Source organism: Actinoplanes rectilineatus (assembly GCF_000962825.1).
GTDB classification, from domain to species: domain Bacteria; phylum Actinomycetota; class Actinomycetes; order Mycobacteriales; family Micromonosporaceae; genus Actinoplanes; species Actinoplanes rectilineatus.
The window spans coordinates 1-57,671 of sequence record NZ_JZKF01000019.1 but is presented as its reverse complement, the minus strand read 5'-3'; the positions used below and the strand labels follow the sequence as shown (position 1 = coordinate 57,671).

The following is a 57,671-nucleotide window of genomic DNA, read 5'->3' as shown; positions in this document are numbered from 1 at the left end:
GGTACTGGTGTCGCACTTCTTGAACACCACGACCACACCGTTGGAGTGGGAGGAACCGGACGTCAGGCACATGCCGTTCGTCGCCGTCGACGACTCCGAGTTGACCAACTTCAGGTACAGGTCGCTGGAGTAACCGAACTGCTGGGTGCTACTGCCGTTGCAGACCTGCAGGGTGACCCCGGCGCCGACGGCGGGCTTGCTCGTCCCGGCGTCCAGGCAGGCGTTGCCGAGGCTGGAGGCGGCGATCCGCATCGCGCCGCCCGGGATGTTGGAGTTGCTGGTGGAGAAGACATAGGTGGCGATCATCACCCGGCTGACCGTGCCCGCGGTGCCGACCGAGGTCACCGTCGCGGTGGTGGGCACGTCGTTCGTCGGGCAGCTCAGGGCCTTGCCGTCCTGGTCGAGGTACCCGACCGAGACGTCGTAGCGCAGGGTGTCGCCGGCGCTGGTGACACCCGCGTCGCCGGTCATCCGGCACGCCGGCAGGTTCTCCAGCAGCCCGTACTGCTCGGAGTCCGACGCCGCCCGGACCCGCGCCATCATCATGTCCATGCCGACCTGCGCGGCGCTGATGGCGACGCTGCGGTTCAACAGGAGCCGGGTCGAGGTGATCTGCCGCAGCACCACCGGCACCAGCGCCGCCGACAGCGACATCCCGATGGTGATCACCAGCATGACCATCGGCAGCGAGCCCCGGTCGTCGTCCGGCACGTGGAACGTCCTCATACCGTCGGCCGTCCTTTGCTGCAGTCGTTGATCGAGGAGGTGTTCCGGGTGTTGTTGAGCGCCGAGAACACCACGTCGAGCGGCACGGTGACGGTCCCGACCTTCGCGCTGAAACGGAACCGCACCTGCTGACGTTCCGGGGAGAAGTTGCGTCCCACCCCGGCGGTGTTGGGGCTGGCCGACGCGTACGGGAAACTGCCGGTCGCGTAGAGGGTGAACGGGGCCACCCCGGCCGTCACGGTGATCTCGCTCGCGATCGTCGACGGCGTGCCCGGGGTGGTGGACGGCAGGCTCCACGTCGCCAGGCTCAGCACCCCGTTCTCCAGCTTGAGCTGACGGCAGATCAGGACCAGGGCGCCGGTCGCGTCCCGGGTGGGCCGCTGGTACTCCATGTACCAGCGGGTGCCGACCTGCGCCGGAGTGTTGATCCAGATGGCGTACCGCAGATCGCTGTCGAGCCGGCGGAAGCTGGTGTCGATCTGCTCACGGGCGTACGACTGCTGTTCGGTCTTGTTCGACATCGAGTACATCTCGGTGGTCGCACTGACGATCATGAGCGTCACGAACGTCATGATCGTGGTGGTGACGACCATCTCGATCAGGGTGAAGCCCTCGTCGTCGCCGCGGTGCCGGATCCTCATGTCACCGTCCAGATGAAGGTGTACGTCGACTGCTGGGTGAGGTTCTTGGCGACGATGGTGACCGGGTAGGTACCGGGTGTGGTCGGCTTGCCGGTGAGGATGCCCTGGCCGCTGTTGTACTTCACGCCCGGCGGCAGACCGGTCACCGTGTACGTGGGACCGACCAGCCCGAGCAGGTCGGCGTTGCTCTGGATCGGCACGGACACCGACTGCCCGGACGGGGTGGAGAGGTCACCGGTCGGCGAGGTGATGTTCAGCTGGGTGCTGGTCGCCACGGTCAGGGCGAAACTGGTGCTCGCCGTGCCCCCGGTGCCACCGGTGGCGTCCGTCGCGGTCACCGTGATGATGTACCGGCCGGGCACCACCGGCGTACCGGAGATCGTCCCCGTGCTCGCGGCCATGGAGGTGCCGGTCGGGACTCCGGTAGCGCTCCAGGTGTAGGTGCCGTCACCACCGGACGCGCTGTTGGTGACGGTGATCGACGAGGTCAGGTTGATGCTGCGGTCGGCGACCGCCGCCACGCTCACCACCGGATAGACGATGTGGGTGTACCGCACGGTGGCGCTCGCCATCGCGTTGGTGTCGGTGGCCGTGATGCCGGGGGTCCAGGTTCCGAGCGTGGTGGCGGTGCCGGTGATCTCCCCGGTGTCCGTGTTGAACGTCCAGTTGGCGGGCAGATCGGTGACCGCCCACGCATAGGGGCTCGCCCCGCCCGACACCGTCGGTTTGACGCTGACCGTCTCGCCGATGTGGTTCTTCACCGTGGCCGCGACCGTGACCGTGGGGGGCAGGATGACGATCCAGGTGAACGACGCCGTGTCGGTACGCCCCAGTTTGTCGGTCACCGTCACCGTGCCGGTCGTGGTCCCCACCGTCGTCGGGGTGCCGCTGACCACCCCGGCCGTGGTCATGCTCAGCCCGGCCGGCAGGGTGCTCGCGGTCCACGTGTTCGGCAGCTGACCACCGGTGGCGGTGAGCTGGAAGGACTGCCCGGCCACCCCCTTGTAGAAGGTGGCGCTGGTGGCTTTGACCACCGGTGACGGGCGTTTGATGTCGAAGATCGGTTCCGGCGCCCGGGACACCAGCGTGCTGGCGATGTGCGTGCAGAGGTTGTCGGCGCAGTTCGTGCCCTTCCAGGTGACCAGGACGACCACCCGGAAGAACTTCAGCACGCTGGTGCTGTCGACCGGTGCCGGCGAGACCGGTTTGACGCACCCCTCGCCCTTGCCGACGTAGATCTCGCAGCCGCCGAGATAGGTCGAACGCTGGTAGAGGGTTCCGTTGACGGTCATCTGCTGGGTGGCGGTGGAGAGGGCCGCATCCGCGCCCGCGGTCTTGGCGATCACCGGGTCGGTCTGCCACACCGGCGTGATGGTCTTGTAGTACGGCTCCATCACCGCGGGCAGATTGTTCGTCCACTGGTTGGTGCTCGCGTCCTCGCCCCGGCCGACGATCAGGGAACTGCCCTTGAGCGCCCGGATCTGCTCCATCGCCGTGTTGGCGAGCTGGGCCGCCTCACGCTGGTCCCGCTGCTGGTAGACCGCGCGGTAGCTGTTGACGAAGAACGAGGCGAAGCCGGCCATCGCGACGGTGAGCACGACCATCGACACGATCAACTCGACGAGGGTCGAGCCCTCCTCGTCCGCCGCCCTGGCCATCCACCGCTCCTCCACGTCCCCGCATAGGGATGATCGGCAGGAGAGCGGAACAGAACAGGGTTATCCGCCGTACTCGACGGCCGGATCGGGACCGTGGTGCGCCAGGAGCCGCCGCAGCGCCGCCGAACAGCCGACCAGCCGCAGCCGGTGCGGCCCGGCCACGGTGAGCAGCATCCGGACCGCCGCCGAGTCGGCGAACCGCAGACCACCCACGTCCACCGTCAGGGTCCGCCGGTCCTGGCCCGGTGCCGCGTCGTCGTCCACGTGGTCGAGGATCGCGCGCAGGGCCCGCCGGTTCGACAGGTCGGCCTCGCCCACCAGCCGCAGGCCGAACGATCCGGCGGTCCGGGTCACGCGCAGCAGGGGGATCCCGCCCGCTTCGGTGCCGCCGGCGATGGTCGCCGGGTGCGAGCGGGTGATCTGATGCAGCTGTTCCTCGCCGAACAGGCTGCGGTCGTAGAGGCAGACGCCGACCGCGAACCCGTCCGCGAAGACCCGGCTGAGCTGGGCCTCGTACCAGGCGAGCCGGTCGGTGCCGGGCGGGTCGCCACCGGCCCAGGACATGTCGCGGATCGCGCGCAGGCCGTGGTAGCCGTCGTCGCGGGCGCGGGCCGACTCGTCGCGCCAGCGGCGGACGATCGTCTCGAGGTCCGCCGGGTCCGGTGTGACGATCCGCAGGCGGCCCTGCCGGGTCGCGGCGGCGACGTCCACGCCCTCGTCCGCCAGCCCGGACGCGGCCCGGTCGCCGTCGAGGGCGTGGTAGACCACCCGGTGGTGGTCGCGCAGGCCGGACCGGATCCAGGCGGCGACGTCCCGGATCCGGGCGGGTTCCTCGTCGACGACGAAGCAGGCGTGGTCACCCGGACAGAGCCGGTCGAGCAGACTCGCCTCGGCCATGACGCCCCCTTGCCGAAGCAGCAGCCGGTCGATGTCGTGCTCACCGTATGTCACCACAAAGAGGACCGGTATCGCTGAATCGGGGCATGACACCCCCGCGGATTAGCCCGTCCGGTCGGCTATGTAGTGGCAGAGGGCCTCGAGCGTTCGGCGGGCGGGGCCGTCCGGAAGGGCCGCGACGTGGTGGCGGGCTTCGGACGCGTACCCGTGCACGGTCTCCCGGGCCTGTTTGAGGGCGGCCGACTCGCGCAGCAGGAACAGCGCTTCGGCGTGCAGCGCGTCGTCGGTGATCGGGCCGGCGGCGAGCAGTTCACGCAGCCGCCGGGAGTCCGGTCCGGTGTCCGCGGCGGCGAGCGCGTACAGCACCGGCAGGGTGGGCACGCCCTCGCGCAGGTCGGTGCCGGGCGTCTTGCCGGACTGTGCCGAGTCCGAGGCGATGTCGAGCAGGTCGTCGGAGAGCTGGAACGCGATGCCGATCGAGGTGCCGAACGCGGCGAGCGCGTCGACGTGCGCGCCGGGCAGGCCGGCGAACATGCCGCCGAAGCGGGCCGAGGCGGAGATCAGGCAGGCCGTCTTGTCCTCGATGACCCGCAGGTGGTGGCGGATCGGGTCGCCGCCGCGCGGTCCGACCGTCTCGTCGAGCTGGCCGCGGACGAGCTGGGCGAGGGTCCGGGCCTGCAGCCGGACGGCGTCGTCGCCGAGGCCGGCGGCGATCTGGGCGGCCCGGGCCAGCAGGTAGTCGCCGACCCAGACCGCGATCGAGTTGGTCCAGCGGGAGTTCGCGCTGGCCGCGCCGCGGCGCATCGGCGCCTCGTCCATCACGTCGTCGTGGTACAGCGTCGCCAGGTGGGTCAGTTCCATCAGCACCGCGGACGGGGCCAGCGCGGGCCGTCCGGGGTCACCGAACTGGGCGGCCAGGGCCACCACCATCGGCCGGAACCGTTTGCCGCCGGCTTCGACGAGGTGCGCCGCGACCTCACTGATCAGGGGGTCGTCGCTGACCACCGAGGCACGGAGATCGGTCTCGACGGTGGCCAGGAAGGCGGCGACCGAGTCCCGGACCTCCGGGTCGACGGTATCGACGAGATCACCCGGGGCCCACGCACTCATGATCTTGAGGCTAGATCATCCTCCTGGGAAAACGCTGACCGGCCGTGGTCACCGTGGTCACCCACCAACTCGGGGTGGACATGCACCGCCGCACCGGCACAACCCGGGACATGCCGGGTGACCTCCTGCTCCGCGTCGGTGGCGATCTCGTGCGCCGCCAGCAGACTGAGCCGGTCGTCCACCGCGATGGCGGCTTCCGCGTACAGGCGGTGACCGATCCAGCGCAGGCGCAGCCAGTCGACGTCGGCCACCCCGGGTACCGACCGGAGCGCGTCCTCGGCGTCGTCGACCAGACTCGGGTCGACCCGGTCCATCAGCCGGTGGTAGATCGCCCGCGCGCCGTCCTTGAGCACCCAGACGATCGCCGCGGTGACCCCCAGGGCCACCACCGGGTCGGCCAGTCGCCAGCCCAGCGCGGATCCGGAGGCGGCCAGCACCACGGCCAGCGACGCGAACCCACCGGTCCGGGCGTGTACGCCGTCCGCGATCAGGGCCGCCGAGCCGATCCGCCGGCCCACGGTGATCCGGTACCGGGCGACCACCTCGTTGCCGGCGAACCCCACCACGCCCGCGGCGAGCACCCACGGCAGGTGCGTCACGGTGTGCGGATCGATCAGCCGGCCGATCGCCAGCCAGGCGGTCGCCGCGGCGGACACCGCGATCACCGCGACGATGCCGACGCCGGCCAGGTCCTCGGCCCGGCCGAACCCGTAGGTGTAGGCGCGGGTCGCGGCCCGCCGGCCGAGCCGGATCGCGATGCCGAGCGGGATCGCGGTCAGCGCGCCGGCCACGTTGTGCACGGTGTCGCTGACCAGGGCCACCGAGCCGGAGATCGCGGCCACGGCGCCCTGCAGTGCCGCGGTGAGGCCGAGACCGGCGAGCGAGATCCAGAGGGCGCGCATCCCGGCCCGGGAGGAGGCCAGTGCGTCGTCCACACGGCCGGGGGTGCGTTCATGTGCCACACAACCACACTTACCGATAAATCACCCTAAATTGGTCGAAGCGGAGTGGGGTCACCCGGTCGACTGAGCCGCCCCGAACCACCAGGATGAACATCATGGATGCTCTCGACCTGCTCGACATCGACGGCCTGCTCACCGGCGAGGAGCGCCAGATCCAGGAGACCGTCGCGCGGTTCGTCGCCGATCACGTCCGGCCGCACGTCGCGGACTGGTTCGAGGAGGGCACGTTCCCCCGCGACCTCGCCCCGGAGCTGGGCAGACTGGGCCTGCTCGGGATGCACCTGGACGGCTACGGCTGTGCCGGGACCGGAGCGGTCGCCTACGGACTGGCCTGCCTGGAGCTGGAGGCCGGCGATTCGGGGCTGCGCAGCTTCGCCTCCGTCCAGGGTTCGCTGGCCATGTTCTCGATCCACCGCTACGGCTCCGAGGAGCAGAGACAGGAGTGGCTGCCGCGGATGGCCGCCGGTGAGGCGATCGGCTGCTTCGGCCTGACCGAGCCGGACGTCGGCAGCGACCCGGCGAACATGCGCACCCGGGCGGTCCGCGACGGCGACGACTGGATCCTCACCGGCACCAAGATGTGGATCACCAACGGCAGCATCGCCGACGTCGCGACGGTCTGGGCGCAGACCGAGAACGGCATCCGCGGCTTCCTCGTCCCGCGCGGCACCCCCGGCTTCACCTCCCGGACCATCAAGCGGAAACTCTCGCTGCGTGCGTCGGTGACGGGTGAGTTGCACTTCGATGGGGTACGCCTGCCGTCAAGCGCCCGCCTGCCCGGAGCACGCGGGCTGGGCGCTCCGCTGAGCTGCCTGGGTGAGGCGCGCTTCGGCATCGTCTTCGGTGCGGCAGGCGCCGCCCGGGACAGCCTGCGGGCCGCCCTCGACTACGCGAACACCCGTGAGCAGTTCGGCCGGCCGATCGCCGCGTTCCAGCTGACCCAGGAGAAACTGGCGGACATGGCCGTCGACCTCAACACGGCGACCCTGCTGGCGGTCCACCTCGGGCGGCTCAAGGAGGCCGGCCGTGTCCAGCCGCACCAGATCAGCGTCGGCAAGCTGAACAACGTCCGCACCGCACTGGCCATCGCCCGCGAGTGCCGGACCATCCTCGGCGGCAGCGGCATCACGCTCGACTACTCCCCTCTGCGGCACGCCAACAACCTGGAGTCGGTGCTGACCTACGAGGGCACGTCGGAGATCCACACTCTGGTGATCGGCCAGAAGTTGACTGGTCACGCCGCGTATCGATGAACCGGCCACCCGGGGGCGCGGGGGCGGACACGGTGACGTACGTTTATGATCTTGCCGCGTGATCCACAAGAAACTGTCCTTAGTGGCAGCAATAGGATTGATCGCCGCCTCCGCCTTCCTGGGCGCCACCCCCGCACTCGCCGACGAGACCACCACGGCCGAACCGCCCCGGGTCGAACTGGTCCTCGACGTCAGCGGCTCGATGAAGGCCGCCGACATCGACGGCGCCACCCGCATCTCGGTCGCCAAGCAGGCGTTCAACGACGTCGTCGACGCGCTGCCGGAGACCACGCAGCTCGGCATCCGGGTTCTCGGCGCCACCTACGGCGGCGACAACAAGAAGACCGGCTGCAAGGACACGCAGCAGATCGTCGAGGTCGGACCGGTCAACCGGGTCGCCGCCAAGAACGCCATCGCGTCGCTGAAGCCGACCGGGTTCACCCCGATCGGCCTGGCCCTGCGCGAAGCCGCCAAGGACCTCGGCGACACCGGATCGGTGCGGCGCATCGTCCTGATCACCGACGGCGAGGACACCTGCACCCCGCCGGACCCGTGCACGGTCGCCCGCGAACTGGCCGCGCAGGGCGCCGGCCTGGTGGTGGACACCCTCGGCCTCACCCCCGACGAGAAGACCCGCAAGCAGCTCGTCTGCATCTCCACCGCGACCGGCGGCACGTACGCCTCGGCGAAGAGCGAGGAGGAGCTGACCGACCGGATCAAGCAACTCGTCGACCGGGCCGCCACCCCGCCGCCGGTCACCCCGGCCGTCGTCACCGGCGCGAAAGACTGCGTCGAGGCGCCGCTGCTCTCCGCCGGCGTCTACACCGACCGGGAACTGATCAGCGAACACCGGTTCTACCGCGTCACCGTGGAACCCGGCCAGGAACTGCGCGCGTCGGTCAGCATCTCGCTGGACCGGCCACTGAACCGTGATTACGGCGTACTCCTGAAAGCAGCGACCGTGAACGGCCGTGAGCTGGTCCGCGGGGTCGACGCGGGCAGCGGGCGCGCCGACGTGCTCTCGGCCGGCCTGCGCTGGTCCGGCACCGAGGAGAAGGAGAACGCGGAGGCCGAGGAGAACAACTCCGCCTCCGAAGAGGAGACCACGACCGTGACGGCCGAGGAGACCACCGACGTCTGCCTGATCGTCAGCAACTCGTTCGCCTCACCGACCGCCGCCGGCGAGCCCGGCATGCCGCTCGAGCTGAGCATCGACGTCGTCGACGCCTCTCAGGCGCCGGACGCGCCCGGCCTGGGCCGCGGTTTCCTGCTGCTCTTCGTGCTCGCCATCGCCGGCCTCGTCGCCGGTGTGCTGGCCGGATGGCTGACCCGCTGGTGGGTCGCCACCTGGAGGGAGAACTGACATGCGGATCACTCAACTGGCCGGTGCCGTCGGCGTGCTCGCCGCGCTCGCCGTGGCCACCCCCGCCGCCGCGGCCCCGTCGCCGGCCCCGGGTGTCAGCAACGCGGGAACCTCGTTCCTGACCGCCGTGGCGATCAACGCCGACCAGCAGGTGCAGGTCGGCGCGGTCACCGGCGACTATCTGTACTGGTCGTTCGGCGCGGTCGCCGGACAGCGCCCCGACCTGGACATCACGGTCGCACTGCCGCCGTCCACCGACCGGACCGGCTCCCAGTCGTGGACCGTGGAGGTCTTCGACGGCCTGCGCCGCCGACAGGCCTGCGTGGCCGGCGAGCAGAACCCGGTCGCCGCCGAGAACGCCACATCGATCACGCTCGGCTGCCAGCTCCGGCAGGTCCGCTCCTGGGCCGAACCGTGGGACGGCGACCCGCTGCCCGGCACCTACTACGTGCGGCTGTCCAGCACCGAACTGCCCGAGGAGGACCTGGGCCTGCCGGTCGACGTGACCCTGGCGCTCGCCCTGCCGACCGGCGACACCGGCGCCGACCAGGGCGAACTGGCCGCGCCGCTGGTGCCGAACAACAAGCCCGGCAAGGTGCTCACCACCCCGGCGGCGGCCGCGTCCGCCGCCCCCGGCACCGAGGACGACGAGGACGGCCTCTTCTCCTCCTGGTCCTTCGACTGGATCCCGGACTTCTCGTCCCGCTGGGTGTGGACGGTCGCCGGTGGCGCTCTGGCCGCGGTCACCGGCCTGATCGGCTTCTCCTGGACCCGCCGGCGCCGCGTCGCCTGATCGTTTTCCGGAGAGGGGCCGATCCGCGCTCGCGGAACGGCCCCTCTCCGTCACAGCCCATGGTCCTGAGACATACCCCTGCGTAAGTTCGGGAACGACCGTGGGGGCCGGTCGGGGTAGCCGAAAACGACCGCCGCGACGGCCGGAACGGCCGAAGCGACCACAGGCGACGGCCGGGTACCCCCGAGCCGTCGCCCACGGTTGCTCTCGGCTCGCAAATGGACCGCAGCCGACGGCCGAGCCGACCGAGCCGTCAGCCACGGCCATTCGGGAGAGCAGAAACCAGCCACCAGCGACGGCTCGGGGGCACCCGGCCGTCGCCCACGGTTTTTTTCGGCTCATGGGCGGACCGTCGCCGACGGCCGGGGTGGCTGGAACGCCACCGAACCCATTCCGATCTCGACGACGGCCCTGGTGAGGCCGCGCGTTGCTGAACGGCGCCGACGCGCGGGGTGACCGGAGGCGGCGCCCGGCAGGCGTGATCGCAGCCGCGGCGAAGTCGATGGGCAGACTAATGATCAACTTAAGCCGAGTGGCAATGGACGACGGTCGGCGGCAGACAGCAGACAGCCGCACCATGCCACCCAGCCAAAGTCGACCTTGGACGCGGCCCCGCGCCGCGACAAACGGCTGAGCTGCGCCGACACGACCGCCACCACCGCCACCGGCCGACGAATCGCCACGGCGAAGGGAACCGCACAGCTACTGGTCACGGCATTGATCAACCTAAGCTGAGCGTCATCGGGTAAGTGCCGCCCCATACCGGGCAACGATCATGACGGGAGCCGGCTCGCACCACCCTTCGGTCATCGATAGACGACCGAAGGGGTGATCAGTGCCAGGCGGTTCTCCGATCACTGGGAGCGCGATGTCGCGGGTAGTGCCCGGGACGTGCTGGTGCGGTTGACTGAGGTGTAGCCCGTACCCCTGAGAAAACCGGTGATCTAGAGGCGCTGCAGTTGGGTGACCACCATGGCGACGGCGAAGAAGCCGTAGAAGGCGATGGCCGCCAGCAGGCCGATCAGGCGCCAGCCGCGGAGGCGGATGGCCGCCGGGAGATCGCGGATGTTCAGGCGGACCAGCAGGATCGAATAGAGCAGGGTGACCACCGACGCGGCGCAGGTGGAGATGATCAGCAGGCCGAGCGGCTGGGTGAAACCGGCAAGCAGGATCGCCGAGCCGAGGACGATCTCGGCCCAGACGACGGCCAGGTAGAGGCGCGGTTCGGTCCAGCGGGACGAGTTCTGCAGGTAGGCGCGGTGCAGGAAGTCGGCGGCGACGCGGCCGATGATGTCGAGCAGGCCCATCGCGGCGGCCCAGAGGGAGACCGCGGCGACCGCGAGGAAGAGCAGTTTCAGCCACTCGCCGACCTCGGCGGCCATGATGTCGCCCTGGATGCGCAGGAACGACGGGTCGCTCTTGAGGTCGTCGCGGCCGAACAGCGTCTCGTAGGCGAGCAGGCTCATCACGCCGATCGTCACGAAGCAGACCGCGACGAAGGTGACCAGGTGTTCGGCGTTCGCCCGTTTCCACCAGATGGTCCAGCGGCTCAGCGACGCCTCGTCGGTGGGGAACGTGTAGCGGCCGGCTCCGGCCGCCTCCTCCTGCCCGGTGATCGGTGAGATCAGCCGCGGCACGTGCGCCCCCATGCCGTAGCGCTTGTCCCGGATCCAGTTGCTCAGGACCAGATTGTGTACGCCGCCCGCCCCGGCCGCACCGATCGCACTGAGCAGCATGGTGAACGTGATGCCGTCGGGGATCTGCCCGAACTCGGTGATCGTCGCCTTCGCGCCGGCGCCCCAGGTGCTCAGCGAGATCACGAAGATCACCACGACCACCAGGAAGAACAGTGTCAGCACGACCTTGACCGTCTCGACCCGCTCGACGGTCTTGTAGATGACCTTGGAAAAGGTCAGCAGGACGCCGATCGCGGCCAGTACCCCGACCGTGATCCAGACCGGATCGCCGCCGCCGACCAGATAGGTGAAGACGGTGGAGCCGCTGGTCGCCCAGCCCGGCCAGACGTACTGGAACGCGCCGGCCAGGCAGATGATCACGCCCCAGCCCTTCCACCAGCGGGAGAATCCGGCGACCACGGTCTGCCCGGTGGCCAGCGTGTACCGCTCGATCTCCATGTTGATGACGAATTGCACGGCCAGGGTGGTGAAGGCCAGCCAGAGCAGGCCGAGACCGCCGAGCGCGGTCAGGTACGGCCACAGGATGATCTCGCCGGCCGCCATGCCGATGCCGACGGCGACGATGCCGGGACCGACCATCCGGCGCAGGGAGAGGGGTTCGGGGAGTTCTCGGGTGGTGGTGTCTTCGTCCGCGATCATGTCGGCTCCAGGGCGGTCAAACGAGTAGTTCGTCCAGGTGGCGCAGCATCCGCGCGATGTCGGGGATGCGCCCGGTGAACCACTGGAAGGCGGCGGCCGCCTGGTAGGCGCACATCGCCGTGCCGCCGACCGCCCGCGCACCGACGGCACGGGCGGCACGCAGCAGCTCCGTCTCGACCGGCATGTAGACGATGTCGACGACCCACAGGCCACGGTGGAGCAGCTCTGCGGGCAGCGGGATCCCCGGGTGGGCGTTCATGCCGACCGGACTGGCGTTGACCAGGCCGTCGGCGCCCGCGATCAGGTACGGCAGCCGTTCCGGCGCGGCCGTCATGATGCGGGTGTCGTCGAGGTGCGCGGCGAGCGACTCCCGCCGCCGGGCGTCCGGGTCGACCACGGTCAGCCGGTCGACGCCCATGCTGAGCTGTGCGTACGCGCAGGCCGCCCCGGCTCCCCCGGCCCCCAGTTGTACGACGTGCCCGTTGGCCGCGTCGGGCAGGTTGGCGCGGAACGATGCGGTGAAGCCGTACGCGTCGGTGTTGTGGCCGTGGCGCCGTCCGTCGCGGAAGACCACGGTGTTGACGGCGCCGATGGCCCGCGCCTCGGGCGACAGGTGATCGAGCAGCTTGATCACCTGCTGCTTGAACGGGTGGGTGATGTTGAGGCCGGCGTATCCGGCCCGCTCGGCGTCGTCGAGTGCGGCATCGGGGGTGTCCACGTCGTGCAGCGTGTAGCTGAGGTCGAGTCCCTGGTGGCGGCCCTCGGCCTCGTGCAGTGCCGGGGACAGTGAGGCGCCGATCCCGGTCCCGATCAAGCCACACCGCGTCACTGGATCTCCTTGATGCCGATCAATGTACGAACTGGTACGTTAGTTATCGACTGTGACGGGCGACACTGTCAAGAGGAGAATCTGTGCGGCGTTCGATCGCGACGGTCTGCATGTCCGGGACACTCGACGACAAACTGGCGGCGGCTGCGGCGGCCGGCTTCGACGGCATCGAACTCTTCGAGAACGACCTGGTGGTGTCACCGCTGTCACCGGCCGCGGTCCGGGCCCGCTGCGCCGACCTGGGCCTGTCGATCGATCTCTACCAGCCGTTCCGCGACTTCGAGGCGGTCCCGGCCGAGCAGCTGCGGGCCAACCTGGAACGGGCCGCCCGCAAGTTCGACGTGATGGCCGAACTGGGCGTGGACACCGTCCTGGTCTGCTCGTCGGTCTCGCCCGCCGCCGTCGACGACGACGCCCTGGCCGCTGCGCAACTCGGTGAGCTCGCCGACGCCGCGGCCGCCCGCGGCATCCGGATCGCGTACGAGGCGCTGGCCTGGGGCCGGCACGTGTCCACCTGGGACCACTCGTGGCGGATCGTCCAGCGCGCCGGCCACCCCGCCCTGGGACTGTGCCTGGACTCGTTCCACGTGCTGTCCCGGTCGGTCCCACCGGACGGCATCGCCGCGATCACCCCCGGCAAGATCTTCTTCGTGCAGCTGGCCGACGCGCCGGAGCTGCGGATGGACGTGCTGCAGTGGAGCCGCCACCACCGGCTCTTCCCCGGCCAGGGCGACTTCGACCTGCCCGGCTTCGTGGCGCTGACCCGGGCGGCGGGCTACGACGGCCCGCTGTCGCTGGAGGTCTTCAACGACGTGTTCCGGCAGTCCGATCCGTCGCGGACGGCAGTCGACGCGATGCGGTCCCTGATCGCCCTCGAACCGGCCGGGCTACCCACCGCGCCGACGCTGGGCCGGCACGCGTTCACCGAGTTCACCGTCGACGGGCAGTCCGGGCCGGAGTTGCGGACGGCGCTGCGCGGGCTGGGCTTCGCGCACACCGGTCAGCACCGGACCAAACCGGTGGAGCTGTGGGAGCAGAACGCCTGCCGGATCGTGCTGAACAGCGCGGTGATCCGCCCGCAGGCGGCCCTGCTCAGCGCCTTCGCGGTGACGTCGGACGACCCCGCGCGTTCACTGGCCCGGGCGTCGGCGCTCCGGGCACCGGCACATCCGAATGTGCGGGAGCCCGGGGAGGCGGCACTCTCGGCGATCACCGCGCCGGACGGGACCAGCGTGTTCGTGACCCGAGACGACGACGACTGGCGGTCGGACTTCCTGGCCACCGGCGCGGTCCCGCAGGTCACGGCGGGACTCACCGGCACCGACCATCTCGGGCTGACGCAGCCGTTCGACCACTTCGACGAGGCGGGACTGTTCTACCGGTCGGTGCTCGGGCTGACCGCGCTGGCCACCGAGGAGTTCGCGGCGCCCTACGGGCTGATGCGGTCCCGGGCGGTGGCTTCCGGCGATCGGGGCGTACGCCTGGCCCTGACCGTCTCGGTGCTGCGCCGCGGCGAGTGGGCGCCGGCCGTGGCGGACCCGCAGCACGTCGCCTTCGGCACCGCCGACATCTTCGCCACGGCGGCGGCGCTGACCGTGCCCACCCTGCCGGTGCCGGACAACTACTACGCGGACCTGATCGCCCGCCTGGGCCTGCCGGAGGAGTTCGCGGCCCGCCTGAGCCGGTACGGCATCCTCTACGACCGGGATGCCGCCGGTGGCGAGTTGCTGCACCTGTACACGCCGGTCCTGGGCGGCCGGGTCTTCTTCGAGCTGGTCGAGCGGCGCGGCGGGTACGACCGGTTCGGCGAGCCGAACGCCCCGGTCCGGATGGCCGCCCACCGGCACCGCCGCCTCACCCACCGATGAGTCGGCCGCCGGTGCGTTCACTTCTCATTCATTGCAACGAACGAGTCGCATTCGTTGCGTTGAATTCCATGCCATTGCAATGATTTCACGTCTCTGAGCTGCTCAAACTGCATCACTTTGCGACTTCGACGTTTCCCGATTCCTGAAAGCTACGTAGCGTTTCAGTCATCGGAAACAACCGCTCGAAGGAGAGAACGATGCAGAGGTTCGACACCCCCGCCCCCGTCGCCGCGCAGCTCGACATCCCGGCCGGCCGCATCCAGCTGATCGCCGCGGACCGCACCGACACCCGGGTCGAGATCCGGCCCGCGAACGCCGACGACCGCCGCGACGTGCAGGCCGCCGAACGCGTCACCGTCGACTACCGGGACGGCGTCCTGCGGATCATCGCCGCGAAGCAGGCCAACCGGCTGCTCGGCTCGTCCGGATCGGTCGACCTGACGGTCCAGCTGCCGGCCGGCTCACGCATCGACGGCAGGACGGCCAGCGCCGAGGTGCGCGGCGCCGGACGCCTCGGCGACGTCGAGTTCGAGGGCGCCCAAGGCTCGATCACGTTCGACGAGACCGCGAACGCCCACCTGAGCCTGCAGTCCGGCGACGTCACCGTCGGCCGGCTCGGCGGCTCCGGCCGGATCAGCACCCAGCAGGGCGACCTGCGCGTCACCGAGGCGGTCGGCGGCGCCGTCACCCTGAGCACCCAGCACGGCGACATCACCGTCGGCGCCGCCCGCGGCACCGCCGCCGCGCTGGAGGCGGACACCAGCCGGGGCCGCATCGTCAACGCGCTGCGCAACCCGGAGGCGGCCACCACCGAGCTGGCCATCCGGGCCACCACGGCCCACGGCGACATCACCGCCCGCAGCCTCTGAACGGCCCTGCCAGAGCCGTGTCAACTCGGGATCGCCCGGCGGGGAACCGCCGGGCCACGGTTCCACCAGAGCGAGAGCCCGACACCGCTGAACGCCAGCAACGCGCCCACCAGCACGAACCAGAACGTCACCTCGACGTCCTGCTTCACCAGCCCGAACTCGCTCGGCAGATCGCCGAGCACATCGGTCAGCTGCTCGGCGTCCTCGGCCTTGAAGTACCGTCCCCCGGTCATGTCGGCGACCTCGGTCAGCGCCTCCTCGTCGATCTCCCGGTTGCCGCCACCCCGGTTGCCGCCACCGCCGAACCCGCCGCCGCCGAAGCCGCGGCCGCCGCTGAGCGAGTCGCCGCTCACCTGGTCGGCCGTGCAGACCATCTGGCCGGGCGTGGTGGTGCCGAACCCGATCGTGTAGACCCGCAGACGCCGGGCCGCGGCCTGCTCGGCAGCGGTGATCGGGTCGACGCCGGTGGTGTTCGAGCCGTCGGTGAGGACGACGATGGTGTCCGCCTCGTAGTCGGTGACAGCGCCGGGCACCGGGTCACCCAGGTCGACACCGGTGGCCGCCACATCCGGGTTGGACTCCGCGATCGCGTCGATGGAGGTGAGGATCGCCTGGCCGATGGCCGTGCCCCGGGCCGTCTTCAGCCCCTCGATCGCCTCGAGCAGCGGCGCCTTGTCGGTCGTCGGCGGCACCAGCAGGCCGGCGATGCCGGAGAAGGCCACCAGCCCGATCTTGGTCTCGCCCTCCTGGGACTCGACGAACTCGCGGGCCGCGTCGACCGCCACCGCCAGCCGGTTCGGGGCGATGTCGGTGTTGCACATCGAACCGGAGACGTCGATGGCCAGCAGGATCGTGGTGTCGTTCGACGGCACCGCGATCGACGCCTGCGGACGGGTGACCGCGGCGGCCAGCGACAGCAGACCGGCCAGGAAGAGGTAGACCGGGATACGCCGCCGCCACGCGGTCCGGCCCGGCAGCGCGGCCCGGATCAGCGCGACACTGGAGACGGTGACCGCGGTGCGCTTGCGTTTGCGGTTCAGCCACCAGCGGGCCGCGAGCAGCAGCGGCACGACCAGCAGCGCGAGCAGTGCCCACGGCCAGCTCAGCGACATCACACGATCCTTCCGTGCCAGCGGGTGCCGAGCAGGCCCCCGATGGTGAGGAGCAGCAGGGCGGCCGCGGCGAACGGCGCGGTCAGCTCGAGCGGCTCCTTCTCGGTGGTCAGGCGCAGGTCGATCGACGTGGTGGTGTCGGTCAGCGTGGCCGCGTCACCGGCCGCCAGATAGCTGCCACCGGTCACCTGGGCGACCGAGGTCAACAGCGTCTCGTCCAGAGCGGTGCCGAGCTGGAAACCGTCGACCTCGACGGTGGCTCCCTGCGTGGTGCCGACGCCGACGGTCTGGATCCGCACACCGGCCGACGCGGCGAGTTCCGCGGCGGCCTGCGCGTCCGGCCCACCGGTGTCCTGGCCGTCCGAGAAGATCACCATGGTGGCCGACGGCCAGTAACCCAGATCGGCCGGTGCGGCGCCGTCCTCCGGCAGGCTGACCGGTTTGCCGGTGATGGTGCCGAGACCGACCAGGATCGCCTGCCCCAGCGAGGTGCCACCCCCGGCCGCGGCCCGGTTGATCGCGGCCGCGGCGACGTCGTGGTCGGCGGTCGGCGCCTGGGTGAGCAACGCCTGATCGCCGAAGACCAGCACACCGACGTCCACGGTGTCCGGCTGCTCCTGGACGAACGTGGTGGCTGCGGCCTGCGCCGCACCGAGCCGGCTCGGTGTGACGTCGGTGGCGGCCATGCTGTTGGAGATGTCGAAGGCCAGCAGCACCGTCCCGGACACCCGCGGCACGGCGACCTCGGCCTGCGGGCGGGCCAGACCGACGAGCAGCACCGGCAGCGCGGCGAGCAGCAGGGCGTAGGGCAGATGCCTGCGGACGCCGCCGCCGGCCAGGGTGCCGAACCCGGCCGCGACCAGGGCGGCACGGCGGCGCCGCTGCAGCGCGACGTACCCGTAGACCGCCGCCCCGGTGAGCAGGGCGGCGAGGGCGAGCACCGACGGATGGAGGAAGGTCACCGGCGTCTCCGTCCGGAACGGCGGACCATGTCGACGAGCGCGGCGAGCATGTCCTGATCAGTGGTGATCCGGTGCTCGTCCACCCCGGCCCGGCGCATCCCCTCGGCCAGGCCGGCCTCGCGGGCGTCGACCTCGGCCGCGAGCCGCCCCCGCAGCAGGGGATCACTGGTGTCGACGAGCAGCTGCTCCCCGGTCTCGGCGTCCTCCACGAGGATCAGGCCCAGGTCGGGAAGTTCCAGTTCGGACGGATCGACCACGCGGATCACCACCACCTCGTGGCGATGGGTCAGCATGGCGAGCGACCTGTCCCAGCCCGGGTCGGCGATGAAGTCGCTCATCACGAAGACCAGGCTCCTCCGCTTCGCGGTCGTCGCCGCGGCCAGGCGGAACATGGCGGCCAGGTCGGTGGTCGCGCTGTCCTTCACGACCTTCTCCGGGGTACGCGTGAGCTCGCGCGCGATCCGCAGGATCTGATCACGGCCGCCCCGTGGCGGGACGACCTGATGGGAGTGGTTGTCGAAGAGGATCGCGCCGACCCGGTTCCCGCCCTGGGCGACGAGCCGCGCGAGGCTGATCGCCAGTTCGGCGGCGACCGACTCCTTGCCGGTGGCGGCGGTGCTCACGTCAGGCGTACCCGATGAGGGGTTCTGTCTTCCGAAACGCATCGACGCTGACCTGTCGACGACAAGCCAGGCCGTCATCTCCCGGTCCTCGGTGTACTGGCGAACGAACGGCTCGTCGAGACGGGCCGTCACGTTCCAGTCGATATGCCGGACGTCGTCCTCAGGTGTGTACGCCCGCAGGTCGGTGAAGTCGAGACCGGCGCCGTGCCACACCGTGCGGTAGGCGCCCTGCAGACGCCCGTCGAGACGGCGCCCGAGTCTCCACTCCAGGCGCCGCAGCAGCCGGTCGGGGGCGGTCGTCATCGGTCAGCGGCCCCGGCCGGCCGGGTCGGGGAACGCCAGGTTCGCCAGAATCTTCGAGATGATCAGATCGGCGGTGACCTCGTCCGACAACGCCTCGTAGGACAGCACCATGCGATGCCGCAGCACGTCCATGGCCAGCTCACTGAGATCCTCGGGCACGACGTACTCACGGCCGCGGATGAAGGCGAGCGCCCGTGCGGCGAGCACCAGACTGATCGACGACCGGGGACTCGCACCGAACGTCACGTAGCGGGCCAGATCGGTCAGGCCGATCCGGGCCGGGTCGCGGGTGGCGTGCGCCAGCTGCACCGCGAACTCGATCAGCGACGGGTCGACATAGACCTGATCGGCCTGCTGCTGCAACTGCACCAGCGTCTCCGGGTCGATGATCTTCTGGATCACCGGGTTCGGCGCGAGAGCCCGCTCGACCACCACGAACTCCTCGGTGGCCGTCGGGTAGCCGACCACCACCTTCATCATGAACCGGTCGACCTGCGCCTCCGGCAGCGGATAGACGCCCTCGTTCTCGATCGGGTTCTGGGTGGCCATCACCAGGAACGGGTTCGGCAGCCTGTGCGTCTCCCGGCCGATGGTGACCTGACGCTCCTGCATCGTCTCGAGCAGCGCGGACTGCACCTTCGCCGGCGCCCGGTTGATCTCGTCGGCGAGCAGCAGGTTGGTGAAGACCGGCCCGAGCTGAACCTGGAACTCACCGCTCTGCTGGTTGTAGACCCGGGTGCCGACGATGTCCGCGGGCACCAGGTCCGGGGTGAACTGGACCCGGTGGAAGTCACCGCCGATCGCCTCGGCGAGCGACTTCACCGCCAGGGTCTTGGCCAGGCCGGGCACGCCCTCGACCAGGATGTGGCCGCGGGCGAGCAGCGCGACGATCAGCCGCTCGAGCAGGACGTCCTGGCCGACGATGGTCTTCTTGACCTCGTACAGCACCTTCTCGATCGGGCCGGCGGAGGCGGGCGGGGCGTCGGTCCAGCTCATGTATCCGTCCTTGTCTTCTTACGGCTTCTGTCACAGCGGTGGGGCCTGCCCGTCGCCCTCTCCGCCACCACCGAGTGCGGCGCCGATCGGCACGGCGAACCCGATGCCGATGAAAGTGCCGGCGTCGGTCGGATTGGCGAGCGCGATGACGATGCCGACCACCTGCCCACGGGTGTTGATCAGCGGTCCGCCGGAGTTGCCGGGGTTGACCGCCGCGTCGAACTGGATGAGCCCCTCGATCTTTCCGGCGGTCCGGTCCATGCCGGAGACGACGCCGTCGGTGGTGCTCCAGGTCAGCCCGAGCGGGTTGCCGATCGCCACCACCTCCTCGCCGACCTGCACGCCGCCGCCGAGCACCGCGGGCACCAGCGTCTCGGGGAGCTTGCCGGGAACGAGCGTGGCGATGTCCTGGGCCGGATCCTCGGTCACGATCTCAGCGGGCGCGGACGTCCCGTCCGCATAGGTCACCCGGATCGTCTCGGCGCCGTCGACCACGTGCAGGGCGGTCAGCACCGTGCCGTCCGCGTTGGCGATGACACCGGTGCCGGTGCCGGCCTCGGCCCGGCTCTGCGAATCGTGCCCGGTGGTCTGGATCAGCACGACCGACGGCGCCAGCGCCTGATAGACCTCCGGCACGGTCAGAGGCGCCTCCGACGCGGAGGGAGACGCAGCGGGGGCGGTGGCGGCCGGGGTCGTCTCATCACCCCCGTCGCGTACGACGACGAGCACGGTGATCGCCACGGCCCAGGCGACGACAGCGCCCACCAGGACCCTGCGGCGCAGCTCGGGAGTGTTCCACGCGGTGTTGAACCGGGGCTTGCGCTCCTCCGTCACGGGCTCCGGCGGCTCGGACCCATCCGGACGGAGCACCGTCATCACGGCACGACCGCCACACTCTGCATCCATCGACCCTAGAAGCGATTCCTAAGAATTCCCCGTGAGTCTTCTGACGGTTTCCGGAACGCAAGATCCCGCATCAGGGACCAAACGCCCTTTTCTTCGGTACGCGATCACACTCCGGAACATCCACATCGCTCAGAAGCAGGTTCCGCAGAAGCCCTCGACATCCTCCGGGTTCGGCGGATCGTTCGACAGGTCGGCCGGATTGTGGTCCGGGTCGTAGCCCTCGCCGACATACTCCTTGGCGACCCGCACGTCGTCGACGTCGATCGGCTCGATGTATCCGATCCGAGGGCCGGTGAGCGCGCAGGCGACCCGCGTCCGGTCACCGGCGATCAAGCAGATCGGGACGACGCCGTCCTTCGGCACGTAGATCGCCGCGCCGAAACCCATCTGCTCCCCGGCGTCCGTGGTGGTGAACCGCCGGGCGTTGTAACTGGGCGACTCGCCGTACGAACGGCTCGGCCAGTACCACGCGATGCGGAAGCCGCCGTTCGCCACCGTCGGGCCGCACTGCGTGGCGGTACCCGTGACCACACCCCATTTTCCGAGGTAGTCGACGTCCACCAACTCGAATCGGCCGTCCGCGCAGGGCGCACCGGTCCACGAGGTGTCCGCCGCCGCGGACGCGGCCACGGGTGCGGCCAGGACACTCGCGATCAGAGCGGTGACCACGGTCAGGGCTCGACGGGCCAGGGACATTCAGCTCTCCTCGGTTCGTTTCGTCCCGACCGGCGGCAACGGCACGGCCCGGGCGGCACCCAACAGCAGCGCCAACTGGAAACGGTTGTCCACACCGAGCCGGTCCATCAACGCGCGCAGCGTGTAGACGACGGTCCGGCGGCTGATGCCGAGATGTTCGGCCACAGCATCCTCGGTGGCTCCGGCAGCGAGGAGACCCACGACGGCCTCCTCCCGGGCTGACAATTCGATGTCCGGCACCTCTCGGCGTCCGGGATCCTCGGCGGTGCGCCAGATCCGGTGGAACAGTTCGGTCAAATGGGCGACCGCGTCCGGATCGACGATCTCCAGGGCGCCCGCCTCGAAATCGGTGGGATCCGCCGGGATCAGCGCCGTACACCGGTCGAACAGCATCAACTTCAGCGGCAGCCGGGACGTCTCCCGGTACTCCCCGCCAGGCGGCGGACCCGGCCGGACACTGCCGTCACGTGGGCGCAACCCCAGCACCCGCAGGCGGATCCCCCGGCCGATCAGGTCCTCGTCCAGCGGCGCGGCGGCGGCCGTGGCCTCCGCCGTGAACACGTCCTCGGTGTTGATCGCCAGGTGTTCGTGCCGTTCCGCAGCGGTCAGCTCGGCGATGCGCTGCCGGGCGGCGAACCGGTTACGGAACCGGTGAACACCGCCCGGCAGCACGCGATCCAGATGCAACCCGGAAACCGTGGCGATGTGCCGCCGGACCAGTTCGGTGACCACGACCGGGTCACGGCGCTGCCGCAACCTGGCCATCACCTGGTCCGGGGCGGCGGCCTGCCACAGCCTCCGGCTCCCCCGTTTCACCTGTACCGCCGCCCCACAGGCCGCCAGCTCCTCCAATGCCTGAACGATCCGGAAGACCGGAACCCCGAGATGACGCGCCAACCCGTTGCTGCCCTGCACGCCGGCCAGAAGGAGCGCTCGATACGTCAGATCGGCATGCGCAGAGAGACCCCATCGCCCCAACGACGGGATCGCGGTCTGCTCCGCCTGCATCGATCTCCTTCCGGCTCGACGACATGATTAGGACACGCCCCGCCACGTCACGGCTACCCCCACCCCACCCGGGTTGCGCACTTGCGCAACCGCCGCCGCCCCGCCCACCGCTCGAACCACCCCGGAGAACCAATCGAGGGCCTGGGCCTGGGCCGGAGCCAGAGCCGGAACCGGAGCCGGAACCGGAACCGGAGCCGGAGCCGGAGCCAGGGTCGCAGCCGAGGCCAGGGCCGAGGTCGGGCAAGGACCAGGACGTGTCGGGCCGGAAGCGGAACAGGGGCGGGCCGGAGCCAGGCCAGAGCCGGACCGGTGCCAGTACCGAGGCGGGCCGGACCAGCCCGGAACCGGCGGCTGAGTGCGGAGCCGGGTGAGGTCAGGCGCCGACCAGGGCGGCCACCTCCTCCGCGGTGGCGGGGTGGGCGGCCAGCAGCGCCACCACCGGGCCGGTGTGGTCCGGCGCAGGCTCGGCGATCGGCGTCCACTCGCCCTCGCAACCGAGCAGCGCCGCCAACGCGTCCGCCGTCCCCGGATGCGCGGCCAGCAGACGGCCGGCCGGCCCGGGGTCCGAGCCGGGGTCCGAGCCGGGGGCGCCGGCGGTCGCGCTGCCGGGGGCGGTCACCGATGGTCGTGTCTTCTCCCACGGCGGGGTCCAGGAGTCGATGGCTGTGAGGCTGCCCGGGAAGGTCCGGCCGGCCTCCCGGGTCAGCACCGGGACCAGCTCCGCCGCCTGCGACTTCAACGTGGTGATCAGGGTCGGCAGCCAGGGCAGCAGCACCGGGTCGGGTAGGCGGCCGAACGCTTTCGACAGGGTTTCGACCACGAACGGCGCCAGCCGCGGCACCGATTCGAGGGCTTGGACGAAGCCGCTGACGTACTTCGGGACGGCCGGCACCACCAGGGGGTTGGCGAGCAGTTCGTCCACGCGTACCCGAAGGTCGGTGAGGGACAGCGCACCCAGCTGGTGGTGCGCCGCCCAGAGCAAGGCGATCTTGGCTGGCTCCTCGGGGTGTGACTGGCGCACCGCGATCTCCAGCTGGGTGCGGTCGCAGCCGAGAGAGAGGGCCAGGCTCTCCATGCTGAACAGGAAGCCGAGCATCGCACCGACCTGCCGGACGCCGGTCGTGTCGTCGACGAACGCGGACGGCAGCAGGGTGCAGTAGTGCGCGTACCCCTCGGTGACGAACCGCTCGCACCAGGACGGCAGGGTGGGCGTGCTGGACCGGTAGTAGGCGAGCAACCGGCGGATCCGGCGCAGCACCGCGGGCGCGTCGTCGACCGTACGCTCACCCGCCAGCAGTTCGACCGCGCGTGCGCCCAGTTCGTCGGTGAGTCGTGGGCTCTGCAGGAAGAGCAGCGAGTGCTCGACCGCGGTGAGGGCGGTTGCCGTCGTCGCTTTCGGGTCCCACGCGTCGCGCCGCAGACGCTGTTCGAGGACCTGTTCGACGGTGACGCCCTCGTAGCCCAGTTCGATGATGGTCCGCTGGTGGCGGCCCAGGTCGAGGTCCCAGCTCTCCTGGAAGTGTCTCTCGCCCAGTTTGCGGGAGCCCATGATCGGACGGACCGCCTGGTCGGGCAGCAGGTAGCGCAGCATCCAGAGCAGTTGGGAGCAGGCCGCCAGTTCGGGGTGGGCGGCCAGGTCGAGCAGCGCCCGCTGGATGGTGCGCTGTTCGAGGTTGAGCCCGAGCGGTTCGAGACGGTCGTAGACGTCGCGGGCCAGTGGTGGCAGCGCCTCGTAGCCGACCTGGCCGATCCGGTCGCCGCCGAGCAGGATCTCGCAGAGGCGGCGCACGTCGCGACGGCCCGGGACGGTGTCCTTCTCGATGCAGGTGACCGCCGCGTCCTGGAAGTCGTAGGGCGTGGGGCGGACCCGGCCCCGCATCCCGGCCAGCAGGATCGACGTCTCGTAGACGGCGATGGCGTCGGCGGTGCTGGCGAGGTAGCCGTTGCGGCGGGCCAGCCGGACGATGTCGACGCACCAGCCGCGCAGTTCCTCCTCGTCCAGCCCGTCGAGTGCGGGCGGGCCGGAGAGGTAGCCGGTGAGCTGGTCGGTGACGTCGGTGTCCACCGCGGGGGCGGGCAGCGCCTTCTTGACCCGCTTCTTGCCGCCCTTCTGCCCCTCGAGCCGGAACGGCGTGAGCCGTCCCCGCCCGAGCTGTTTCTGCCAGGTGGCGGCGGCGATCGACACCGAGCCGGGTGCCAGGCCGAACTGGGATTCGATGGCCGCGTGGCTGGACGGGATCAGGCCGTAGAGCCAGGTCGTCGCGGTCCGCGCGGTGATCGGGAAGTCCGGGGTGCCCGGCTCCGAACCGGCTTCCGGCACCCGGCTCGCCGCGTGGAACGCGCCGCAGATGTAGAGACAGTCGGACCGGTCGGCCCCGCTGCGGGCGAGGTGCTCCCGGATCCGGGTCCACATGTAGCGCTCGCGGTCCTCGTCGGTCGCGTACCGCCGGGTGTCGTGCGGGGCGAGCCGTCGGAACAGGCTGCCGATCAACACCATGACCTGCCGGTACGTCTCGTGGTCGGCCCCGGCCAGGGGCTGCTCCACATACTGGTCCCACCATTCGGACCAGTGCCGGACCCTGCCGTGGTGCAGCAGGTGCTCCTCCAGTTCGGCGAACCGGGGACGCAGGTCGCCGATCTCCACGCCGACCGCGTCGCCGTGCAGGTCCTGTTCGGGTTCCTCGGACGAGTGCGCCTCGACGGTGGGCTGCCACTGGAAGACGTGATCGGTGGACCGGTCGACGAGCACGAGTTCGACGTCGGGGGTCTCCAGCGCGTACGCGATCGCCTGGTATTCCGCGGACGCCTCGGTGATCGGCGCGATGACGCTGAGCGGCGCCGACTCCGGCGGGAAGCCGTCCACCTCGGACGCGAAGGCCTGCAACGCCACCGGCAGGCGGCAGTTGCGCAGTTCGGTCAGCAGCGGGCCGAGGTCCTCGCACAGCTCGAGGTAGATGACCTTCGGCTGTTTCTCCCGCAGCCGGCGCACCATGGCCAGTGCGGACGCCGGCGAGTGGTGGCAGACCGGGAAGATCTCCAGGGGCTCGCGCAGCGCGTGGTCGACGTCGTCGACGATCCCGGCAAGGATCTCGGGCAGCGCGGCCGGGCCTCCGGCGAGGTCCTCGGCCGCGCTGAGCAGCTGCCCGCGCAGCGCGTCGAAAGGGCTGTGCCCGCTCATGACAGGGTGGCGATCGCCTGGCGACCACCCTCCAGGAAACCGTTCCACTCGCCGCCCTGGTCCTTGCTCCGCGGCTCGATCACGCCGTGCCAGTACTTGTTGAGGATGGCCAGGTCCTCCGGGCTGCGCCGGGCGAGCGAACCGACGAGTGAACCGGCCAGCGTCTCGGCGGTCAGCGCGGCGGAGCCGAAGAAGTTGCTGTGCAGGATGGCGTCCTCCAGAACACCGATCTGCTCGGCGGTGGAGAGCGCCGATTCCAGCCGTTCGTCGTCGCTGGACGCCGCGGCGGAGGCGGCCCGCAGGTCGGCGAAGCTCTGCAGCAGCACGTCGAGCAGGGTGGGCGGCACCTCGAGCTCGATGTTGTGCCGGCGCAGCAACTCCTCGGTGCGGAAGCGGACGATCTCCGCCTCGCTCTTCTTGTTGGTGACCACCGGGATCCGGACGAAGTTGAAGCGCCGCTTGAGCGCGGACGACAGGTCGTTGACCCCGCGGTCCCGGCTGTTGGCGGTGGCGATGATCGAGAAGCCGGGCTTGGCGAAGACGATGTTGTCGTCGTCGAGCTCGGGGATCGACACGTACTTCTCGGAGAGGATCGAGATCAGCGCGTCCTGCACGTCACTGGTGGAGCGGGTCAGCTCCTCGAACCGGCCGATCACCCCGCCCTCCATCGCGGTCATGATCGGCGACGGGATCATCGACGCCCGGGACTGCCCCTTGGCGATGACCATCGAGACGTTCCACGAGTATTTGATGTGGTCCTCGGTGGTGCCGGCGGTGCCCTGCACGACCAGGGTGGAGTTGCGGCTGATCGCGGCGGCGAGCAGCTCGGCCAGCCAGCTCTTGCCGGTGCCGGGGTCGCCGATGAGCAGCAGTCCACGGTCCGAGGCGAGCGTGACGATGGACCGTTCGACAAAACTGCGATCGCCGTACCACTTCTGCTCGATCTCGCGGTCGAGGCCGTCGGCCCGCTCCGAACCGAGGATGAACAGGCGCACCATCTTGGGGCTCAGCCGCCACGAGAACGGCTTCGGGCCGTCGTCGATCGACTCGAGCCAGTCGAGTTCCTCCGCGTACTTGGCCTCGGCGGGGGCGCGCAGCATGTCCGACATCTCTGTTGTCTCCTCAAGTCTCATGTGCTCAGAACGCCAGGAAGTTCTTCAGCTCGACGACGAGCTTCTTGATGCGGCCGGAGAGGACCGGGGTGCCCTGGTCCTTGAACCGCTGGCGGAACCACGGGTTGACGCTCTGCTGCCCGCCGCTGCTCACCGAGCCGACCGGGATGAAGCGGGCACCCGAGCGGTGGATGGCGGCCATCCCGTCGAAGACGCCCTGCTCGTTCCACTCGTAGAAGTCGGAGATCCAGACGACCACGGTGTTGCGCGGGTCGACGATCTTCGGCCGGGCCAGGTCGAGGGCGACGGTGCCGTCGGTGCCGCCGCCGAGGTTGGTCCGCAGCAGCACCTCGAACGGGTCGTGCACCCACGGCGTGAGGTCGACCGCCCGGGTGTCATACGCGACCAGGTGCACGTCCACCTTGGGCAGACCGGTGAAGATCGAGGCGAGGATCGTGCAGTTGACCATCGCGTCGACCATCGAGCCGGACTGGTCCACCACCACGATCAGCCGGGCCGGGGTGACCCGCTTGGCGGTCTGCTTGTAGAAGAGCCGGTCGACGTAGAGCCGTTCGTCCTCCGGGCTCCAGTTCGGCAGGTTCTTCCAGATCGTCCGGTCGATGTCGAGGTTGCGATAGACGCGTTTCGGCGGGATGGACCGGTCGATGGTGCCGGCGCTGGCCTGCGCCACCTGGGTCCGCAGCACCTCGGCGACCTCGTCGACGAACCGGCGGATCAGCGCTTTCGCGTTGGCCAGGGCGACGCCGTCGAGGTTGTCCTTGTCGCGCAGCAGTTGCTCGATCAGCGACATGCTCGGGGTGAGCTGCTTGGCCAGCCGGTTGTCGGCGAGCACCTCCCGCAGCTGCATCCGGTTGACCAGCTCGCCCTCGATGCCGGCGAGCACCGGGCCGAGGTCGACGTCGAACCCGTTGCCGGGCCCGGTGCCGACGCCGCCACCCGGTCCGCGGCCCGATCCGCTGCCCGCGCCACCGCCCGCACCCGCGGCCGCCGCGCGCCCGCGCAGCTCACCGGGTCTGCAGCCGAGCGCCCGCTCGAACCAGCCGGCGTCCGACTGCCACCGGGCGAGCTGACCGGCGGTGACGTTGCCGCTGCCGGTGGCGAAGACGTTGAGCAGCAGTTTGGACACCAGCGCCGCGCGGCGGACCTCACCGTCGCGGTCATCGGTGGCGTCCGTCATCAGGCCGTCGAACTCCGCCTCGAGCTGCGGGAACCGCTGGACCACGGTGTCCACCGACACGGACGGGTCGAGCAGCGCGGCCGGCAGGCCGAGGTCGCCGACGATCGCCATGCTGCCCTGTTCCAGGGTGGCCTGCTCGTCCGGGTCGAAGATCCGGGCCAGCAGCCGCCAGTAGAGGACCTGCCGCCTGTTCTCCTCGGTGGTGCTCATTTGCGCAGCAGCCTTCCCGCGCGTTCGCGCAGCACGTCGACCGCGGTGCCGGCGGCGGCCTCGGCCTTGGCCGCCTTGGCGTCGGTGGGCCCGAGGGACCAGTCGGCGGTGTGCGCGACCACCGGCTTCTTACGGACCGTGGCCTGCACCGCGAGCGGCTGCACCGACCAGTGGTCGCCGTCTCGGCGCAACAGCCCCAGACAGGCGGTCGAGGCAGCGACCAGCGCCGGGGTGATCGGGCCGGCCGAGGGCAGCCGGGCCAGGTCCACGGTGAGGCGGACACCACCCAGCTCGAACGCCTCCTCGCCGGCCGTGTAGCCCTCCAGCAGGATCGGTTCGGCGAGCATCACCGGATGCCGGTCGAGTGGCGGGACCGGCGGGGCGATCGCCGCGCCGAGCCGGACCCGTGCCGTGGTGAACGGGTCGGCGGACTCGCCCGGGACGGCCAGCGACTCGTCCCAGATCAGGTCGCCGCCCGGGGTGAGCGGCATGCCGGACAGCTCGACGATGCGGTGTTCGGCGAGCGCGGACCGGAACACCGGGAACGCGGCGAGCATCCGCCACGCGGACGGGCCGCTGATGGTGTCCACCTTGGCGCCCGCGACGCTGACCCGGACCAGGCGCACGTCGCCACCCGGGGTCTCCAGCAGCCCGTGTGCCTGAGCCCGGAACACCGTGGGGTGCTCGTGCAGGTCGGCGCCGAGCAGCAGCAGGCGGCCGCTGACCGGGGTGGGCTCGGGGCGGGGCAGGCCGTCCTGGGCGAGCAGCAGCGCCCGGGTCCACAGGTCGGCCCAGCGGCGCACCGGGACGCGGTCCAGGGTGGCGACCGGGGCGGCGGCCCGCAGCTCGGCCGCGAAGCCGTCGAGCAGCACCGCGAGACGGCGGGCCGCCGGGTCGGCGAGCAGCGCCTGCACGGCCTGCGCCCCGCCGGCGGCCAGCTCGTGGTCGACGCCGTGCCAGCCGGCGATCGCCAGCTCCCGCAGCCAGGACCGGGTGCCGGCCAGCAGCAGGCCGGGCTCGGGGGCCGCGGTGCCGGCCGGCCACGCCTCGCGGGTCCGGCCGGCCGCACCGTCCACCGCGGACAACAGCGCGTCGTGGACGGCGCCGAGCAGGGCGCTGCGGGCGCCGGCCAGCACGATCAGATGCTCATCGGTCACCGTGCCGGCGATGATCTTGCCGATCGAGTCGGCGACCCGGCCGGCGAGCGGCGAGCCGGTGAACGCGGCGGCCAGCGACTCCAGGACGGCGGCCCGCTCCTCGTCGATCCGGCCCAGGCCGTGCACCAGCGCGTCGTCGAAGCCGTCGACCAGCGCCCACGCGGCGTCCACGCCGGCCGGGGTGTCCCGCAACAGGTCGGTGAGCATCAGCGCACCACCTCGGCGGCGGGGAACCACTGCAGCTCGGGCAGCGGATCGGTGGTCGGCGGCAGCTCCAGGTAGGCCAGGTGGCGCAGGAAGCTGGCGAACACCTCGGCCGCCCGGTTCGGTGCGGTGGTGGGGTGCAGGCCGGCCCAGAGGTTCTCCTCGCCCTCGGCCAGCTCGACCCGCAGGTAGCGGGTGACCCGGGACAATCCGTACTGCGCGACGGCGGCCTCGGCCAGCGCGCGGATGTGGTTGCACGGGTAGGTGCCGCCCAGGCCCCCGCACGGCCGGTTGTTGTTGGTGTTGCAGCTCAGCCCGTGGTCGCCCGCCGTGATCGACGAGACGTAGACCCGCTCGATGTCCGAGCCGCTCGACACCACACCCTGCAGCCGGCCCTCGGCCAGCTCGACGAAGGGCACCTTCGCCAGCTTTCGCGGCCGCACGGGCGCGATGACGGGCGCTGCGCTGCGCCGCTCGTAGGCGGCGCCATCGCTTGTCACAACCAGTCCTCCTCACGAACAAGTGCGGTAGTTGTACCGGACGGGTACGACAGAAACTCCGCTGCGCCCCTCAGGCTCCCCCGGGGCGGCACGCGCGGCCCCGGGAACCCCTGGACCGGCGTTGAATGGTTCAAAGACGATCTCGTCTTACAGGCCTGGAACGCGACTACCTGGGCCCTGAAACGATCCAGTTATTTACTTCTCTGAAACCGTTGACCACTGAGTTGCGTCGATGCAAACTCCAGGAAAGCGCTTTCCTCTCCCATCGAGCCATGGAAGGAGGGGCGTGTGAGTGCCCTCGGCGAGCTCCATCGACTCGGATCCACCAAGACCGGCCCACCCCGATCACGGGACAACAAGGCCGCTTTCCTGTTTCTGCTGCCCTGGTTCGCAGGGCTTTTGTTGATCACGGCGGGCCCGGTGGCGGCCTCGTTCGTGCTCGGTTTCACCGACTACAACCTGCTGCAGCCGCCCGAGTTCAACGGGCTGGACAACGTCGAGCGGATGATCGGCGACGAACGTCTGCACCAGGCCCTCGGCGTCACCTTCAAGTACGTCCTGATCTCGGTGCCGCTGCAGCTCGCGGCCGCCCTGGGCCTGGCCATGCTGCTGGACAAGGGCCTGCGCGGGCTGGCGTTCTACCGCTCGGCGTTCTACCTGCCCTCGCTGCTCGGCTCCAGTGTGGCCATCGCCGTGCTGTGGCGGCAGATCTTCGGGGCGGAAGGCCTGTTCAACCAGGTCCTGGCCATGGTCGGGGTGAGCGGGCGCGGCTGGATCTCGGATCCGGACACCGCGCTGTCCACACTGATCGTGCTGAACGTGTGGACGTTCGGGGCGCCGATGGTGATCTTCCTGGCCGGCCTGCGACAGATCCCGGTGATGTACTACGAGGCCGCGGACGTGGACGGCGCGTCGAAGTGGCGGCAGTTCGTACGGATCACCGTCCCGCTGCTGTCACCGATCATCTTCTTCAACCTGGTGCTGCAGATCATCCACGCCTTCCAGTCGTTCACGCAGGCGTTCGTGGTCTCCGGTGGCACCGGCGGGCCGTCCGACTCGACGTTGTTCTACACGCTCTACCTCTATCAGCGCGGGTTCAACAACTTCGACATGGGTTACGCGTCCGCTCTCGCCTGGCTGCTTCTTCTGATCATCGCCGCGTTCACCGCGGTCAACTTCTGGGCTGCCAAACATTGGGTCTTCTACGATGACTGATCTTGCCGAACGCACCACTGTCACCGTGGCCGCGGAGAAGACCCGGCCCCCGCGCAACCTGGCATTCCTCAAGCACACCGGCCTGATCGCGCTCGCATTGATCATGCTCTACCCGGTGATCTGGATGGTGGTCAGCTCACTGCGGCCGAACAACGTGATCTTCCGGTCGCCGGGAATCGTGCTTTCCGATCTTGAACTGCACAACTACGGCGAGGGCTGGAACGCGCTGGCCTCCCCGTTCGGCCACTACCTGGCGAACTCGGCGATCGTGGTGCTGGGCTGCATCATCGGCAACCTGGTCTCCTGCTCGATGGCCGCGTACGCCTTCGCCCGCCTCGACTTCACCGGCAAGAAACTGTGGTTCGCCCTCATGCTCGGCACGATCATGCTGCCGATCCACGTGATCATCGTGCCGCAGTACATCGTGTTCTCCCAGCTCGGCTGGATCAACACGTTCCTGCCGCTGATCGTGCCGAAACTGCTCGCCACCGACGCGTTCTTCGTCTTCCTCATGGTCCAGTTCATCCGCGGGCTCCCCAAGGAACTGGACGAGGCGGCCCGCATCGACGGCGCCGGACACCCGCGCATCTTCCTGCAGGTCATCCTGCCGCTGATGCTGCCCGCCCTGGCCACCACCACGATCTTCACGTTCATCTGGACCTGGAACGACTTCTTCTCCCAGCTGATCTACCTGACCGACCCGGAGATGTACACCGTCCCGGTCGCGCTGCGCTCCTTCGTCGACTCCACCGTCGCCACCAGCTGGGGCTCCATGTTCGCGATGAGCGTGGTCTCCCTGCTGCCGATCTTCCTCGCCTTCCTCGTCGGACAGCGATTCCTGATCAAGGGCATCGCCACCACCGGCATCAAATGATTCGGAGGACTCCCGTGCACCACGCGATGAGCAGACGATCCCTGCTGTCCCTCGGCATCGGCCTCAGCGCCGGCGCTGCCCTCGCCGCGTGCGGCGGAGGTGGCGGCGACGCGGGCGCGGACCTCTCCACCGACCCGGTGGAGCTGCGGTTCACCTGGTGGGGCTCGGACGCCCGGCACCAGCGCACCCAGCAGGTCATCGACCTGTTCACCAAGTCCCACTCGAACATCACCATCAAGGGCGAGTTCAAGGAGTGGAACGGTTACTGGGACAGCCTGGCGACCACGGTCGCGGCCGGCGACGCCCCGGACATCATCCAGATGGACGAGCTGTACCTGGCCTCCTACGCCGAACGCGGCGCGCTCCTCGATCTGGGTGCCGCGTCGAAACACCTGACCACCACGGACATCGACGCGGCGGCGCTGGACACCGGCAAGGTCGACGGCAAGCAGTACGCGATCCCCACCGGCCTGGCCGCGTACTCGATCGTCGCGAACATCGACCTGCTGAACCAGTACAAGATCGCGGTGCCGGACGACACCACGTGGACCTGGGACGACCTGAAGGCGATCGGGGCCGAGGTCTCCAAGGCCAGTGGGGGCAAGGTCACCGGCGTACAGTCGTGGGGGTTCGATGCCGGTGGCATCAACATCTGGGCGCGGCAGGCGGGTGCTTCGCTCTACGACGACGCCGGCAAGGTCGCCATCCCGCCGACGGTGCTGGCCGCCTACTGGCAATACCTTCTCGACCTGGCCAAACAGGGCATCGCTCCGTCGCCGTCGGTCACCATCGAGCGGGCCGGGGCACCGCTCGACCAGTCCGGCACGGCCACCAACACCTCCGCCTTCGGCACCTGGTGGAACACCCAGCTCACGTCGCTGAGCGCGGCCAGCGGACAGAACCTCAAGCTGCTACGGCTGCCCGGCGCGGCGGAGAGCTCCTACTACAAGCCGTCGATGTTCTGGTCGGTGTCGTCGAAGTCGAAGCACCCGGCGGAGGCCGCGGCGTTCGTGAGCTTCCTGCTCAACACCACCGAAGCCGGTGACGTGCTGCAGACCGACCGGGGCGTGCCGACCAACGCCACGGTGCGGGCCGCCATCACACCGAAACTCGCCGAGACCGACAAAGCGGCCGCGGAATTCCTCGACACGCTCAAGGTCGGCGCCTCGCCGCGGGTCACCCCGAACGGCGCCAGCGACATCGAGAAGATCCTCAAGCGGCACACCGAGGACGTACTGTTCGAGCGGCAGACCCCACAGGCCTCCGCCGAGGCCTTCATCAAGGAACTCCAGGCCGAGATCGACGCGGCCTGATGAAGAGCTTCCATGGTACGGCCGGCGTAGCGGTCGCGTTGTTCGCGGCCGCCGCGCTGCCGGCGCCCGTCGCGGCCGCCCCGTCGCGTGGCGCGGCACTCGAGAAGCTGGATCGTGGCCTGGTCGCTGCGACCACCGCCGACGGCGTCTTCCTGAGCTGGCGGCTGCTCGGCCCGGAGGTGACCGGCGCGTCCGCGACCGGTCTGACCGGCGCGAACTTCCGCGTGTACCGCGACGGCAAACGGATCGCCACCGTCACGGACAGCACGAACTACCTGGACAAGGGTGGCAGAACCACCTCGCGGTACCGGGTGGCGACACTGGTCGGCGGAGTCGAACGCAGCCTCAGCGCGGTGATCCAGCCGTGGGCGGAGGGCCACTACGACCTGCCGCTGCGTAAGCCGGCCGACGGGCTGACCCCGGCCGGCGAGACGTACACCTACGCGGCCAACGACATGAGCGTCGGCGACGTGGACGGCGACGGCCAGTACGAATACGTCGTCAAATGGGACCCGTCGAACTCCAAGGACGTCTCGCAGGTCGGCTGGACCGGCCCGGTCTACATCGACACCTACGAGCTGGACGGGACCCTGCTGCACCGCATCGACCTGGGCGTCAACATCCGAGCCGGGGCTCATTACACCCAGTTCCTGGTGTACGACTTCGACGGCGACGGCCGCTCCGAGATGATGTTCAAGACGGCCCCGGGTACGAAGACGATCCGTTACGCCCCGTCCGGCAAGGTGCTCTCCGAGCGGTACATCACCACTCCCGGGCACTCCCCCACCGAGGACTACCGTCTCAGCGCCGCGGACTACTACGAGCACGTCGTGGACATGTTCCAGGGCTGGCGGTCGCATCCCGAAGTGGTCGCCGGGAACTGGCCGGCCACCCTGGAGGAGGCGTTCGGGATCGAGCCGCGGTACACGTACCCGCTGACCAGGTCGGACGCCTCAGCCCTGGCCGATTACTTCATGGATGTGTACGCGCCGGCCCGCAGCACCCGCAACAACCTGCGCGCCTTCGAAGGTTTCGTCGTCGACGGCCCGGAGTACCTGACCGTCTTCGACGGCGCCACCGGCCGCGAACTCCAGAGCGTCGACTACAAGCCGGGCCGACACGACGACGGCCTGATGTGGGGCGACTACGCGATGGCCCGGATCGAACCCGGCAACCGGGTGGACCGGTTCCTTTCCGGCGTGGCCTACCTGGACGGACGGCACCCGTCGGCGGTGTTCGCCCGCGGCTACTACACCCGGTCGACGATGGTCGCCTACCGTTGGACCGGCCGCAGACTGGTCGAGCAGTGGTACGTCGACAGCGGCTGGACGCCGATGACGAACCCGTTCAACGACTCGCCGCACGGCCGGGACGGCACCGACCCCGAGTTCGCCACCCTGACCACGCAGGGTTTCCACTCGCTCAGTGCCGCGGACGTGGACGGCGACGGCCGCCAGGAGATCGTGTACGGCTCGGCGACCATCGACGACGACGGCAGCCTGCTCTACTCGTCGTTCGACGTGCTCCCGGAGGGCAGCGCTGATCCGGGCGCCCGGATCCGTCTCGGTCACGGCGACGCCATGCACGTGACGGACATCGACCCGGACCGCCCCGGCCTGGAGATCTTCACCGTGCACGAGGGGGCGACCTACGCGCCGTACGGCATGGCGATGCGGGACGCGGCGACCGGTGAGGTGCTGTTCGGTACGTACAGCGGGCGGGACACCGGGCGCGGCATGGTCGGCGACGTCCTGCCGGAGCACCGTGGCCTGGAGAACTGGGCGAGCATGCCGGGTGGCACCGAGGCCCTGGGCATACACACGGCGACCGGCGAGGTCGTCTCCACCACGATCCCCGGCACGAACCAGAGCATCCGCTGGTCGGCGGACCTGACAACACAGATCGTCAACGGCGCGCAGGACGTCACGCCGACGATCGACGACTGGAAGCGCGGCACTCTGCTCACCGCCACCGGCACACGGGCCAACAACGGCACGAAGGGCAACCCGAGCCTGGTGGCCGACGTCTTCGGCGACTGGCGCGAGGAACTGTTCCTGCGGCTGGCCGACAGCTCGGCGATCCGGGTGTACCTGAGCACCGAGGTGACCACCCACAAACTGGACACCCTGATGCACGACCCGCAGTACCGCGTGGAGGTGGCTCGCCAGCAGACCACCTACAACCAGCCGTCCTACCCGGGCTTCTACCTGGCCTCGGACACGGACTGGTCCCGAGTCCCCTGATCCGCACCCATCCACTCGCTCGACGGGGCCGAGCCGGCTGGGCCAGTCGGCTCGGCCTCGTCGGCACACACGGCTGACCTGCCCCTACCGACTCATCCGGCTGTCCTGGTCCTGTCGGTTCGCCCAGTCGAGCTGGTTCTGTCGGTTCGCCCGGCGGTGCAGCAGCGCCTGCGCCGCCGGGGCCAGGACGACGAGTAGCAGGAACAGCAGGAGCGTCCCGGAGATCGGCCGGGTGAGGAAGCCGGTCGGGTCGCCGCCGAAGAGCAGCAACGACCGGCGCAACGACGTCTCCAGCAACGAGCCGAGCACGAACGCCAGCACCAGCGGGCCGGGCTCGAACCCGAACTTCTTCATCAGATAGCCGAGCACCCCGAACGCGATCACCAGCCCGATGTCGAAGACGCTGTTGTTCACCGTGTAGGCGCCCACCAGCGTGATCAGCACCGTGATCGGGGCGAGGACGGTGGCGCGGACCCGCAGAATCCGCACGAAGAGCCCGACCAGCGGAATGCTCATGATCAGCAGTAGGACGTTGCCCAGATACATCGAGTTGACCACGCCCCAGAACAGCTCCGGGTGCTCGGTCACGAGTTGCGGGCCCGGCGTGACGCCCTGGATGAGCAGCGCCCCGAAGATCACCGCCATGGTCGCGTTGGCCGGCACGCCGAGCGACAGCAGCGGGATGTACGACGAGGTCGCCGCCGCGTTGTTCGCGCTCTCCGGCGCCGCCACCCCTTCGATGGCTCCCTTGCCGAACCGTTCCGGATGTTTCGAGCGCCGCTTCTCCAGCGCGTACGCCGCCATCGACGACAGCACGGCCCCGCCGCCGGGCAGGATGCCGAGGACGAAGCCGAGCGCCGATCCGCGCCCGATCGCCCCGCTGGACTGCCGCAGGTCGGCGCGGCTGGGCCAGACGTTCGCCACGTGCGCCGGGACCTTGATCGCGCGATGCCGGTCCTCGAGGTTGTAGAGAATCTCGCCGAGACCGAAGAGCCCCATCGCGATCGGCACGAAGTCCAGTCCGTCGGCGAGGGACAGGTTGCCGAGGGTGAAGCGCTCCGCGCTGGTGAAGTCGTCCCGCCCGACCGTGGCCAGCAGCAGCCCGACCGCGGCCGCGGTGAGGGCCCGGATCCGTCCGCCGCCGCTGATGGTGGCCACGAGCAGGATGCCGAGCAGTGCCAGCGCGGTGTACTCCGGCGGCCCGAAGTCGAGGGCGAACCCGGCGACCAGCGGGGCGACGAGGCTGAGCACGATGATGGAGAGGGTGCCGCCGACGAACGAGCCGATGGCGGCCACGCCCAGCGCGGCCCCGGCCCGGCCCTGTCTGGCCAGCGCATGCCCGTCGAAGACGGTGACCACCGACGAGGCCTCGCCGGGCAGCCGGAGCAGGACCGAGGTGATGGTCCCGCCGTACTGGGCGCCGTAGAAGATGCCGGCCAGCATGATCACGGCGGTGACCGGTTCGAGGCCGAAGGTGAGCGGAAGCAGGATGGCGATGGTAGCGGCCGGCCCCAGTCCCGGCAGCACACCGATGAGCATGCCGATGACGACGCCGATGAGGCAGTAGAGCAGGTTCTCCGGCTCGATGACGACGGCGAACCCGCTGAGGACCGAGGACAACGGGACTCCCAGTGGTTCAGAACAGGTGCGGGATGGTCACGTCGAGGGCGCCGACGAACAACGCGTAGAAGACGGCCACGACGCCGAGGCTGGTGAGGATCGAGAGGCGCCAGCTCTCCCCGCCGAGGAACCGCAGCCAGACCAGGGCCAGCAGCGCGGTGGGGATCTCGAAGCCGATGGTGGCGACGACCGCAACGAAAACGATCATCGTGGCCACCGCGGCGGCGACCGGCAGTCCGTTGCGGGTGAACCGCTCGGCCTCGCCGGTGTGCCGGGCCCGGGCCGCCAGCGCGAGCCCGAGGACGACGAGCACTCCGCTGACGATCAACGGCCAGGTGCCCGGTCCCGGCGCGGACGGGCTGCCGGCCCCGAGACTCAGCGATCCGGCGATCCCGGCACCGCCGAGAACGGTCACGACCCCAGCGGCGATCAGGTTGCTGACCGGCCCGGCCGGCTCCGGTCGCTCCTCCCCGGTGACATCTTCGTCAGTATCAGCACCGGCACCAGCACCAGCACCAGCACCAGCACCAGCACCAGCACCAGCACCAGCACCAGCAGGCTCGACACCCGGCGCAGCCTCGGGTTCGGTCCCGGGCCCTCGTTTGGCCGGGAGGTCCTCGACGGGCACGACGGCCATCACTTCCCCGCCAGGTCGATCTCGTGCTGGGCGACGAGATCGCGATACGTCTTCAGCGCGTCGTTCCACTGCTGCAGCAGGGCCGTTCCGTCCACCTCGTTGGCGGTGAGCAGCCGCTGGTCGTTGAAGTCGCGATAGGCCTGGGCCGCGAACGCCTTCTGGAACGAGGCCCGGAGCCGGTCGACGACCTCCTTCGGGGTGCCCTTCGGCGCCACGACGGCCCGGGACTGCTGGACCGGCACGGTGTAGCCCGCCTCGGCAGCGGTCGGGGTGTCCGGCATGTAGCTGGGCCGCTCGGTGGCGAACGTGACGATCGGGGTCGCCTTGCCCGCCTCGATCTGCTCCTTGGCCTCGCCGAGCTGCACCGCGGCCACGTCGACCTGGCCGCCGAGGACGGCGGTCAGCGCCGGCGCGCCACCGTTGAACGGCACGGCGGTGGCGTTCACCCCGGCCTGGGCGAAGAGCAGGGTCTGGGTGAGCTGGCTGCCGGTGCCGACACCGGTGGTGGCGAAGGTGATCGGGCGCTTGGCGTCCACGATGTCCTTGACCGTGGTGAAGCCGGTCTTCGGGTTGGCGATGAGCACGAAGTCGTCCTGCGAGATGCCGGTGACGACCTCATAGCCGTTGATGTCGACGGCCTGGTCGGCCGGCACCGCCAGCGGGGTGATGTAGGCGAGCGAGCCGACGAAGACCATTAGGGTGTATCCGTCGGGCTTCGCCGCGGCCAGCTCCTTCGCCGCCACCGCGCCGTTCGCACCCGGCCGGTTCTGCACGGTCAGGGGCTGTCCGAGGTCGGTGCTCGCCGGGTCGGCGAGGGCCCGCCCGATGAGGTCGGTGCTGCCACCGGCGTCCTGCCCGATCAGCAGGGTGATGGCCCGTTCCGGGTAGGCGGCGGTGGAGCCGCTGTCGTCGGAGCCGAGGTTGCCGCCACAGCCGGCCAGCGTGAGGACGGCGGCCAGGCCGAGGGCGGGAAACTTCCTGTTCATGGGCGTCTCCGCGGACGGTTGTGAGGGGCGTCACTTCGTCCGGCGAGCGTATGACCCTGCGTGAATGCGTGTCCAAGCCCTTTGATGCATCGATTGATACCTTCGCTGCATGACGTACACGCTCGAGCAGTTGCGTGGTCTCGTGGCGGTCGCCGAGGAGCTGCACTTCGGCCGGGCGGCGACGCGCCTTCGGATGACGCAACCACCGCTGAGCAGGCAGATTCAGAAACTCGAGGCGGCGGTCGGCGCCCAGTTGCTGAACCGCGACAACCGCCGGGTGGCACTGACCCCCGCCGGCGAGGCGTTCCTCGCCGAGGCCCGGCGCATCCTGGCGATCGCCGAGGCCGCGCCGGAGCTGGCCCAGCGGATCTCCTCCGGTTCCCGCGGCCTGGTCCGGCTCGCGTTCACCTCCGCGTCCACCTTCGGAACCCTCGGCCGGCTGCTCAACGAGCTGGAGCTGGAGCTGCCCGAGGTGCACATCGAACTGTTCGAGATGGTCACCCGGGAACAGATCGCGGCGCTGGCCGCCGGGGACATCGACCTGGGGCTGGCCCGGCCGCCGTTCGACCCGGAGCGGTTCTCGTCCCGGATCCTGCATCGCGAGCCCCTGTCCCTGGCCGTCCAGGAGGATCACGACCTGGCTCACCTCGATCGCCCGGTGGTGCCGGACGACCTGGTCACCGAGCCGTTGATCTTCCACTCGCAAGCGAAGGCACGGTACTTCTACGACCTGGTGGTCAGCATGGTCCCGCTGTCGCAGGAACGGGTCGTGCACACCGTCAGCCAGGTGATGACCATGCTCTGGCTGGTCTCCGCCGGCCGCGGCGTGGCCTTCGTACCGGCATCGGCCGGCGTCGTCGGCGTACCCGGCGTGGTCCTCGTCCCAATCGCCACCCCGATCCCGGAACCCGTCGAGTTGCACCTGCTCTGGCCCCGGCAGTCGGGCAATCCGGCGCTGCCGAGGGTGCTTGCCGCCCTGGGACACATGATGCTCTGACGGTATCGAGCAATGCCGAAACACTCTTGGACATGCATCACTGCCGCTTCCTACGGTGACCGGGTGACGCGAATCCCCCCGCTGGACCTCGCCGCCAGGCTGGCGACGGGCCTGCTCTCCTTTCCCGTGACCCACTTCGACGACCGGCTGGACTTCGACGAGTCCCGCTACCGCAACCACCTCGCCTGGCAGGCCGATTTCGGCATCGCCGGCCTGTTCGCCGCCGGCGGCACCGGCGAGGGCTTCTCCCTCACCCCCGCCGAGATCGACGCCGTGGTGCGCGCCGCGGTCGACGAGGTCGGCGATCGCGTGCCGGTCATCGCCCCGGCCACCGGCGGCACCGCGCTGGCGTCCGCCCAGGCCCGGTCCGCGCAGGAGGCCGGGGCCGCCGGGATCCTGCTCCTGCCGCCCTATCTGACCGAGGCCAGCCAGGCCGGTCTGATCGCCCACGTCGACGCCGTCTGCCGGGCCACCGAGCTGGGCGTCATCGTCTACAGCCGGGCCAACGCGGTGCTGGAGGACGTGACCGTCGCCGAACTCGCCGACCGCAACCCCAACCTGATCGGTCTCAAGGACGGTGTCGGCGACATCGAGCGGATGACCCGCACCTACGCCCGGGTCGGTGACCGTCTGGTCTATGTGGGCGGTCTGCCCACCGCGGAGACGTTCGCCCTACCCCTGCTGCAGCTCGGCGTCAGCACCTACTCCTCAGCGCTCTACAACTTCCTGCCCGAATTCGCCCTGCGCTTCTACGCGGCGGTCCGGTTGCAGGACAGGGTCGCGGTCTACGGCATGCTCAACGACTTCGTCATCCCCTACCTCGACATCCGCAACCGGTCCCGGGGCTATGCCGTCTCCATCATCAAGGCCGGCCTGACCGCCGTCGGCCGTGACGGCGGCCGGGTCCGCCCACCGCTGACCGACCTCACCGCCGAGGAACGCGCCGACCTCGCCGGACTCATCGACAAGGTGCGGTGAGATTCGTGGACACACACTCTGCGGCGTACACACAAATGAGGAACCGCACGGCGCGGCTGAGGAAAGCGGGGGTGCCGACGGTGGAGAGGAGTGCCCTGACAACCGCCCGGACACGACGGATCCGGCGATACCCGATGGGCGCCGGCTCCACGGCAGACAGCGGGACGGATCGGGCCCTGCCCGCGAAGGTGGGGTGGCCTCGGTGAGGGGGAGCAGCCCGACGATCGACCGGATCGACGTCGTCCCGGTCGCGGGCCACGACAGCATGCTGCTCAACCTCAGCGGCGCGCACGGACCGTTCTTCACCCGCACCGTCGTGATCGTCACCGACAGCGCCGGACGAGTCGGACTCGGCGAAGCACCCGGCGGCGACGCCATCCGCCACACCGCCGAGGCCGCCCGGGAGATCCTGCTCGGCAAGCCGGTGGCCACCTTCGGCTCGCTGCTGCGCAGCTTCGCCACCCGGCACGCCGGCCAGGACGTTCAGGGACGGGGCCGCCAGACGTACGACGTCCGTGTCACCGTCCACGCCGTCACGGCTCTGGAGTCCGCCCTGCTGGACCTGCTCGGACAGCACCTCGGGGTGCCGGTGGCCGAACTCCTCGGCGAGGGTGTGCACCGCGACAGCGTGCCGGTGCTCGGCTATCTCTTCTACGTCGGCGACCCCAGCCGTACCGATCTGGCATACGTCCGCGAGAAGGATCCGGCCGACGACTGGGAACGCCTGCGCCGGATGCCGGCCCTCACCCCGGAGTCGATCGTCGCCCAGGCTGAGGCCGCCCAGCAGCGCTACGGCTTCACCGATTTCAAGCTCAAGGGCGGCGTCCTCCCCGGTACGGAGGAGGTCGCCGCGGTCCGGGCTCTCGCCCACCGGTTCCCGCAGGCCCGGATCACCCTCGACCCGAACGGCGGCTGGCTGCTCGCCGACGCCGTCGCCCTCTGCCGGGACCTGGGCGGTGTGCTCGCCTACGCCGAGGACCCGGTCGGCGCCGAGGGAGACCTGTCCGGCCGGGAGGCGATGGCCGAGTTCCGGCGGGCCACCGGGCTACGCACCGCCACCAACATGATCGCCACGGACTGGCGGCAGATGGCACACGCCGTCCGCGCCCACGCCGTCGACATCCCGCTCGCCGACCCGCATTTCTGGACCATGCGCGGCTCGGTACGCGTCGCCCAGCTCTGCCACGACTTCGGCCTCACCTGGGGGTCGCACTCCAACAACCACTTCGACATCTCCCTGGCCATGTTCACGCACGTCGGCGCGGCCGCGCCCGGCGAGATCACCGCCCTGGACACGCACTGGATCTGGCAGGACGGTCAGCGGCTCACCCGCTCACCACTGCCGATCCGCGACGGACACATCACCGTGCCGACCGTCCCCGGACTCGGTGTCGAAATCGACCCCGACGCCCTCGCCGCCGCCCACGAGCTCTACCTGGAACACGGCCTCGGTTCCCGCGACGACACCGTGGCCATGCGATACCTGGTTCCCGGCTGGCGGTTCGATCCGAAACGTCCCTGCCTGGTCCGCTGACGCCCGGAGGCATCACATGATCGACCGGATCACCCACGTCACGCTCTCCTCGGTCACCCTGCCGCTGAAGACCGCGATCAGCGACGCGAAGGTGCTCACCGGACGGCAGCGGCCGATGACCGAGGTCGCCTTCCTCTTCGCCGAGATCCGCACCGCGGACGGGCACGAGGGTGTCGGTTTCGGCTACAGCAAACGGGCCGGCGGGCCGGCCCAGTTCGCGCACGCCCGTGAGATCGCGCCTGAACTGATCGGTGAGGATCCGAACGACATCGCCCGCCTGTGGACCAAGCTGGCCTGGGCGGGCGCCTCGGTCGGTCGCAGCGGGGCCGCCACCCAGGCGATCGCCGCGCTCGACGTCGCGCTGTGGGACCTCAAAGCCAAGCGCGCCGGCCTGCCGCTGGCCAAACTGCTCGGCGCCCACCGTGACGCGGTCCGGTGCTACGACACCTCCGGCGGTTTCCTGCACGAACCGGTCGAACAGATCGTGGCGAACGCCGGCGTCTCCCGGGCCGCGGGCATCGGCGGCATCAAAATCAAGGTGGGGCACCCGTCGCCCGCTGTCGATCTCGCCCGGGTCCGAACGGTCCGCGAACACCTGGGCGGCGACTTCCCCCTCATGGTCGACGCCAACCAGCAGTGGGACCGCCCGACCGCCCAGCGGGTCTGCCGTGCGCTGGAGGAGTTCGGGCTGGTCTGGATCGAGGAACCACTCGACGCCTACGATGCGGCCGGCCACGCGGCGCTGGCCCGCAGCCTGGACACCGCGATAGCTTCCGGCGAGATGCTGACCAGCGTCGCCGAACACCGGGAACTGATCCGGCAGGACGCGGTGGACGTCCTCCAGCCCGACGCGCCACGCATCGGCGGCATCACCCAGTTCCTGCGGCTCGCCGCCCTCGCCGAGCAGCAGCACCTCGCCCTGGCGCCGCACTTCGCGATGGAGATCCACGTGCATCTCGCGGCGGCGTACCCGCACGAGCCGTGGGTCGAGCACTTCGACTGGCTGCATCCGCTCTTCAACGAACGTCTCGAAATCCGCGACGGCCGCCTGCACCTGTCCACCCGTCCCGGTCTCGGCATCACGCTCAGTGAGCAGGCACGCCGCTGGACCATCAACCGCGCCGAGATCAAGGAATAGGTCGCGAGCCCACCACCCGGCAACCCTCTCCGGGCCGGGGCCGGGCCGGGGCCGGGGCCAGGAGCCGGGAGCCGGTGGGATCGCGGATGGGGATGACGGAGGGTTCGGGTGGGGCTATGGGCGGTGCCGGGGTGGGATGGGCGGCACTACGCTGACGCCACGTGGATCTGGATCATGTGGTGCTGCTGTTCGTCGGTGGCATCGGCTCGGGGCTGACCGGCTCGATGGCCGGGCTGGCCTCGCTTGTCAGCTATCCGGTTCTGCTGGCTGTCGGGATACCGCCGGTGGCCGCCAACGTGACGAACAATGTGGCTCTGCTCGCCTCGGTGGCGGGTTCGGCGGCTGGGTCGCGGCGTGAACTTCGGGGCCAAGGGCTCCGGATCGCGCGGCTTGGTGTGCTCTCTGCGGCTGGTGGGCTCGGTGGGGCTGTGCTGCTGCTCAGCACCCCGTCGTCCGCGTTTGAGCGGGTCGTGCCGTGGCTCATCGCGGTAGGCGCGTTTGCCCTGCTGTTCCGGGATCAGTTGCGGTCCTGGTATGCCCGCCCCGGGGTGCGGCCGCCGGTGGGGCTCGCCGTCTTCGTGATCGCGATCTACGGGGGCTACTTCGGGGCTGCCGCCGGTGTTCTGATGCTGGCCGCTCTGTCACTGGCTGCTAGTGAGCCGTTCGCCGTCTCCAACGCCGTCAAGACCGCCGTCCTGGGTGGATCCAATCTGGCAGCGGCCGCCCTGTATGCCGCTGTCGCCCCGGTCCACTGGACTGCCGCCGCCCTGCTCGCCGCCGGTTGCCTGTTGGGCAGCTGGCTCGGCCCGGCCCTGGTACGGCGAACTCCCGAACGGCCACTACGCATCGCCATCGCTGTCGCCGCCCTGGTCCTGGCCGGCTACCTCTGGCACGACACCGGCACTGCATCAGGCGTCTGACCCCTACCTTCGGTGGTGTGCGTCAGGGGAGTCCCGTTCCTGAGCGGTTCCGCGCTGTTCGGCGATACCCGTTCGCGTGAGCGTCACCGGCGCCCGCCGCACGCACCGAACCACGCGAACCACCCGCATCCCGTGTCGATCAAGGTGCGTTGGCCCGGTCGTGGGGGCGATGCACCACGCGGGACACGGGACACGGGACACGGGACACGGGACACGGGACACGGGACACGGGACACGGGACGTTACTCGTCGAGCTGACTTCTCGCCTGCCGGTCGCTTCGGGCCAGCAGGAACCTGCGACCACCCGGTAGACGACCGATTCCCTGGCTGACGACGATGTTGGCGGCCACCCGGGACAGGGCGTACCACGGTAGGCGGTAGGGCAGGCCCAGGTCGCGCATCGCCGCCGGCCCCAGCAGCCAGGCGCCCAGCGACAACGCCCGTTCCCGCTCCCAGAAGCGCAGCCGATGATCACCGGTCCGGCCGGTCAGGGCGCGGGCCAGGGCCACGCTGTTGTCGTCCGGCGGCGGATCGTTGGCCAGGAAGTGGTAGAGCAGGCGCCGGCCCCGGCGTTCCGTGAACGGCAGCCACTCCTCGTCGACGCCCATCAGCCAGCCCACGTAACTCCACAGGTGCATCACGGCCCGGCTGTCCGCTCCGGACACCCGGACGCCGAGCAGCCGCAGGTGCAGGAGGAAGCTGGTACTGAAGACGCCCAGTGTGCTCGCCTGGTCGTACTGGTTGATCGGCACGCCGCGGTGGGACATGTCCCAGTCCGGTGCGGCCTCCAGGCGGGCGTTGACGAGCGCGTGCATCACGCGTACGTGAAGGGTCGAGCGCAACCCCTCGCCGCCCGGCGCCAGACCGCCGGGTGCTGTTACGGCCCGCCACCAGAGGGTCGTCTCCTGCAGGCGGCGCCGGGTTTCGCCGCCGGCCAGGCGCCCGGTGCGCACCAGCGGTTCGAGGGCCGCCGCGGTGCGGTAGCCGCCGAGCAGGGAGCCGTAGGTCAGGACCAGGGTGGCGTCCTTCCCGAAGGCGCGGCAGGCCTGGGCGCCGCGGTCCAGCAGCCGGTCGTCGACCCAGGCCGGGCGGTTCAGCGCCAGGTCGTAGAACTCTCGCACCTTGCCGGGCAGGTCGTCTGCGAACGGTCCGGCGGCCAGCGCCCGGTGCAGGGCCTGGGGTGTCACCGCTCGGATCAGGGCTGCCGCCGGCTCGTCGCGGCGCAGCAGGCCCGCGCGGAGGGCCTCCAGTTCGTCGTCGGTCGGCTGGGCGCCCGGGCCGGCCGCCCAGCGCAGCGGCCGGGCGGCCCGTTCGCCCCAGGCCGGGTCGGCGGCGAACCTGGTCGGCACCGACGGATCGACGCGCGTCGTCATGAATCCGACGATAGGCGAGATACGAGCGACGAGAGACGAGTGGCGAGTGGCCAGAGGCGAGAGGCGTCAACCGGTCAGCGGTTCACCGGGGATCACGAAGAGGGGCTGCCACGGCTCGTCGGGGCCGATGGGGTATTCGGTGGACGGCGCCTCGCCCTTGCTCGACCATCGCGCCTCGTAGGGCAGGTTCTCGAAGAGGACCCGGTCCTTGCGGGCGTAGACCTTCTCCGTGTTCCACGTCTCGGTCACGTCGGTCACCGTGGAGCTGGGCTGGGGCGCGCTCTCGCTGGGCCCGACCGGGCCGACCACGGACCACGGGGTCGGCGAGTCGGAGGACGAGGTCACCGTCGACGGGTCCACGCCCTGGTTGGTCCATTTTGCCTCGTAGACGACACCCCGCCAGACCACCTTGTAGCCGCGTACGTACTGCGCGGTGTATCGCCATACCGGGTACGGGCTGGTCGACGGATCGTCCTCGGCCGCGGTCCGGGTCGGGATGGTCACCGCTTCCCGTCCCGAGGTGCCGACCGCCTCGCCGGGCAGTCCCATGAACACCGAGGTGAAGGCGAGTGTCTCCTGGTCGACGCCGCTGCAGGTGTTGGAGTGCACGACCACGTTGGTGAACGTTCCGCGGCAGGGCGCGTCCCGGTTCAGCGACCACATCGACACCCGGCCCAGGCCTTTGTCGATCGCGTACGTGGCCAGCCCGCTCGCGTCCTCCACAGTGAAACGTTCGGCGTCCACGTCGTTCTGCCCGATCATCGGGGTGGCGCCGAGCCGTGACCAGATCTCCCGGGAGGTGAGCTGCACGCCGAGGCGCAGGTACAGGTCGGTGAGCTGCCGGTGGGTCGCTTCGAGGGCTTGTTCGGCGAGGTCGAGCATGTCCGGGGTGGTGCTGCCGGACGCCGACCCGTAGTCCATCGTCATGATGTTGACGCCGCTCAGTGCGACGCCGCCCGCGAGGGTCGTCTGCACCACGCCGAGTCCTTCGGCGGTCAGCCCGGTCGGTGCGACCGGCAGGGTCAGCCAGATCTCGAGTTCCGCCCCGGCGGCCTCGCGTTCGTCCTGGATCGTCTTGAGTGCCAGGGCCCGGCGTTCCAGGGACGGCTGGTCGGCAACGGCGGTGCCTTCGATGTCCAGGTCGAGGCTGGTCAGTTCGTACCGGTCGACCAGTTGCCGGTATGCGTCGGTGAGCCGCCCCTGGTCGGTGCAGGCGACGGCGAGTTCGGCGTTGGTGAGCCCGCCGACGCTGAGCATGACGTCGCCGCCGTTGGCCCGTAGCTGGCTGATCCGCCGGTCGAGTTCCAGGGTCGCGCCCGCCTCGTCGGGGCTGTAGTAGCCGCCCCAGCTGGGTGCGCAGGAGTCCTCCGGGTCGGCGACGACGAACGCGAGGGCGATGTCGTTGGCCGGGTTCACCTCGGGGTCCTGGAATTCGAAGGTGGGGGTGAGGGTGACGTCGACGTACGGGACGGCCCACGATTTGGCGGTCGGCCCGGCGGTGTCCTGCAGGTGCATGACTCCGGCGGTTCCGGCGCCGCCGAGGGCGATCACGATCACGATCAGGAAACCGACCCGCAGCCACGACAGGCGCATGACGGGTTCTTCCGGTTCGTCCCAGTCGGGATCCGCGACGACTTCCATGACGCCTCCCAAGGCTGGACGAGAACCCACCTTTGGATCGGCGCATTCGCCGCGAAGTTGAGAAACCTCAACCAACGTCACAAACAAGCCGATGGGGACGGCAGGAACCCCGTACGCGGAAGAAGAGGGACCTCGATGCACCAGCGCAACCGGCAGTGGGGCTCCGACCGGCGCACGGAACCGCATCCCCTGGTCCCGCCCCCGATCTCCGAGGGCCGCATCGCGCGCGGACGGCTGGCGATCATCCTGACCATCACGGTCTGGGCCTGCTACATCATCTACACGGTGATCGTGCAGTTCGTCGCGGGTGCGGCGACCACCGCCCGGCTGGCGATCGAGGCGATCGTGTACATGCTGGTGATCACGGCGCTGGCCGCGTCGGCGATGGCCTACCTGATCACCCGGATCGGCTACTTCTATCGCAGCCGGGCGCATCACCGGGCCCCGCGGATCGCCCTGGACCCGTTCCTGGCCGGTGACAAGACCGGTGGGACGCCCACGGTGACCGTGCTGGTGCCGTCGTATCAGGAGGACGAGCGGGTCATCCGGACCACTCTGCTCTCGGCGGCGCTGCAGGAGTATCCCGGCCTGCGGGTGGTGCTGCTCATCGACGATCCGCAGAAGCCGAAGACCCGGGCCGCGCGGGATCTGCTGCTGTCCGCCCGTGCCCTGCCCGGCCGGATCGAGGCGGAGCTCGCCGTGCCGTTCGAGCACGTGCAGAAGGCCTTCGACGCCTTCGATCGCAAGAAGCCCGGCCTCGCCGACATGCGGAACCTGGCGGCGGAGTACCGGTACGCGGTCGGCTGGCTCTACGGCCTCGGGCACCGCCAGGAGATGGTGGACCACACCGACAGCTTCTTCGTCGACCACATCCTGAACCGGCTCGCCGACGACCTCGGCACCATCGCCGGCGCCCTCGAGCAGGGCATCGACGAGGAGGCGATCCTGCCGGCCGGCCGAATGAACCAGCTCTACCAGCGGCTTCTCGCCATCTTCGACGTGACCGTGACCGGGTTCGAGCGCAAACGCTACGTCTCGCTCTCCGGCGAACCGAACAAGGCGATGAACCTCAACAGCTACATCGGGCTGATGGGCGGCTCCTACCAGGAGGTCAGCACGCCGCTCGGCATCGCGCTGATCTCCGCCGGGCCCGGTCGCGCCGACCTGACCGTCCCGAACCCGGACTATGTACTGACCCTGGACGCGGACAGTGTGCTGCTTCCGGAGTACGCCCTGCGCCTGGTCCACCTGCTGGAGCAGGGCGCGCACGCGCAGGACGCGGTGGCGCAGACGCCGTACAGCGCGTTTCCCGGGTCGGCGACCCGGATCGAGCGGATCTCCGGCGCCACCACCGACATCCAGCACATCGTGCATCAGGGGATGACGCACTACGGCGCGACGTTCTGGGTCGGCGCCAACGCGGTGCTGCGCAAGAAGGCCCTCGACGAGATCTGCGAGGTCGCGTACGAGGGTGACTGGGAGATCCGTCGTTACATCCAGGACCGGACCGTCATCGAGGACACCGAGTCGACGATCGACCTGGGCGTGCACGGCTGGACGCTCTACAACTACCCGGAGCGGATGGCGTACAGCGCGACACCGCCGGACTTCGGCTCACTCTGCATCCAGCGGCAGCGCTGGGCGAACGGCGGCCTGCTGATCCTGTCGCGTCTGCAGGACCAGTTCCGGGCCAAGTCGGCGCGCGGGCAGAAGAACCGGTTCGGCGAGCTGTTCCTGCGGGTCAACTACATGGCATCGATCTTCTGGAGTTCGATCTGCCTGGTCGTGATGCTGGTGTACCCGTTCAACGCGGACCTGCTCAACCCGATCCTGCTGCTGGTGTCGGTGCCGTACTTCTTCATGATGGCCGCGGACCTGAAGCACTGCGGTTACCGGCGGGCCGACGTCCTGCGGGTCTACGGATTCAACCTGATCCTGTTGCCGGTCAACCTCTCCGGCAGCTTCGCGTCCCTGCTTCAGCTTCTGACCGGGGAGAAGAGCGCTTTCAAACGTACGCCCAAAGTGCGCGACCGGACGACGGCCGCGACCACCTACCTCCTGGCGCCGCTGGCCCTGATCGCTTTCTGCGCGTGGACCGTGGTCCGCGACATCCAGCTGCACCGCTGGGACAACCTGGTGTTCGCCGGCATCAACCTGGTGCTCTCCGCCTACGCGATGATCGCCTTCGTCGGGATCGGCAACACGTTCGTCGATTTCTTCACGCACCTGCGCGGCTGGTTGTACCGCCCGGTCACGCCGAAGAAGGCGCCGCGGTCCGCGGACAAACCGAAGGCCGCGGCGCCGGCCGGGCACGCCGAGGCCCGGGTGATCGGCGACTGGGCGTCGGTGCTGCACTACGGCAACGAGCGGCCGGGCCAGGTCGCCGTCCGGGCACCGCAGACGGTCCGCCGGGGACGGTCGACGGCGGTCAGCGGCGCGGGTGCCTTCGAGGAGTTCACCTTCTTCACCGTCTTCCAGCCGATCTTCGAGCTGGACTCCGGCGAGGTGGTCGGCTACGAGGCTCTCACCCGGTTCGCCGACGGCAGCAGCCCGCAGGTGGGGTTGGAGGCGGCGCAGGCGCAGGGCCGGCACATCGACCTCGACGCCGCCCTGGTCCGGGCCGCGATGGCGTCCGCGGCCTCGCTGCCGGACGGCACCTGGCTGTCGATCAACGTCTCCACCGACCTGCTGCGCCGTCGTGAGCTGGGACAACTCCTCGCCGAGTGCAACCGGCCGGTGATCCTGGAGATCACCAGTGCGGAGCCCGGTGACCTGGCCGAACTGCCGGCCGGCACCCGGATCGCGGTGGACGACGCGGGCGCCGGATACGACTCGCTGGCCCGCGTCGAGTCCCTCAAGCCCGCCTACCTCAAGGTCAATTCCGCTGCCCTGGACGGCGTCGAGACCGAGGAGGCCCGGCGGGCGTCGATCCGCTCGCTGGTCGAGTTCGCCCGCGAACACGACTGCACGGTGATCGCCGAAGGCATCGAGTCGTCCGGGCAACGCGATGCCCTGGCCGCGTGCGGCGTGCCGCTCGGCCAGGGCTTCTATCTCGGCCGGCCGGTACCGGCCGAGCGCGCTGTTGCGGACGCCGATCAGAAGATCGAGCTGACCCACTCCGGGTGATCGATGAACGGGTTCCGGTTGTGCTGGTAGGTGCTGTAGATCGTCTGGTTGCGGGCCTTCTCCGCGGCGTCCGGCGGGTCGGCGGTGTTCCAGGCCTTCAGCGTGGACAGCCGGCCCATGTACGGGACGCTGCCGTTGCCGGCCGTGTCGTTGACCTCCAGGTCGGCGAAGGCGTCGTCGCCCTCGTAGCGCACGGCCATGTAGAAGATCATCCGGGCGACGTCGCCCTTGACGGCGGTCCGCGGCTCCCACGAGTTCGAGTCGCTGTAGTTGCCGGACGCGCCGGAGACGGCGGTGCCACCGGTGTCGAAGTCCAGGTTGCCGCGCAGCGCGTTGATCGTGACGTCCTCGGGACGCAGGTGGTGCAGGTCGGTGCCCGGCCCGGCGGTGGTGCCGAAGTCACCGTGCGACTGCGCCCACACGTGCTCCCGGTTCCAGTCGCCGCTGTCGCCGCCGTTGAGCGACTTCGACCGGCTGATCCCGGAGTAGAACAGCTTCACGTTCGACGAGTTCGACGGGTCCTGGTCGGTCACCTTCAGCGCGTCCCAGACCCCGTCGTACGACAGCTTGGTCACGTTGCTGGAGATGATCGTGTGGAGCGCGCTCTTCAGGCTGGAACCGGTCTTGCCCAGCGCGTTCGCGTAGTAGGTGTCGGTGGTGCTGGACGCGGTCGGCGTCGCGGTCGCCGTCGACGTCGGGCTGGTGGTGGCACTCGTTCCGAGAGACATCGCGCTCGGCGATTTGAGGCCGGCGTGCGCGAAGTACGCGGTCAGCGTCCCCGTCACGGTGAGAGCCTTGCCGATCAGGCTCGGATTGCTCGCCAGCCCGAACGCCGACCGGTACGAGCTGGTGATCTGCACGTACAGCATGTCGTCGGTGTCGGTCTCGCTCGCGCTGTCGGCGATGGCCAGCGCGGTGTCCCCGGTGAAACTGCTGAATCGCACCGTGTCGGTGGCCGTGGGCTCCCCCACGATGTAGCCGACGACGGCGGCGCTGCTGCCGCTCTGGCTGCTGATCGCCTGCGCGACGGTGAGCGCGGCGGCCGCGGACGCCGGCACCGAGGCCAGCGTGAAGAGCAGACCGAGAAGCCCGACGAGACCGGGCAACGTGACCAGAAGGACACGTCGATGACGCGTGGAACCGGCCATGGGAGTACTCCATTCACCAGCCTGTATAGACAGGGTTCAGTCTGAGCGACAGTGCCGCCCGCGTATTCATACCGTTTCGGTCATACGCGGGATCCTGTGAGTACAGGACACAACCTGGCACCTTCACCCGACAGGATTCCTCCGTAGTCGCCCCGACCGCTGAGGAGTCCCCGTGTTCACCGTTCTCACCGACATCAACTGGCTCTCGGTCCTGCTGGCCGCGATCGCCTCGTTCGCCGTCGCGGGACTCTATTTCACCAAGATCATCGCGAAGGCGTACGTGGTCGCCCTGGGCCGGGAGAACGCGCCCGCGCCCGCATCGTCGCCGGTCACCAACCTCGGGCCGCTCGTCTGCGTGCTCGTCACCACGATCACCAGCGCGGTGCTGATCGAGGCGCTGGACATCACGGGCATCGGCGACGCCGTCGTGTTCGGGCTGATCGTCGGCGTCGGTTACCTGACCGCGATGACGTTCCAGATCGCCATCAACCCGAACTTCCCGCGCCCGCTGTTCTACGGCGCGATCAACGCCCCGTTCTTCATCGTGACCAGCGTGCTGACCGCCTCCATCATCGTCGGACTGCGCTGACCGCGAGTCGTCGCAGCTTCTCCTGCGCCGGGCTGCCCGGCGCGGCCGTGTAGACCAACAGCACGTGGGACTGGTCCGGGTCGAGAAGCCGCTGGCAGGACAGCTCGAGAAGACCCAGCTCCGGGTGGAGGAACCGTTTCCCGTCGTCGAACTCCACGCCGACCTCGTGCTCGTCCCAGACCGCCCGGAACTCCTCGTTGGACTCCAGCAGCAGGCGCTGGAGGTGCGCGGCCCGGGAACCCGGGCCGCGCAGGGCGACCGCCCGGCGCAGACCCGCCGCGAACACCCGGGAATGCAGATGATGGTCGTCCGGGTGGTAGAGCGCCCGGCAAGCCGGGTCGGTGAACCAGCGGTAGCCGATGCTGCGGGCCGGCCCGGTGAACCGGGTGAGGTCGCCGGTGAGCGCCACCGCCGTCGGCGTCTGGCGCAGCGTCTCGCCGAGCTCGGTCACCACCTCGGCCGGGGTGTCGGTCAGCCGGTCCAGGATGCGCAACAGACCCGGGCTGAGGTGTTCGCCCGTCCCGCCCCGCGGCGGCGGGCGGTGGCCGGCCAGACGGAACAGGTGGTCACGTTCGTCGAGGGAGAGCCGCAGGCCCTGGGCGATCGACGCGACCATCTGCTCGGACGGGTGCGGGCCGCGCTCGCGTTCGAGCCGGCTGTAGTAGTCGGCCGAGAGGTGGCAGATCGTCGCCACCTCCTCGCGGCGCAGGCCGGCCGTCCGGCGGCGCCGCCCGCGCGGCAGACCGACGTCCTCCGGTTGCAGCGACTCGCGACGGCGGCGCAGGAAGTCGGCCATCCCCGCCCGATCAATCATGTCGTCCGTTCTATCACCGCAGCCGATACCCGTCCCCGTCGTAAGGGGGGATCGTCAGGCCGTGGATGTCGTCCCGGATCGGCGCGAATCTGATGTCCATGACACGTACCCGCCCCGACATCACCATCCCGGACCTGAGCGGCAAGCTGGCCGTGGTGACCGGCGCCAGCGACGGCATGGGCCTGACCATCGCCACCCGGCTGGCGGCGGCCGGCGCCGAGGTCGTCATGCCGGTCCGCAACCCGGCCAAAGGCGAGGCCGCCGTCGCCCGGATCCGGCACCGGCAGCCGGACGCCGCAGTCTCGCTGCGAACCCTCGACCTCTCCTCGCTGGCCTCGGTCGCCGCACTCGGTGACACCCTGCTCGCCGAGGACCGGCCGATCCACCTCCTGATCAACAACGCCGGGGTGATGACGCCACCGGACCGGCAGACCACCGCCGACGGCTTCGAGCTCCAGCTCGGCACCAACCATCTGGGTCATGCCGCCCTGATCAGCCGGCTGCTGCCGGTGCTGCGGGCGGGACAGGCCCGGGTCACCACGCAACTCAGCGTCGCCGCTGACCAGCACGGCATCAACTGGTCGGATCCGAACTGGGAGCGGTCTTATGACGGCTTTCGCGCGTACTCGCAATCCAAGATCTTGATCGGTCTCTTCGCTCTTGAACTCGACCGGCGAAGCCGGGCGGCCGGCTGGCGGATCACCAGCAACGTGGCCCATCCCGGGGTGGCCGCCACCAACCTGCTCCAGGCGCGGCCCGAGGTGGGCCGCCCCCGGCCGACCGCCGGTGGACTGGCGATCCGTGCCATGGGCCGTCTCGGTCTGATCATCGGTACGTCCGAGTCGGCCGCCCAGGCGGCCCTGTATGCCGCGACCGCCCCGGACACGCACGGCGGTCGCTTCTACGGGCCGAGCGGCTTCCAGCATCTCTCCGGCATCCCGGCCGAGCAGCCGCTCTACAGCCGGCTGTGTGACGAGTCCGAGGCGCAGCGGGTCTGGCAACTGACCGAGGAGATGCTGGCCGGTCACCCGGCCGCGGCGTAGTCCAGGAAACGCCGCAGATACCGCAACCCCTCGCTGCCGGTCGTGGCGCTGATGTCCGCGGGCCGCAGGCTGGTCACGACCTCGAGACGCCGGCGGGCCCGGGTGACCGCCACGTTCAGCCGACGCCAGCCGCCCTCCCTGGTCAGCGGCACGAAGTTCGGCGTGGTCCGGCCGGTCTCGTCCGGGCCGTAACCGACCGAGAGGATCACCACGTCGCGTTCGTCGCCCTGCGCCGCCTCGACGCTCTTCACGAAGAAACCGTCCAGCCGGTCGTCGGTGAAGAACTCGTCCAGGTGAGCGTCGTCCACTGCCCGCTCGATGGCGGCGGCCTGCGCCTCGGAGAGGGCGACGACGCCGAGCGTGAGGTGCGGCCGGACGGTGAAATGGTGGCGGACCCGCTCGGCGACCGCAGCCGCCTCGACCGGGTTGTCGCGCACCGCGCCACGCCGGAAGACGCCGTCCACCGGGAACACCTCGAGGCCCGCCTCCTCGGCGTCGGCGTCGGTGCCCACCGGAACGAGTTCACCCCGGTAGAACGCCTCATTCGGGAACGCGGCAAGCGAGGCGTGCCGGGACCGGTAGTGCCGGCGCAGACGGAACGAGCGGAAACCGCCCGCCATCAGGTCCAGGACCGACGCGGAGGCGTCCGGCGGCGGCAACTGCGCCGGATCGCCGGCGACGATCAGGGCATCCCCCCGATAGACGCAACCGAGCAGGTCGGCCGGGGTGAGCCGGCCGGCCTCGTCGACGATGACGACGTCGAAACGCGTACCCGCGGGAATGTTCCGGCTGACCGCCGACGGTGACGTCATCACGAACGGCTTGATCGACAGGGTGTCGCGGACCCGGCCGGCCGGCCAACTCGGGTCGATGTCGTCGCCCAGACCGTCGAGTTCGGCACGGGCGTCCTGGTGGGCGAACCACTCCTGCGGTCCGGTCGGATCCGCCCGCAAGGCCGCGACCAGCGCCTCCGCCCCGGCGTAGTCGTCCAGTTCGGCGGCCAGACCGGCCTGCCGGGCAGGGGTGAACGCCGCCAGCAGGTCGGCGCGGGCCCGGGTCCACCGCTGGACGACGTCGCTCAGACGCGGCGCCGGGACGACACCGTCGAGCGCCGCCGCCTGCGCGCCGGACAGGGGGGTGTCGTCGCCGGTCAGGCAGGCGCGCATCCGTTTCGCCCAGTCCAGCGCGGAGGTCACGGCGCGCATGTCGGTGCGGTCGCCGGCGTACAACGTCCCGAGGACCTCCCCGTCACCGCTCGCCGCGATCCTGGCGTAGCCGGCGTCGACCGCGGACCGGAATTCGAGCAGCTGAACGGCCCCCCTGACGGTCACCTCCCGGTGCACGGCCCGGCTGACCGACCGGGCCACCTCGGCGGCCGCCAGCAGGGGCGCCTGGTGGCCGTCCAGCCGCCCGGCCGCCTCGGTGATCGGCATCGCGGCCCGATCGTCGCGGCCGGGCAGCATCCGCCGGATCTCCTCGGCGGCGGCCAGCACCCCGGGATCGGCGATGGCGTCCCGAGCGATGTGGTCGGCGAGTTTCCCCAGTTCAGAGGTGCGCGCCCGGCGGATCGCGACGTCCGCCGTGGCCAGCGCGCGGGCGATCGGCGCATAGTCGGTGCCGCGCCCGGTGTAGTAGGCGCCCAACGCCACACCATGCCGGCTCTCCGCCTGGGCGAAATCGGTCACGGCCTGATTCCAGGCCACCCCGAGCGACAGGTGGTCACGCGCGTCCTGCCAGGTCACGTCCGGGCGGGTGACGATCGCCAGGGCGCGCTTGTCCGCCCGATAGGTCCCACCGAGCTTCTTCAGAACCTGTTGGGGGTACGCGAACCGACGCGCCAGTCCGTCCACATCGGTTCCGAGGAGATCCTCCGTGAAGTACGGCGTGGCCGCCCGTTCCGCCGCCGCCAGGGCCTCGCCGGCCTGCCGTAGTTCCCGCACCGCCCGATCCGCGTCGGCCCGCCCGGCAGCCGACAGCCAGACGCGCTCCGGCCGGTCGGCGCTGCGGCCCAGTTCGGCCACGACCAGGGTCGCCTCGGCGTCGCCGAACGACACGACCGGCGGCAGTCCCAGCATGTCGGCCAGTTCCGCCAGGCGACCGCCGGCCTCCCGTAGCGTCGCGGCGTCCCGACCGAACGTCCCGGCGAGGGCCGTGGCCTGCTCCGCCGTCAGGTCCCCGCCGTCGGTGGTGTCGACGCCCGGCAGGCTGTCCGGCACCGGAATCTGAAACCAGGGGACCCCGGCGGCACGGTCCGCCGCGGCCCGGCGACCGGCCAACTCCCGCAACTCCACGGCGAGACGGCCGGCCGCCTCCCGGAACGGGTCCAGCCGCTCCGCCGTCAGCCACTGCACCGGCACACCGGACGGGCGCCGCGCACCGAGGTCCACCAGGCGCGCCAGATCGGGTGCACGGCACAGCCGGTCGACGCCGAACGCCGCGGCCAGCGGCGCGTGGGCGGCGGCGATACCGGTCAGGGTGTGCAGCGCCGACGCGCTCTCGGCGAGACGCGCGTCCAGCGAACCGCGGAAGGTGACATCACGCCAGAGGTAGTCCGGCCCCTCGGCGGCCGGACGCCACGCCCCGGCCAGTTTCGCGACCGCCTCCCGGGTGGCCTCCGGCATCAGGTGCGAATGCGGTTCGACACCGAGCCGCCGCCGGACCATGTCCAGCGCGGCGGCCTTCTCCGCGACGAAGAGAACCCGTCTGCCGGCCTGCCGCAGCGCCCCGATCATGGCGGCGACGGTCTGCGACTTGCCGGTGCCCGGCGGGCCGTCCAGCACGAACGATCGCCCGGCCAGCGCGGCGGCGACGGCCGCCCGCTGATCGGGGTCGACCTCGACACGGGTCTCGACGTCGTTCGCGGTCCCGGGCTCGTCCTCTCTTCCGCTCTCTTCTCCGGCAAGGGCCCGGACGATCGGGTGGGCGACGACGACCGCCTCGTTGTCGAGCAGGTCCTGATACATCGCCTCCGCCCCGTACGAAAAACAGGAGAGCATCACCGGCTCGGTCACCCGCCAGCCGGCCCGCCCGGACACCGCGGCCCGTATCGCGGCCAGATCACCGGACGCCGGCAGCACGATCCCCACCTGCCGCAGCCGCACCGCCAGCACCGGGTTGACGACGGGTTCCTCCGCCACGAGCCGGTCACCGGCGGGCCCCGGGCGCAACGGGACGAGCACCAGCGGACTGGAGTACCTGATGTCGTCGTCGTCCGCCCAACTCAACGATCCGACGGCGAGGTGCAGCGTCCGGCGCCCGCGTTCCAGGAACTCCCGGTGCGACCGGCGCTGCAGGTCCCGCAGAAGCGGCACGAGTTCCTCAGCGGTCCGGTCGGTCCGCAACCCCCGAGCCACATCCGACGGCGAGATCCTGACGGCGGTGCCGGCCCGCATCCCGTCCAGAAGCGGGGCGGCCCCCGGCGACAGAATCCGGACCGCGCCGGCCCTGCTCATCCGGAACCGAAGAAGCGGGTTCCGCTCCGACAGGTCGACAAGCCCGTCCCGCCAGCGACGAACAGTCTCCAGCACGGGAGGGTTCGGTTCGGCGTCGCCGCGCATGCCATTGCTCCATCCGCACTTCAAGTCCCGCAACGGATCCGCCTCGTCACTCACCGCAACGAAGCAGACCGATGTCCGAGATCAGAAAGTCCGGCTCGAACCCCAAGACAGTAGCGTCGGCCTCTCGGCGTGATGAACCGTCATCACTTATCCCCTTCGCGGTCGTAGAGGTGGGCCACCGACCGATACTCGGCTTCGCACACCTTCTGGGCGGCGATGGCAGGCAGCCCTCTTCCGCGGCTGTGGATGTCAAGTCCGCTACGGGAACGATCCGCACGTTCAGTCACCGGCGGCCGCGACGAGCCGAAGAGAGAAGAACCGCCTGTCAGATCTGACAGGCGGTTCAGGTGTTGCTGATGGTGGGCGATACTGGGATCGAACCAGTGACCTCTTCCGTGTCAAGGAAGCGCGCTCCCGCTGCGCCAATCGCCCTCAAACTGCGAGGTGGAGACGGG

The 57,671-nt window shown here is 70.1% G+C and carries 46 protein-coding genes and 1 tRNA gene (1 of these 47 running past the window's edge); 17 read left to right on the top strand and 30 right to left on the bottom strand.

Translation table 11 applies throughout. The features are described from left to right. From WH85_RS16815 to WH85_RS16790, 6 genes are all read right to left on the bottom strand, one after another. Window positions 1-726 carry the beginning of an RICIN domain-containing protein gene (locus tag WH85_RS16815; protein ID WP_045742820.1) on the bottom strand. Its footprint begins 804 nt before the window's first position, so 726 of the gene's 1,530 nt are visible here — the first part of the coding sequence; its start codon is at window positions 724-726; its stop codon lies off the left edge, out of view. Next, entirely contained in the window at window positions 723-1,367 is a 645-nt protein-coding gene (locus tag WH85_RS16810) for a PulJ/GspJ family protein (protein ID WP_045742819.1), read from the bottom strand. Before WH85_RS16810 ends, WH85_RS16815 begins: the two co-directional genes overlap by 4 nt. Next, window positions 1,364-3,025 (bottom strand): type IV pilus modification PilV family protein, encoded by a 1,662-nt coding sequence (locus WH85_RS16805; protein ID WP_157411050.1) that lies wholly within the window; start codon window positions 3,023-3,025, stop codon window positions 1,364-1,366. Before WH85_RS16805 ends, WH85_RS16810 begins: the two co-directional genes overlap by 4 nt. A 60-nt stretch (window positions 3,026-3,085) precedes the next feature. Further along, window positions 3,086-3,922: an MEDS domain-containing protein gene (locus WH85_RS16800; protein ID WP_157411049.1), complete on the bottom strand. Its 837-nt coding sequence runs from the start codon at window positions 3,920-3,922 to the stop codon at window positions 3,086-3,088. A 102-nt stretch (window positions 3,923-4,024) separates the two neighbouring features. Next, the gene (locus WH85_RS16795; protein ID WP_045742816.1) at window positions 4,025-5,032 is read right to left on the bottom strand and encodes a polyprenyl synthetase family protein; all 1,008 of its coding nucleotides are present in this window, start codon (window positions 5,030-5,032) and stop codon (window positions 4,025-4,027) included. Then, a complete protein-coding gene (locus WH85_RS16790) occupies window positions 5,029-5,967 on the bottom strand; it encodes a cation diffusion facilitator family transporter (protein ID WP_245673964.1) in 939 nt (312 codons plus the stop codon). Before WH85_RS16790 ends, WH85_RS16795 begins: the two co-directional genes overlap by 4 nt. A gap of 122 nt (window positions 5,968-6,089) precedes the next feature. Between WH85_RS16790 and WH85_RS16785 the strand changes: the two genes are divergently transcribed. From WH85_RS16785 to WH85_RS16775, 3 genes are read left to right on the top strand one after another with little or no spacing between them, the layout of a single operon-like run. Beyond that, on the top strand, window positions 6,090-7,247 hold the full coding sequence (locus WH85_RS16785; RefSeq protein WP_211275379.1) for an acyl-CoA dehydrogenase family protein: 1,158 nt from the start codon (window positions 6,090-6,092) through the stop codon (window positions 7,245-7,247). 58 nt (window positions 7,248-7,305) lie between these two features. Then, the gene (locus tag WH85_RS16780) at window positions 7,306-8,610 is read left to right on the top strand and encodes a VWA domain-containing protein (protein ID WP_045742813.1); all 1,305 of its coding nucleotides are present in this window, start codon (window positions 7,306-7,308) and stop codon (window positions 8,608-8,610) included. Window position 8,611: 1 nt separating this feature from the next. Further along, window positions 8,612-9,403 carry a hypothetical protein gene (locus tag WH85_RS16775; protein WP_045742812.1) on the top strand — a complete coding sequence of 264 codons (792 nt, stop codon included), beginning with the start codon at window positions 8,612-8,614 and terminating at the stop codon, window positions 9,401-9,403. Between the two features lie 944 nt (window positions 9,404-10,347). Here WH85_RS16775 and WH85_RS16770 read toward each other — a convergent pair. Beyond that, entirely contained in the window at window positions 10,348-11,739 is a 1,392-nt protein-coding gene (locus tag WH85_RS16770) for an Nramp family divalent metal transporter (RefSeq protein ID WP_045742811.1), read from the bottom strand. Between the two features lie 16 nt (window positions 11,740-11,755). Beyond that, window positions 11,756-12,568: a shikimate dehydrogenase gene (locus tag WH85_RS16765; RefSeq protein WP_045742810.1), complete on the bottom strand. Its 813-nt coding sequence runs from the start codon at window positions 12,566-12,568 to the stop codon at window positions 11,756-11,758. Window positions 12,569-12,651: 83 nt separating this feature from the next. Here WH85_RS16765 and WH85_RS16760 point away from each other — a divergent pair, with 83 nt between their 5' ends. Then, complete coding sequence (locus WH85_RS16760; protein ID WP_211275378.1) at window positions 12,652-14,436, top strand: bifunctional sugar phosphate isomerase/epimerase/4-hydroxyphenylpyruvate dioxygenase family protein; 1,785 nt, start codon at window positions 12,652-12,654, stop codon at window positions 14,434-14,436. Between the two features lie 197 nt (window positions 14,437-14,633). Further along, window positions 14,634-15,305: a DUF4097 family beta strand repeat-containing protein gene (locus WH85_RS16755; protein WP_045742808.1), complete on the top strand. Its 672-nt coding sequence runs from the start codon at window positions 14,634-14,636 to the stop codon at window positions 15,303-15,305. Window positions 15,306-15,325: 20 nt separating this feature from the next. Here WH85_RS16755 and WH85_RS16750 read toward each other — a convergent pair whose 3' ends face one another. From WH85_RS16750 to WH85_RS16690, 12 genes are all read right to left on the bottom strand, one after another. Beyond that, window positions 15,326-16,417, bottom strand: coding sequence for a VWA domain-containing protein (locus WH85_RS16750; RefSeq protein ID WP_045742807.1), 1,092 nt, complete (start codon window positions 16,415-16,417; stop codon window positions 15,326-15,328). Next, window positions 16,417-17,379 carry a VWA domain-containing protein gene (locus WH85_RS16745; protein WP_045742806.1) on the bottom strand — a complete coding sequence of 321 codons (963 nt, stop codon included), beginning with the start codon at window positions 17,377-17,379 and terminating at the stop codon, window positions 16,417-16,419. Before WH85_RS16745 ends, WH85_RS16750 begins: the two co-directional genes overlap by 1 nt. Continuing rightward, window positions 17,376-18,305: a DUF58 domain-containing protein gene (locus tag WH85_RS16740; RefSeq protein ID WP_045742805.1), complete on the bottom strand. Its 930-nt coding sequence runs from the start codon at window positions 18,303-18,305 to the stop codon at window positions 17,376-17,378. The genes WH85_RS16745 and WH85_RS16740 overlap by 4 nt, the downstream gene beginning before the upstream one ends. Window positions 18,306-18,308: 3 nt before the next feature. Continuing rightward, the gene (locus WH85_RS16735) at window positions 18,309-19,301 is read right to left on the bottom strand and encodes an AAA family ATPase (protein WP_045742804.1); all 993 of its coding nucleotides are present in this window, start codon (window positions 19,299-19,301) and stop codon (window positions 18,309-18,311) included. A gap of 30 nt (window positions 19,302-19,331) precedes the next feature. Further along, window positions 19,332-20,135, bottom strand: a complete 804-nt coding sequence (locus tag WH85_RS16730; RefSeq protein ID WP_245673963.1) for a S1C family serine protease — start codon at window positions 20,133-20,135, stop codon at window positions 19,332-19,334. A 201-nt stretch (window positions 20,136-20,336) separates the two neighbouring features. Next, entirely contained in the window at window positions 20,337-20,903 is a 567-nt protein-coding gene (locus WH85_RS16725; RefSeq protein WP_045742802.1) for a hypothetical protein, read from the bottom strand. Continuing rightward, window positions 20,904-21,911, bottom strand: coding sequence for a LuxR C-terminal-related transcriptional regulator (locus tag WH85_RS16720; protein WP_157411048.1), 1,008 nt, complete (start codon window positions 21,909-21,911; stop codon window positions 20,904-20,906). A 373-nt stretch (window positions 21,912-22,284) separates the two neighbouring features. Continuing rightward, on the bottom strand, window positions 22,285-25,089 hold the full coding sequence (locus WH85_RS16710; RefSeq protein ID WP_045742800.1) for a DUF5682 family protein: 2,805 nt from the start codon (window positions 25,087-25,089) through the stop codon (window positions 22,285-22,287). After that, entirely contained in the window at window positions 25,086-26,198 is a 1,113-nt protein-coding gene (locus WH85_RS16705; protein WP_045742799.1) for an ATP-binding protein, read from the bottom strand. Before WH85_RS16705 ends, WH85_RS16710 begins: the two co-directional genes overlap by 4 nt. Before the next feature lie 28 nt (window positions 26,199-26,226). Further along, the gene (locus tag WH85_RS16700) at window positions 26,227-27,609 is read right to left on the bottom strand and encodes a vWA domain-containing protein (protein WP_045742798.1); all 1,383 of its coding nucleotides are present in this window, start codon (window positions 27,607-27,609) and stop codon (window positions 26,227-26,229) included. After that, complete coding sequence (locus WH85_RS16695) at window positions 27,606-28,973, bottom strand: hypothetical protein (RefSeq protein WP_045742797.1); 1,368 nt, start codon at window positions 28,971-28,973, stop codon at window positions 27,606-27,608. The genes WH85_RS16700 and WH85_RS16695 overlap by 4 nt, the downstream gene beginning before the upstream one ends. Then, complete coding sequence (locus WH85_RS16690; protein ID WP_045742796.1) at window positions 28,973-29,470, bottom strand: hypothetical protein; 498 nt, start codon at window positions 29,468-29,470, stop codon at window positions 28,973-28,975. The genes WH85_RS16695 and WH85_RS16690 overlap by 1 nt, the downstream gene beginning before the upstream one ends. 288 nt (window positions 29,471-29,758) lie before the next feature. On the opposite strand from WH85_RS16690, the gene WH85_RS16685 reads away from it, so the two are divergent. The 4 genes from WH85_RS16685 to WH85_RS53720 are packed head-to-tail and all read left to right on the top strand — an operon-like array spanning window position 29,759 to window position 35,115. Beyond that, the gene (locus WH85_RS16685; RefSeq protein WP_045742795.1) at window positions 29,759-30,685 is read left to right on the top strand and encodes a carbohydrate ABC transporter permease; all 927 of its coding nucleotides are present in this window, start codon (window positions 29,759-29,761) and stop codon (window positions 30,683-30,685) included. Beyond that, entirely contained in the window at window positions 30,678-31,559 is an 882-nt protein-coding gene (locus WH85_RS16680; RefSeq protein ID WP_045742794.1) for a carbohydrate ABC transporter permease, read from the top strand. Before WH85_RS16685 ends, WH85_RS16680 begins: the two co-directional genes overlap by 8 nt. Window positions 31,560-31,585: 26 nt before the next feature. Next, window positions 31,586-32,872: an ABC transporter substrate-binding protein gene (locus tag WH85_RS16675; RefSeq protein WP_045742793.1), complete on the top strand. Its 1,287-nt coding sequence runs from the start codon at window positions 31,586-31,588 to the stop codon at window positions 32,870-32,872. Continuing rightward, window positions 32,872-35,115 carry a rhamnogalacturonan lyase gene (locus tag WH85_RS53720; RefSeq protein ID WP_045742792.1) on the top strand — a complete coding sequence of 748 codons (2,244 nt, stop codon included), beginning with the start codon at window positions 32,872-32,874 and terminating at the stop codon, window positions 35,113-35,115. The genes WH85_RS16675 and WH85_RS53720 overlap by 1 nt, the downstream gene beginning before the upstream one ends. An 84-nt stretch (window positions 35,116-35,199) precedes the next feature. Here the strand turns inward: WH85_RS53720 and WH85_RS16665 are convergent, their stop codons facing one another. The 4 genes from WH85_RS16665 to WH85_RS16655 form a co-directional block, all read right to left on the bottom strand. Next, entirely contained in the window at window positions 35,200-36,735 is a 1,536-nt protein-coding gene (locus tag WH85_RS16665; protein WP_245673962.1) for a tripartite tricarboxylate transporter permease, read from the bottom strand. 16 nt (window positions 36,736-36,751) lie between these two features. Next, window positions 36,752-37,165: a tripartite tricarboxylate transporter TctB family protein gene (locus WH85_RS52270; RefSeq protein ID WP_281179065.1), complete on the bottom strand. Its 414-nt coding sequence runs from the start codon at window positions 37,163-37,165 to the stop codon at window positions 36,752-36,754. After that, window positions 37,165-37,302, bottom strand: coding sequence for a hypothetical protein (locus WH85_RS52265; protein WP_211275377.1), 138 nt, complete (start codon window positions 37,300-37,302; stop codon window positions 37,165-37,167). The genes WH85_RS52270 and WH85_RS52265 overlap by 1 nt, the downstream gene beginning before the upstream one ends. A 69-nt stretch (window positions 37,303-37,371) precedes the next feature. Then, window positions 37,372-38,358, bottom strand: coding sequence for a tripartite tricarboxylate transporter substrate binding protein (locus WH85_RS16655; protein WP_045742790.1), 987 nt, complete (start codon window positions 38,356-38,358; stop codon window positions 37,372-37,374). A 109-nt stretch (window positions 38,359-38,467) separates the two neighbouring features. Here WH85_RS16655 and WH85_RS16650 point away from each other — a divergent pair, with 109 nt between their 5' ends. The 5 genes from WH85_RS16650 (at window position 38,468) to WH85_RS16630 (ending at window position 43,925) form a co-directional block, all read left to right on the top strand. Further along, window positions 38,468-39,355 carry a LysR family transcriptional regulator gene (locus tag WH85_RS16650; RefSeq protein WP_045742789.1) on the top strand — a complete coding sequence of 296 codons (888 nt, stop codon included), beginning with the start codon at window positions 38,468-38,470 and terminating at the stop codon, window positions 39,353-39,355. Between the two features lie 63 nt (window positions 39,356-39,418). Continuing rightward, on the top strand, window positions 39,419-40,333 hold the full coding sequence (kdgD, locus tag WH85_RS16645; protein ID WP_045742788.1) for a 5-dehydro-4-deoxyglucarate dehydratase: 915 nt from the start codon (window positions 39,419-39,421) through the stop codon (window positions 40,331-40,333). Between the two features lie 202 nt (window positions 40,334-40,535). Beyond that, window positions 40,536-41,867: an enolase C-terminal domain-like protein gene (locus WH85_RS16640; protein WP_245673961.1), complete on the top strand. Its 1,332-nt coding sequence runs from the start codon at window positions 40,536-40,538 to the stop codon at window positions 41,865-41,867. 16 nt (window positions 41,868-41,883) lie between these two features. Then, window positions 41,884-43,005: an L-talarate/galactarate dehydratase gene (locus tag WH85_RS16635; protein ID WP_045742787.1), complete on the top strand. Its 1,122-nt coding sequence runs from the start codon at window positions 41,884-41,886 to the stop codon at window positions 43,003-43,005. 161 nt (window positions 43,006-43,166) lie between these two features. Continuing rightward, window positions 43,167-43,925, top strand: coding sequence for a sulfite exporter TauE/SafE family protein (locus WH85_RS16630; RefSeq protein ID WP_045742786.1), 759 nt, complete (start codon window positions 43,167-43,169; stop codon window positions 43,923-43,925). A 242-nt stretch (window positions 43,926-44,167) separates the two neighbouring features. On the opposite strand, the gene WH85_RS16625 is transcribed toward WH85_RS16630, so the two are convergent. Then, the gene (locus WH85_RS16625) at window positions 44,168-45,298 is read right to left on the bottom strand and encodes an oxygenase MpaB family protein (protein WP_045742785.1); all 1,131 of its coding nucleotides are present in this window, start codon (window positions 45,296-45,298) and stop codon (window positions 44,168-44,170) included. Between the two features lie 66 nt (window positions 45,299-45,364). Then, window positions 45,365-46,939, bottom strand: a complete 1,575-nt coding sequence (locus WH85_RS16620) for a chitinase (protein ID WP_045742784.1) — start codon at window positions 46,937-46,939, stop codon at window positions 45,365-45,367. A 135-nt stretch (window positions 46,940-47,074) separates the two neighbouring features. On the opposite strand from WH85_RS16620, the gene WH85_RS16615 reads away from it, so the two are divergent. Beyond that, entirely contained in the window at window positions 47,075-50,065 is a 2,991-nt protein-coding gene (locus WH85_RS16615) for an EAL domain-containing protein (protein WP_045742783.1), read from the top strand. Here WH85_RS16615 and WH85_RS16610 read toward each other — a convergent pair. Then, window positions 50,035-51,213 carry an endonuclease gene (locus WH85_RS16610; protein WP_052720498.1) on the bottom strand — a complete coding sequence of 393 codons (1,179 nt, stop codon included), beginning with the start codon at window positions 51,211-51,213 and terminating at the stop codon, window positions 50,035-50,037. The genes WH85_RS16615 and WH85_RS16610 overlap by 31 nt on opposite strands. Before the next feature lie 172 nt (window positions 51,214-51,385). Here WH85_RS16610 and WH85_RS16605 point away from each other — a divergent pair, with 172 nt between their 5' ends. Beyond that, a complete protein-coding gene (locus tag WH85_RS16605; RefSeq protein ID WP_045742782.1) occupies window positions 51,386-51,802 on the top strand; it encodes a DUF1761 domain-containing protein in 417 nt (138 codons plus the stop codon). On the opposite strand, the gene WH85_RS16600 is transcribed toward WH85_RS16605, so the two are convergent. Continuing rightward, a complete protein-coding gene (locus WH85_RS16600) occupies window positions 51,783-52,613 on the bottom strand; it encodes a helix-turn-helix transcriptional regulator (RefSeq protein WP_211275382.1) in 831 nt (276 codons plus the stop codon). The genes WH85_RS16605 and WH85_RS16600 overlap by 20 nt on opposite strands. 101 nt (window positions 52,614-52,714) lie before the next feature. Between WH85_RS16600 and WH85_RS16595 the strand changes: the two genes are divergently transcribed. Further along, window positions 52,715-53,659, top strand: coding sequence for an SDR family oxidoreductase (locus tag WH85_RS16595; protein ID WP_045742868.1), 945 nt, complete (start codon window positions 52,715-52,717; stop codon window positions 53,657-53,659). Here WH85_RS16595 and WH85_RS16590 read toward each other — a convergent pair. Continuing rightward, window positions 53,641-57,216 (bottom strand): DUF4011 domain-containing protein, encoded by a 3,576-nt coding sequence (locus WH85_RS16590; protein WP_045742780.1) that lies wholly within the window; start codon window positions 57,214-57,216, stop codon window positions 53,641-53,643. The genes WH85_RS16595 and WH85_RS16590 overlap by 19 nt on opposite strands. Window positions 57,217-57,573: 357 nt before the next feature. Beyond that, a tRNA-Val gene (locus WH85_RS16585) sits at window positions 57,574-57,648 on the bottom strand. Window positions 57,649-57,671: the final 23 nt, after the last annotated feature.

What these genes read in the sequence shown, in the direction of transcription:
- WH85_RS16810 (WP_045742819.1), bottom strand. Translation starts at nt 1,367, where the DNA reads ATGAGGATCCGGCACCGCGGCGACGACGAGGGCTTCACCCTGATCGAG.
- WH85_RS16805 (WP_157411050.1), bottom strand. Translation starts at nt 3,025, where the DNA reads ATGGCCAGGGCGGCGGACGAGGAGGGCTCGACCCTCGTCGAGTTGATC.
- WH85_RS16800 (WP_157411049.1), bottom strand. Translation starts at nt 3,922, where the DNA reads ATGGCCGAGGCGAGTCTGCTCGACCGGCTCTGTCCGGGTGACCACGCC.
- WH85_RS16795 (WP_045742816.1), bottom strand. Translation starts at nt 5,032, where the DNA reads ATGAGTGCGTGGGCCCCGGGTGATCTCGTCGATACCGTCGACCCGGAG.
- WH85_RS16785 (WP_211275379.1), top strand. Translation starts at nt 6,090, where the DNA reads ATGGATGCTCTCGACCTGCTCGACATCGACGGCCTGCTCACCGGCGAG.
- WH85_RS16775 (WP_045742812.1), top strand. Translation starts at nt 8,612, where the DNA reads ATGCGGATCACTCAACTGGCCGGTGCCGTCGGCGTGCTCGCCGCGCTC.
- WH85_RS16770 (WP_045742811.1), bottom strand. Translation starts at nt 11,739, where the DNA reads ATGATCGCGGACGAAGACACCACCACCCGAGAACTCCCCGAACCCCTC.
- WH85_RS16755 (WP_045742808.1), top strand. Translation starts at nt 14,634, where the DNA reads ATGCAGAGGTTCGACACCCCCGCCCCCGTCGCCGCGCAGCTCGACATC.
- WH85_RS16750 (WP_045742807.1), bottom strand. Translation starts at nt 16,417, where the DNA reads ATGTCGCTGAGCTGGCCGTGGGCACTGCTCGCGCTGCTGGTCGTGCCG.
- WH85_RS16740 (WP_045742805.1), bottom strand. Translation starts at nt 18,305, where the DNA reads ATGACGACCGCCCCCGACCGGCTGCTGCGGCGCCTGGAGTGGAGACTC.
- WH85_RS16735 (WP_045742804.1), bottom strand. Translation starts at nt 19,301, where the DNA reads ATGAGCTGGACCGACGCCCCGCCCGCCTCCGCCGGCCCGATCGAGAAG.
- WH85_RS16725 (WP_045742802.1), bottom strand. Translation starts at nt 20,903, where the DNA reads ATGTCCCTGGCCCGTCGAGCCCTGACCGTGGTCACCGCTCTGATCGCG.
- WH85_RS16720 (WP_157411048.1), bottom strand. Translation starts at nt 21,911, where the DNA reads ATGCAGGCGGAGCAGACCGCGATCCCGTCGTTGGGGCGATGGGGTCTC.
- WH85_RS16710 (WP_045742800.1), bottom strand. Translation starts at nt 25,089, where the DNA reads ATGAGCGGGCACAGCCCTTTCGACGCGCTGCGCGGGCAGCTGCTCAGC.
- WH85_RS16705 (WP_045742799.1), bottom strand. Translation starts at nt 26,198, where the DNA reads ATGTCGGACATGCTGCGCGCCCCCGCCGAGGCCAAGTACGCGGAGGAA.
- WH85_RS16700 (WP_045742798.1), bottom strand. Translation starts at nt 27,609, where the DNA reads ATGAGCACCACCGAGGAGAACAGGCGGCAGGTCCTCTACTGGCGGCTG.
- WH85_RS16695 (WP_045742797.1), bottom strand. Translation starts at nt 28,973, where the DNA reads ATGCTCACCGACCTGTTGCGGGACACCCCGGCCGGCGTGGACGCCGCG.
- WH85_RS16680 (WP_045742794.1), top strand. Translation starts at nt 30,678, where the DNA reads ATGACTGATCTTGCCGAACGCACCACTGTCACCGTGGCCGCGGAGAAG.
- WH85_RS16675 (WP_045742793.1), top strand. Translation starts at nt 31,586, where the DNA reads ATGAGCAGACGATCCCTGCTGTCCCTCGGCATCGGCCTCAGCGCCGGC.
- WH85_RS53720 (WP_045742792.1), top strand. Translation starts at nt 32,872, where the DNA reads ATGAAGAGCTTCCATGGTACGGCCGGCGTAGCGGTCGCGTTGTTCGCG.
- WH85_RS16655 (WP_045742790.1), bottom strand. Translation starts at nt 38,358, where the DNA reads ATGAACAGGAAGTTTCCCGCCCTCGGCCTGGCCGCCGTCCTCACGCTG.
- WH85_RS16650 (WP_045742789.1), top strand. Translation starts at nt 38,468, where the DNA reads ATGACGTACACGCTCGAGCAGTTGCGTGGTCTCGTGGCGGTCGCCGAG.
- WH85_RS16635 (WP_045742787.1), top strand. Translation starts at nt 41,884, where the DNA reads ATGATCGACCGGATCACCCACGTCACGCTCTCCTCGGTCACCCTGCCG.
- WH85_RS16625 (WP_045742785.1), bottom strand. Translation starts at nt 45,298, where the DNA reads ATGACGACGCGCGTCGATCCGTCGGTGCCGACCAGGTTCGCCGCCGAC.
- WH85_RS16620 (WP_045742784.1), bottom strand. Translation starts at nt 46,939, where the DNA reads ATGGAAGTCGTCGCGGATCCCGACTGGGACGAACCGGAAGAACCCGTC.
- WH85_RS16615 (WP_045742783.1), top strand. Translation starts at nt 47,075, where the DNA reads ATGCACCAGCGCAACCGGCAGTGGGGCTCCGACCGGCGCACGGAACCG.
- WH85_RS16610 (WP_052720498.1), bottom strand. Translation starts at nt 51,213, where the DNA reads ATGGCCGGTTCCACGCGTCATCGACGTGTCCTTCTGGTCACGTTGCCC.
- WH85_RS16595 (WP_045742868.1), top strand. Translation starts at nt 52,715, where the DNA reads ATGACACGTACCCGCCCCGACATCACCATCCCGGACCTGAGCGGCAAG.
- WH85_RS16590 (WP_045742780.1), bottom strand. Translation starts at nt 57,216, where the DNA reads ATGCGCGGCGACGCCGAACCGAACCCTCCCGTGCTGGAGACTGTTCGT.